At 71.6% G+C, this 57129-nt stretch carries 51 protein-coding genes and 1 tRNA gene (2 of these 52 cut by a window edge); 29 read left to right on the top strand and 23 right to left on the bottom strand.

All coding sequences use genetic code 11. The annotated features are described in order from the left end of the window. From dnaK to EV279_RS03250, 5 genes are all read right to left on the bottom strand, one after another. A protein-coding gene (dnaK, locus tag EV279_RS03270) for a molecular chaperone DnaK (RefSeq protein ID WP_133541489.1) crosses the window boundary here: on the bottom strand, nucleotides 1–443 show its 5' portion. It extends 1453 nt beyond the left edge of the window; only the first 443 of its 1896 coding nucleotides appear in the window; the start codon lies at nucleotides 441–443; the stop codon falls past the left edge of the window. A 293-nt stretch (nucleotides 444–736) separates the two neighbouring features. Beyond that, on the bottom strand, nucleotides 737–1927 hold the full coding sequence (locus EV279_RS03265; protein ID WP_133541488.1) for a cation:proton antiporter: 1191 nt from the start codon (nucleotides 1925–1927) through the stop codon (nucleotides 737–739). Between the two features lie 4 nt (nucleotides 1928–1931). Beyond that, a complete protein-coding gene (locus EV279_RS03260) occupies nucleotides 1932–2420 on the bottom strand; it encodes a TrkA C-terminal domain-containing protein (RefSeq protein WP_133541487.1) in 489 nt (162 codons plus the stop codon). Between the two features lie 63 nt (nucleotides 2421–2483). Continuing rightward, complete coding sequence (locus EV279_RS03255; RefSeq protein ID WP_133541486.1) at nucleotides 2484–5639, bottom strand: M14 family metallopeptidase; 3156 nt, start codon at nucleotides 5637–5639, stop codon at nucleotides 2484–2486. Between the two features lie 153 nt (nucleotides 5640–5792). Then, a complete protein-coding gene (locus tag EV279_RS03250; RefSeq protein WP_133541485.1) occupies nucleotides 5793–7376 on the bottom strand; it encodes an MFS transporter in 1584 nt (527 codons plus the stop codon). A gap of 173 nt (nucleotides 7377–7549) precedes the next feature. Between EV279_RS03250 and EV279_RS03245 the strand changes: the two genes are divergently transcribed. Then, nucleotides 7550–8989 carry an MFS transporter gene (locus EV279_RS03245; protein WP_133541484.1) on the top strand — a complete coding sequence of 480 codons (1440 nt, stop codon included), beginning with the start codon at nucleotides 7550–7552 and terminating at the stop codon, nucleotides 8987–8989. Nucleotides 8990–9079: 90 nt separating this feature from the next. Here the strand turns inward: EV279_RS03245 and EV279_RS03240 are convergent, their stop codons facing one another. Beyond that, entirely contained in the window at nucleotides 9080–9628 is a 549-nt protein-coding gene (locus EV279_RS03240; protein ID WP_243728415.1) for a MarR family winged helix-turn-helix transcriptional regulator, read from the bottom strand. 117 nt (nucleotides 9629–9745) lie between these two features. Between EV279_RS03240 and EV279_RS03235 the strand changes: the two genes are divergently transcribed. Both EV279_RS03235 and EV279_RS03230 read left to right on the top strand, forming a co-directional pair. Further along, nucleotides 9746–10738, top strand: a complete 993-nt coding sequence (locus EV279_RS03235) for a hypothetical protein (protein WP_133541483.1) — start codon at nucleotides 9746–9748, stop codon at nucleotides 10736–10738. A gap of 123 nt (nucleotides 10739–10861) precedes the next feature. Next, nucleotides 10862–11557: a CbiX/SirB N-terminal domain-containing protein gene (locus EV279_RS03230; protein WP_133541482.1), complete on the top strand. Its 696-nt coding sequence runs from the start codon at nucleotides 10862–10864 to the stop codon at nucleotides 11555–11557. A gap of 12 nt (nucleotides 11558–11569) precedes the next feature. Here EV279_RS03230 and EV279_RS03225 read toward each other — a convergent pair whose 3' ends face one another. After that, nucleotides 11570–13801, bottom strand: coding sequence for a cell wall-binding repeat-containing protein (locus EV279_RS03225; protein WP_133541481.1), 2232 nt, complete (start codon nucleotides 13799–13801; stop codon nucleotides 11570–11572). A gap of 273 nt (nucleotides 13802–14074) precedes the next feature. Between EV279_RS03225 and EV279_RS03220 the strand changes: the two genes are divergently transcribed. The 11 genes from EV279_RS03220 (at nucleotide 14075) to EV279_RS03170 (ending at nucleotide 25292) form a co-directional block, all read left to right on the top strand. Next, complete coding sequence (locus EV279_RS03220) at nucleotides 14075–15808, top strand: nitrite/sulfite reductase (protein WP_133541480.1); 1734 nt, start codon at nucleotides 14075–14077, stop codon at nucleotides 15806–15808. After that, nucleotides 15805–16548, top strand: a complete 744-nt coding sequence (locus EV279_RS03215) for a phosphoadenylyl-sulfate reductase (RefSeq protein ID WP_133541479.1) — start codon at nucleotides 15805–15807, stop codon at nucleotides 16546–16548. The genes EV279_RS03220 and EV279_RS03215 overlap by 4 nt, the downstream gene beginning before the upstream one ends. Then, nucleotides 16545–17498, top strand: coding sequence for a sulfate adenylyltransferase subunit CysD (cysD, locus tag EV279_RS03210; protein WP_133541478.1), 954 nt, complete (start codon nucleotides 16545–16547; stop codon nucleotides 17496–17498). Before EV279_RS03215 ends, cysD begins: the two co-directional genes overlap by 4 nt. Beyond that, nucleotides 17498–18814, top strand: coding sequence for a GTP-binding protein (locus EV279_RS03205; RefSeq protein ID WP_133541477.1), 1317 nt, complete (start codon nucleotides 17498–17500; stop codon nucleotides 18812–18814). Before cysD ends, EV279_RS03205 begins: the two co-directional genes overlap by 1 nt. A gap of 66 nt (nucleotides 18815–18880) precedes the next feature. Further along, nucleotides 18881–19963: an ABC transporter substrate-binding protein gene (locus EV279_RS03200; protein WP_133541476.1), complete on the top strand. Its 1083-nt coding sequence runs from the start codon at nucleotides 18881–18883 to the stop codon at nucleotides 19961–19963. Nucleotides 19964–20082: 119 nt separating this feature from the next. Further along, nucleotides 20083–20829 (top strand): ABC transporter ATP-binding protein, encoded by a 747-nt coding sequence (locus EV279_RS03195; protein WP_133544544.1) that lies wholly within the window; start codon nucleotides 20083–20085, stop codon nucleotides 20827–20829. Continuing rightward, nucleotides 20819–21745, top strand: coding sequence for an ABC transporter permease (locus tag EV279_RS03190; protein WP_133541475.1), 927 nt, complete (start codon nucleotides 20819–20821; stop codon nucleotides 21743–21745). Before EV279_RS03195 ends, EV279_RS03190 begins: the two co-directional genes overlap by 11 nt. Further along, complete coding sequence (gene cobA / locus EV279_RS03185; RefSeq protein ID WP_133541474.1) at nucleotides 21742–22548, top strand: uroporphyrinogen-III C-methyltransferase; 807 nt, start codon at nucleotides 21742–21744, stop codon at nucleotides 22546–22548. The genes EV279_RS03190 and cobA overlap by 4 nt, the downstream gene beginning before the upstream one ends. Before the next feature lie 83 nt (nucleotides 22549–22631). After that, a complete protein-coding gene (locus EV279_RS03180; protein ID WP_133541473.1) occupies nucleotides 22632–24008 on the top strand; it encodes an FAD-dependent oxidoreductase in 1377 nt (458 codons plus the stop codon). Continuing rightward, nucleotides 24005–24334 (top strand): ferredoxin, encoded by a 330-nt coding sequence (gene fdxA / locus EV279_RS03175; protein WP_133541472.1) that lies wholly within the window; start codon nucleotides 24005–24007, stop codon nucleotides 24332–24334. The genes EV279_RS03180 and fdxA overlap by 4 nt, the downstream gene beginning before the upstream one ends. Further along, complete coding sequence (locus EV279_RS03170) at nucleotides 24327–25292, top strand: NAD(P)/FAD-dependent oxidoreductase (protein WP_133541471.1); 966 nt, start codon at nucleotides 24327–24329, stop codon at nucleotides 25290–25292. Before fdxA ends, EV279_RS03170 begins: the two co-directional genes overlap by 8 nt. A gap of 100 nt (nucleotides 25293–25392) precedes the next feature. Here the strand turns inward: EV279_RS03170 and EV279_RS03165 are convergent, their stop codons facing one another. Next, the gene (locus EV279_RS03165; RefSeq protein ID WP_133541470.1) at nucleotides 25393–26526 is read right to left on the bottom strand and encodes a glutamate--cysteine ligase; all 1134 of its coding nucleotides are present in this window, start codon (nucleotides 26524–26526) and stop codon (nucleotides 25393–25395) included. 283 nt (nucleotides 26527–26809) lie between these two features. Here EV279_RS03165 and EV279_RS03160 point away from each other — a divergent pair, with 283 nt between their 5' ends. Then, entirely contained in the window at nucleotides 26810–27346 is a 537-nt protein-coding gene (locus EV279_RS03160; RefSeq protein ID WP_133541469.1) for a MarR family transcriptional regulator, read from the top strand. A 39-nt stretch (nucleotides 27347–27385) separates the two neighbouring features. Here the strand turns inward: EV279_RS03160 and EV279_RS03155 are convergent, their stop codons facing one another. Beyond that, entirely contained in the window at nucleotides 27386–28042 is a 657-nt protein-coding gene (locus EV279_RS03155) for a TetR/AcrR family transcriptional regulator (RefSeq protein WP_243728414.1), read from the bottom strand. A gap of 67 nt (nucleotides 28043–28109) precedes the next feature. Between EV279_RS03155 and EV279_RS03150 the strand changes: the two genes are divergently transcribed. The 7 genes from EV279_RS03150 to EV279_RS03120 all read left to right on the top strand — a co-directional run bounded on the left by EV279_RS03150 (nucleotide 28110) and on the right by EV279_RS03120 (nucleotide 34779). Then, nucleotides 28110–29003, top strand: a complete 894-nt coding sequence (locus EV279_RS03150) for an alpha/beta hydrolase (protein ID WP_133541467.1) — start codon at nucleotides 28110–28112, stop codon at nucleotides 29001–29003. Nucleotides 29004–29151: 148 nt separating this feature from the next. Further along, entirely contained in the window at nucleotides 29152–29721 is a 570-nt protein-coding gene (locus tag EV279_RS03145; protein ID WP_133541466.1) for a TasA family protein, read from the top strand. 26 nt (nucleotides 29722–29747) lie between these two features. Further along, nucleotides 29748–30368, top strand: a complete 621-nt coding sequence (locus tag EV279_RS03140) for a signal peptidase I (protein WP_133541465.1) — start codon at nucleotides 29748–29750, stop codon at nucleotides 30366–30368. Between the two features lie 56 nt (nucleotides 30369–30424). Next, nucleotides 30425–30808: a hypothetical protein gene (locus EV279_RS03135; RefSeq protein ID WP_133541464.1), complete on the top strand. Its 384-nt coding sequence runs from the start codon at nucleotides 30425–30427 to the stop codon at nucleotides 30806–30808. Between the two features lie 116 nt (nucleotides 30809–30924). Continuing rightward, on the top strand, nucleotides 30925–32757 hold the full coding sequence (locus EV279_RS03130; RefSeq protein WP_243728413.1) for an Ig-like domain-containing protein: 1833 nt from the start codon (nucleotides 30925–30927) through the stop codon (nucleotides 32755–32757). 86 nt (nucleotides 32758–32843) lie between these two features. Continuing rightward, nucleotides 32844–33557 carry a response regulator transcription factor gene (locus EV279_RS03125; RefSeq protein ID WP_133541463.1) on the top strand — a complete coding sequence of 238 codons (714 nt, stop codon included), beginning with the start codon at nucleotides 32844–32846 and terminating at the stop codon, nucleotides 33555–33557. Then, nucleotides 33550–34779: a HAMP domain-containing sensor histidine kinase gene (locus EV279_RS03120; RefSeq protein WP_133541462.1), complete on the top strand. Its 1230-nt coding sequence runs from the start codon at nucleotides 33550–33552 to the stop codon at nucleotides 34777–34779. The genes EV279_RS03125 and EV279_RS03120 overlap by 8 nt, the downstream gene beginning before the upstream one ends. 122 nt (nucleotides 34780–34901) lie before the next feature. On the opposite strand, the gene dcd is transcribed toward EV279_RS03120, so the two are convergent. The 4 genes from dcd to EV279_RS03100 form a co-directional block, all read right to left on the bottom strand. Beyond that, nucleotides 34902–35507, bottom strand: coding sequence for a dCTP deaminase (gene dcd / locus EV279_RS03115; protein ID WP_133541461.1), 606 nt, complete (start codon nucleotides 35505–35507; stop codon nucleotides 34902–34904). Between the two features lie 367 nt (nucleotides 35508–35874). Continuing rightward, nucleotides 35875–35948: transfer RNA gene (locus tag EV279_RS03110), tRNA-Gly, on the bottom strand. 75 nt (nucleotides 35949–36023) lie between these two features. Beyond that, nucleotides 36024–36899 (bottom strand): EamA family transporter, encoded by an 876-nt coding sequence (locus EV279_RS03105; RefSeq protein ID WP_133541460.1) that lies wholly within the window; start codon nucleotides 36897–36899, stop codon nucleotides 36024–36026. 4 nt (nucleotides 36900–36903) lie between these two features. Continuing rightward, nucleotides 36904–38136: a serine hydrolase domain-containing protein gene (locus EV279_RS03100; RefSeq protein ID WP_243728412.1), complete on the bottom strand. Its 1233-nt coding sequence runs from the start codon at nucleotides 38134–38136 to the stop codon at nucleotides 36904–36906. A 119-nt stretch (nucleotides 38137–38255) separates the two neighbouring features. On the opposite strand from EV279_RS03100, the gene EV279_RS03095 reads away from it, so the two are divergent. Further along, nucleotides 38256–38567 carry a DUF2470 domain-containing protein gene (locus EV279_RS03095; protein WP_133541458.1) on the top strand — a complete coding sequence of 104 codons (312 nt, stop codon included), beginning with the start codon at nucleotides 38256–38258 and terminating at the stop codon, nucleotides 38565–38567. Between the two features lie 46 nt (nucleotides 38568–38613). Further along, entirely contained in the window at nucleotides 38614–39267 is a 654-nt protein-coding gene (locus EV279_RS03090; RefSeq protein ID WP_133541457.1) for a biliverdin-producing heme oxygenase, read from the top strand. 82 nt (nucleotides 39268–39349) lie between these two features. Here EV279_RS03090 and EV279_RS03085 read toward each other — a convergent pair whose 3' ends face one another. Together EV279_RS03085 and EV279_RS16790 are read right to left on the bottom strand one after the other, a co-directional pair. Then, complete coding sequence (locus tag EV279_RS03085; RefSeq protein ID WP_133541456.1) at nucleotides 39350–40729, bottom strand: AAA family ATPase; 1380 nt, start codon at nucleotides 40727–40729, stop codon at nucleotides 39350–39352. A 58-nt stretch (nucleotides 40730–40787) separates the two neighbouring features. Continuing rightward, a complete protein-coding gene (locus tag EV279_RS16790; RefSeq protein ID WP_166644430.1) occupies nucleotides 40788–40934 on the bottom strand; it encodes a hypothetical protein in 147 nt (48 codons plus the stop codon). Between the two features lie 27 nt (nucleotides 40935–40961). On the opposite strand from EV279_RS16790, the gene EV279_RS03080 reads away from it, so the two are divergent. The 3 genes from EV279_RS03080 to EV279_RS03070 all read left to right on the top strand — a co-directional run bounded on the left by EV279_RS03080 (nucleotide 40962) and on the right by EV279_RS03070 (nucleotide 45002). Continuing rightward, nucleotides 40962–41837 carry an NAD(P)/FAD-dependent oxidoreductase gene (locus EV279_RS03080; RefSeq protein ID WP_133541455.1) on the top strand — a complete coding sequence of 292 codons (876 nt, stop codon included), beginning with the start codon at nucleotides 40962–40964 and terminating at the stop codon, nucleotides 41835–41837. 293 nt (nucleotides 41838–42130) lie between these two features. Beyond that, entirely contained in the window at nucleotides 42131–43147 is a 1017-nt protein-coding gene (locus EV279_RS03075; RefSeq protein ID WP_133544540.1) for a hypothetical protein, read from the top strand. Between the two features lie 112 nt (nucleotides 43148–43259). After that, nucleotides 43260–45002: a SulP family inorganic anion transporter gene (locus EV279_RS03070; protein WP_133541454.1), complete on the top strand. Its 1743-nt coding sequence runs from the start codon at nucleotides 43260–43262 to the stop codon at nucleotides 45000–45002. 16 nt (nucleotides 45003–45018) lie between these two features. Here the strand turns inward: EV279_RS03070 and EV279_RS03065 are convergent, their stop codons facing one another. From EV279_RS03065 to EV279_RS03050, 4 genes are all read right to left on the bottom strand, one after another. Further along, entirely contained in the window at nucleotides 45019–46995 is a 1977-nt protein-coding gene (locus EV279_RS03065; protein ID WP_133541453.1) for a cytochrome c oxidase assembly protein, read from the bottom strand. Nucleotides 46996–47122: 127 nt separating this feature from the next. Then, entirely contained in the window at nucleotides 47123–47410 is a 288-nt protein-coding gene (locus EV279_RS03060; RefSeq protein ID WP_124291903.1) for an HU family DNA-binding protein, read from the bottom strand. Nucleotides 47411–47640: 230 nt separating this feature from the next. After that, complete coding sequence (locus tag EV279_RS03055) at nucleotides 47641–48519, bottom strand: LLM class flavin-dependent oxidoreductase (protein ID WP_133541452.1); 879 nt, start codon at nucleotides 48517–48519, stop codon at nucleotides 47641–47643. A 109-nt stretch (nucleotides 48520–48628) separates the two neighbouring features. Further along, nucleotides 48629–49804, bottom strand: coding sequence for an alpha/beta hydrolase (locus tag EV279_RS03050; RefSeq protein ID WP_133541451.1), 1176 nt, complete (start codon nucleotides 49802–49804; stop codon nucleotides 48629–48631). 65 nt (nucleotides 49805–49869) lie between these two features. Between EV279_RS03050 and EV279_RS03045 the strand changes: the two genes are divergently transcribed. Further along, a complete protein-coding gene (locus EV279_RS03045; RefSeq protein WP_133541450.1) occupies nucleotides 49870–50736 on the top strand; it encodes a potassium channel family protein in 867 nt (288 codons plus the stop codon). A 73-nt stretch (nucleotides 50737–50809) separates the two neighbouring features. On the opposite strand, the gene rpsN is transcribed toward EV279_RS03045, so the two are convergent. The 3 genes from rpsN to rpmB are packed head-to-tail and all read right to left on the bottom strand — an operon-like array spanning nucleotide 50810 to nucleotide 51525. Further along, a complete protein-coding gene (gene rpsN, locus EV279_RS03040) occupies nucleotides 50810–51115 on the bottom strand; it encodes a 30S ribosomal protein S14 (protein ID WP_133541449.1) in 306 nt (101 codons plus the stop codon). Between the two features lie 3 nt (nucleotides 51116–51118). Beyond that, nucleotides 51119–51289: a 50S ribosomal protein L33 gene (gene rpmG, locus EV279_RS03035; RefSeq protein WP_005051772.1), complete on the bottom strand. Its 171-nt coding sequence runs from the start codon at nucleotides 51287–51289 to the stop codon at nucleotides 51119–51121. Beyond that, nucleotides 51289–51525: a 50S ribosomal protein L28 gene (gene rpmB, locus EV279_RS03030; RefSeq protein ID WP_047543954.1), complete on the bottom strand. Its 237-nt coding sequence runs from the start codon at nucleotides 51523–51525 to the stop codon at nucleotides 51289–51291. Before rpmB ends, rpmG begins: the two co-directional genes overlap by 1 nt. A 395-nt stretch (nucleotides 51526–51920) precedes the next feature. Here rpmB and EV279_RS03025 point away from each other — a divergent pair, with 395 nt between their 5' ends. After that, the gene (locus tag EV279_RS03025) at nucleotides 51921–56774 is read left to right on the top strand and encodes a hypothetical protein (RefSeq protein ID WP_133541448.1); all 4854 of its coding nucleotides are present in this window, start codon (nucleotides 51921–51923) and stop codon (nucleotides 56772–56774) included. 114 nt (nucleotides 56775–56888) lie between these two features. On the opposite strand, the gene EV279_RS03020 is transcribed toward EV279_RS03025, so the two are convergent. After that, nucleotides 56889–57129: the end of a DNA-3-methyladenine glycosylase gene (locus tag EV279_RS03020; RefSeq protein WP_133544538.1), read on the bottom strand. 419 nt of this gene lie beyond the right edge of the window; 241 of the gene's 660 nt are visible here — the last part of the coding sequence; its start codon lies off the right edge, out of view — the gene reads right to left on this strand; the stop codon is at nucleotides 56889–56891.

Here is a 57129-nt window from a genome sequence, read left to right as displayed (position 1 = left end):
GGCTCGTTGATGATGCGCAGGACGTTGAGGCCCGAGATCTCGCCGGCCTCCTTCGTGGCCTGACGCTCGGCGTCGTTGAAGTACGCGGGGACGGTGATGACGGCATCCGTCACCGTGTCACCCAGGTACTGCTCGGCGTCGCGCTTGAGCTTCTGGAGGATGCGCGCGGAGATCTCCTGCGGCGTCCACTTCTTGCCGTCCACGCCGAAGCTCCAGTCGGTGCCCATGTGGCGCTTGACCGACGAGACGGTGCGGTCGACGTTCGTGACGGCCTGGCGCTTCGCGGTCTCGCCGACGAGCACCTCGCCGTCCTTGGTGAACGCGACGACCGACGGGGTGGTGCGGAAGCCCTCGGCGTTCGCGATGACCTTGGGCTCGCCGCCCTCGAGGACGCTTACGACCGAGTTGGTCGTACCGAGGTCGATTCCAACAGCACGTGGCATGTGTTTCTCTCTCCTTCTTGCGGGGCGGACGGATGCCGCGCCCCGGGTTTCTGCCAAGTCTCCTCGCGGATACAGCCAGAGGTTGAGCCGCGATGACTCAAGCCTAGCGAGCCACCCTACGCACGTCAAATGAACTTGAGCCTGCTCATATCAAGTTTCCAGGCTCGGGGATGCCTCAGCCCAGCGCCACCCTCTCCGTCTCGTAGAGTGCGCGCACAGCATCCGCCGAGGTGTAGTCGAACACCGTTCCGCCGTCGCGGCTGACGAGTTTGTCAGTCTGCCCCGGCCCGGCTCTACGCCGCCCGCGCCCGCCGCTCCTGCTGGCGACCGTACGCCCATTGCGTGAAGGGGCGGGAGTCCGGGATACGGGCGAGGAGGGGGCCCGCGATGATCGTGATGAGCACATAGGCGGTCGCCAGCGCAGCGAGGGCGCTGTCTATGCCGGCGGCCACGGCCAGCCCGGCGATCACGATCGAGAACTCGCCACGCGGCGTCAGCGCGAGCCCGGCGCGCCAGCGGCCGGCCTCGCCGATCCCCGCCGACCGGGCCGCGAGATACCCGGTGAGCACCTTGGTGGCGATGGTGCCCACGGCCAGGAGAAGCGCAGGCGCCAGCATGGGGACGAGGTCGCGGGGGTCGGTGGAGAGGCCGAAGAAGAGGAAGAACACGGACGCGAAGAGGTCGCGCAGCGGAGTGAGCACCCGCCCGGCCCGATGCGCGACCGGACCGGAGATCGCGATGCCGACGAGGAACGCGCCGACGGCGGCCGACACGTTCATGCGCGCGGCGAGGCCTGCTACGAGCAGCGCGAGCCCGAGCACGGACAGCAGCAGCACCTCCGCGTTGCGGGAGGAGACGAGCCGCGAGACGACCGCGCCGTGACGCAGCGCCACGAAGAGGATGAGGAAGACCGCGGCGAGTGCGACGACGACGGTGATGACGACTCCCCCCGCGTCCAGTCCGAGCAGGAGCGCGGTGAGCAGAGGCAGGTACAGGGCCATCGCCAGATCCTCGATCACGAGGATCGAGAGCACGGTGGGTGTCTCGCGGTTGGTGAGCCGCCCGAGGTCGCTCAGGAGCTTCGCCGTGACCCCCGACGACGACACCCAGGTGATGCCGGCGAGCGCGATCGCCGCGGCGGGACCCCAGCCGAGCACGAGGGCGGCGAGCGCACCGGGAAGGGCGTTGAGGAGCATGTCGAGGAGGCCGGCCGCACGGGAGCGCCGGAGGCTCGCGACCAGTTCGTCGGCGCTGTACTCCAGGCCCAGCATCAGCAGGAGCAGGATCACTCCGATCTCGGCACCGACCTCGATGAACTCCTCGCCCTGCTCGAACGGGAGCAGTCCGCCCTCGCCGAACGCGAGGCCGCCGAGAAGGATGAGCGGGATCGGTGAGATGCCCAGGCGCCCCGCCAGCCGTGCCAGGAGCGCGATGCCGAACAGGAGCGCGCCGATCTCGACGAGGACGAGCGCTCCCCCGTCCATCGGCTCAGCTTCCGTTGACGATGCGCACGAGCTTGTCGATCCCCTCGCGGGTTCCGACCACGATGAGCGAGTCGCCTGCGCCGAAGACATCCGCGGGGCCCGGCGACGGGACGACTCGGTCTTCCCGGACGATCGCGACGATCGAGCACCGGGTGAGCGTGCGCGCCCTCGTCTCGCCGAGCGGGCGGCCGACGTACGGCGAGTCCGCGCGCACGGGGATCTGCTCGGTGTAGAGGCCCGCCACCTGCTCGCGGAGTCCCGCGAGCTGGGTCAGGATGAGCGAGCCGCCCAGCACCTCCGAGAGCGCGATCGACTCGTCATCCGTCAGGGGCAGCGTCTCCTCGGCGCGATCCGGATCTTCCTCGTCGGAGATGGCGAGCTCGCGTCGCCCGTCCCGGAAGGTGACGACCGACAGGCGGCGGCCGGCTTCGGTGTTGATGTCGTGCCGCACGCCGATGCCCGGCAGCTCGGCCCGCTCGACGTGCGCTGGCATGAGGCCATCATGACACCGCGCGACGTCGGCCGCACGGAGTCCTGACGGCCCCGTCCCGACGGCTCAGAGGCCGAAGTGATCGAGGATGCGTCCGACCGCCGCCGCGCGCTCGCCGTCCGTCGAGAGCTGCTCGAGACCGAAGCCGAAGAGCAGTGTGTCGGGCGTCGCGGTGACTCCGAAGTACGGGCCGCCGACCGACACCCGCTCCCAGTCGCCGGAGTTGCCGGGGCTCGAATCGGGTGCGCCCAGCACCGTCCAGGCGCCCAGGCCCGCCTCGAATCCCTCGGCCTCCGTCTCGGCACCCGCCACGGTGAACCGGACGTCATCGACGATGAGGCCCGTGTCGCCGGTGAAGGGATCCGTCACGTAGCTGATCACCAGCTCGATCTCCTGACCCTCGTACGCACTGAGGTCGAACGAGACGTCGGTCCAGCCTCCTGACGACCCGGTGAAGGCGTTCCACTCGCCCGTGGCCCCCGTCGAGAGGCACGGATCGGCGACCGTGAGATAGTTCTCGAGCTGCGGATGCTCCTCGACGTAGAAGCCCGCCTCGCACTCGGTCGGTGGCTCGGAGCTCGTTCCCCCGTTGAGGTCGGGCAGAGTCGTCCACTCCTCCGTTCCCGCCGGGCGCACCTCGACGATGACGTTGTCGTACCCGAACTCCGTCGCGTACGAGATCTGCGCGTCGAAGGTGGCCGTCTCGCCGTCGGCCAGTTCCGGAACGGTGAAGGTGCGTCCGAGGCGCTGATAGCCGTCGTCGATGTGACCGGCGAAGGCCGCCCACTCCCCCTCGATCGGGATGAACGGGCCGAACGGATCGGTGTACTCCGCGGCCCCCCAGCTCTCGAACTGCGGGAACTGATCGACCGGGAGCACCTCGCTCGTCGGAGTGAACTCGCCCACCTCGTCGATGGGGTTGTCCTCCGTGGCCGGCCCCCCGAACGCCGCCTGCAGACCCGCCAGCGGGTCGGCGACGCCGTTGATGCCGCTGGCACCGAGCGGCGCACGGTCGTACGCCCCCATCCAGTACTGCGTGAAGTCGTCGGCCAGAAGCAGGCAGTCGCTGGTCGGGTCGACCGTCACCATGCACTGCTGGTCGGGCGCGCCGTCCAGGCCGTAGTAGATACCGCCGAGGGAGGCGCCGAGCAGTCCGTAGTACCCGACGGTCTCACCCGCGAGCGCGAGCTTGCCGCCCTCGTTGAGATAGTCCCGCATCGCGATCGTCAGGTACTGCTGCCGCTCGGCGACGGAGAGGTCCGGATACTGTCCGGATCCGTACTCCGTCAGCACATCCTCTTCGTCCTGCGTCAGCCGGTTGTCGCCGAGATACCAGAGAACGGCGTCGTAGTGCCCGAGGACTCCGAGGTCGTGGGGCACGCCCTGCGCATCGACGTCCCAGACGTCGGGCGTGACTCCATTGGCCTGGAGGGCGGCGACATGCTCGTCGAGATACTTGAGGCCGTCGTCGCGCGGCTCGTCCTCGGGGTTGTAGCCCGTGTAGTCCTCGTTCGCGACGATGAGCACCGAGTGCGCCGTGTCCTGCGCCACCTCGTACGTGAAGTGAGCGCTCTCGACCTTCCCGGGCTTCTGACCCTTCGGGAGATCGGCCCCGGTCGACTGCCCTTCGAACCAGACCTCGACGCGGTCCCCCGGCGCGGTGCCCGTCACGACGCCGCGGTATTCGGCGTAGTAGTCGGTGTTCTCGAAGCCGTAGCGCTCGCCGCCCGACCACTCCTCGAGCTTCGCCTTCTTCGCCTTCCCGCCGTCGACCGAGTAGTACATCGTCTTCGCCTTGAGTGCGCGCTTGGCCCACACCGCGACGGTCTGCGGGTCGCCGTACGACACCGAGAAGGAGTCGACGCGGAAGTCCTCGGCATCCCGGCCCACGACCGAGACGGGGTCGTCCGGATCGAGCGCCGACTCCGCGACGGCCAGAGCGAACGGGATGTTCTTCTCGAACTCCGCCTGGATGAGGGCCTCGTCGTCGGGGAAGTCGAAGCCGAAGGCGACGCAGTCGTCCTCCGCGACCCATTCGTCGTCCGGCACCGAGTCGGCGGCGGCCTCGCAGGTCGACATCTCCGGGGTGAAGCCGAGTGCGCCGTAGCGCTCCTGCATGTGCGTGTCGAGGTCGCCGTTGGTGGTGTACAGCTCGGCCGAGATGTCGGGATCGTATCCCGGCACTGCCGGCGTCGCGTCGTCGCCCGCCATGGCCTCGTAGATGACGTCATCGGGCGACGGCGTCGCGACCTGCCAGCCGATGCCGTACAGCAGCAGCTCGGCGGCCGAGTGGTAGTTGATGAGGAACTGGGGTGTGACCTTCGCGAACAGCTGGTCGAGCGCCTGCGTCTCCGGTTCGGAGCCGGGGCTCGGGCCTCGATAGGTGTCGCTGACCGGGTTGGGCGACGAGCCCTCGTTGTCGTACCCCCAGCGCGTCGCGGAGTTCCTGTTCAGATCGACGCCGTCGAAGCCGGTGATCTCGCCGTCGCCGTCGTTGTCCCGCAGGTTCTTGCGCCAGAGGCGGTTGCCGTCCTGGAAGGTGAAGTCGTAGCCGTCGGGATTCGCCACCGGTACGAACCACAGTTCCGTCGAGTCGATGATCCCCGTGACGCGCGGATCCGTGCCGTACGACGACAGGTAGTAGTCCAGCAGTCGGCGCACCATCTCGGGCGTGATCCACTCACGGGCGTGCTGGGCGCCGACGTAGACGGTGGCGGGCCGCTTGCCGTCGGTCTTCTGCTTGGCGATGTTCCCCGTGACGCGCACGGCGCCGATCTCCTGCCCCTGCCACGTCTCGCCGATCACGCGGAACTGCGCGATCCCCGGATGCGTCGCAGCCTGGTCCATCAGCTCCTCGCGGATGCCGCCCTCTCCGCCGTAGGTGCGGAACACGCCCTCCGGCGTGGCCTCCATGAGGCGTCGCTGCGCCGCCGGCGCCTTGGGCTCGAGCGACGTGCCCTGTTCGCGCAGGGCGGCGGCCTGGACCTCGTTGAGGACGACCTGCACGTCGACCTCGCCCGGCGCGTCGCCCGGAGCCGAGACGATCTCGTGGCGGTCGACGAGATCGGCGATGTCGCTCAGGCCCTCCTGGGTGACGGTGCCGGTGTAGACGGACGTGCCGACGCCGGCATCGTCGGGGGGCGGACTCGCGCTCGCCGAGGTGGCGGCAGCTCCGGAGATGACGAGCGCGGCGACGGTGACGACGGCGAAGCGACGGAACATGGAAACTCCTTTGGTTCGGCATGCCCGGCGCTCATACTGGCCCTGCCCCCAGGGCGGGTCAAGAGCATGTCCGGGACGGCATGTCGCGACCGTCCGGGCCGGAGCGGCCGAGCGCCCGTCGCCGGCCTCGCCGACAGGCGTCGACCGTGGCTGTCAGCCGAGCAGAGTGCCCTCGGCGGCCGCGTCAGGCTGCGGGTCCGGCAGGCGCCGCATGCGGACGCCGTTCAGGATGCCGAGCCCGGCGGCGAGGATCGGGATGAGGAGGGCCACCTGCAGGGCGATGTGCCGCGCCTCGGTGTTGATGCGGATCACCTCGGCAGAGGCCGCGGGCGGCTCGTCGGCGAGCAGCTCCTCGAGGCCGGTGTTGGACATGAGCTGCGCGTCCTCCTCGAGCACCGTGGCAACCTGCGTCTGCTGCTCCGGCGTCAGCACCGTGCTGGAGTAGGCCAACGACGTGAAGGTCGCGGCGAGGGTGGCGAGCATGATCGCGCCCGCGAATGCGAGGCCGAACGACAGGCCGAACGACCCGGCCGCCGAGTTGACGCCCGCCGCCTCGCTCACCCGCTCCGTGGATACGGGCGAGAGCGTGTAGTTGTTGAGCTGCGACACGAGCAGGCCGAGGCCGCACCCGGCCACGATGAGCGGGATCGTGAGATACCACCCGGAGTCGGCGATCGGGACGAGGGGGACGATCGCGAGCAGTCCGAGGAAGGCGAGCGCGAATCCGCTCAGGATGAGGTTGGCCGGGCGTCCCTTGGCACGACGGCCGGCGAGCAGGGCGACGACGAACATGCTGAGCGACAGCGGCGCGATCGACAGCCCGGCCTGGAGGGCGTTGTACTCGAGCACCATCTGCAGATACAGCGGCAGGACGATCATCGTGCCGCCGAGGGCGATCTGCTGCAGGAGCTGACCGCTCACGCCCGTGCGGAAGGGCTTCGAGGAGAAGAGGCCCGGGTCGAGCAGCACCGGCTTGCCGGCCCGCTTGCGGCTGCGCAGCCACCACGCGAGCCCGCCGAGTGCTACGAGGCCGAGCCCGATGAGAAGTCCGACGTACCCGCCGCCTTCCTGCCATACGAGGATGCCGAGCACGACCCCGCCCATGCCGATCACGGAGAGTGCCGCGCCCACGAGGTCGATCGAGCGATCGCCCGTGTAGGGCACGTCCTTGACGAGGCCGATGCCCAGCAGCACGACCGCGATGATGACGGCCTCGAGGGCGAAGCCGACCCGCCACGACAGGAAGGTCGTGATGAACCCTCCAAGCAGAGGGCCGACGGCGGCGGCGATCGCGGCCGACGCCCCCACGAGGGCATAGACGCGCTTCTGGTGGCTGCCGGAGAAGTTGCCGTGGATCAGCGACTGCATGGACGGGAGGAGAAGGGATGCCCCGATCCCGCCGATGATCGCCCAGAAGATGATGACCGCCGTGATGTTCTGCGCGAACGTCATCGCGACCGCTCCGACGGCGTATCCGAGCAGCCCGAGGATGTAGGCGAGCTTTCGTCCGATCAGGTCGCCCGTCTTGCCACCGATCAGGATGAACGCGGCCGACACGAGCGCTTCCAGGGCGATCGCACCCTGCACGCTGCTCGCGGTCGTGTCGAGGTCGTGCACGACCGCCGAGATCGACACGTTCATGAGCGACGTGTCGACGACGAGGACGAACATCGCCATCGCGAGGAGGATCGCGAGTCGTCCGTTGAACGGAGCCGCCTCGCCCGGCTGGTCGGTCATGCGTGCAGTGAAGCACGGCCCTTCGACGGTCGCTACGGTCGGCGCGGGCGATCACCCGGCGCGGGCGATCTTCGAGGCATCCAGGTCCGCAGTAGCCTGGCGTCGCGCCGCGAAGGTGCGGCGCATCGCGCGGCGGCACCCGCCGTTCACCGAAGGGCCCTACCGTGACCGACATGAGCTCCTCCGCACCCGACGGAAAGCCCGACCCGAGCAGGGCGACCCCGCCCGTGGCCGCCAACAGCGGCGCCATCGCCGCTGTCGGCGTCGTGTTCCAGGACACGACGGACGAGACCCCGGTTCCGCGCAGACAGGTCTTCTCGTGGGCCATGTGGGACTGGGCGACGCAGCCCTTCAACTCGGTGCTTCTGACCTTCGTCTTCGCGTCGCTGTATCTCGTGTCAGCGAACTTCCTTCCCGACGACATCGCAAAGCTCGGCGCCGACGACCCCGCACGCGAGCAGGCGCTCGCCGGGCTCTCGAGCGGCTACGGACTCGCGACGACGATCGCCGGCATCCTGATCCTGCTCCTGGCGCCCGTGCTGGGGCAGACGGCCGACCGCTCGGGCAGTCGCAAGCGGTGGCTGCTCGTGTTCACCGTGCTCCTCGCGCTCGTGCAGTTCGCGCTCTTCTTCGCTCAGGCCGATCCGGCCTTCTTCTGGTACGGCGCGCTCGTGCTCGCCCTCGGCGCCGTCGTGTCGGAGATCGCGGGCGTCAACTACAACTCGATGCTCGTGCAGGTCTCGACGCCGAAGACGATCGGAAAGGTGAGCGGCCTCGGCTGGGGCCTCGGGTACATCGGCGGCATCGTCGCCCTCACGATCGTCATCGCGCTGACCTTCGCCGACTGGTTCGGCATGGACACGTCCGACGGTCTGGCCTACCGGCTCATCGCCGTGGGATGCGGTGTGTGGACGCTTCTGTTCGCCCTCCCGCTCTTCCTCAACGTGCCCGAGGCGCCGAAGCCCGCGGGCGTGCAGCGCGTCGGGTTCTTCGCGGCCTACCGTGTGCTCGTGGAGGACATCGTCGCGCTCTTCCGCACGCACCGGCCGACGTTCTGGTTCCTCCTCGCGAGCGCGGTCTACCGCGACGGGCTTGCCGGCGTCTTCGCCTTCGGAGGCGTGCTCGCCGCCGTCGCGTTCCGGTTCAGCGACAACGAGGTGCTGATCTTCGCGATCGCGGCGAATGTCGTGGCGGGCGTGTCGACCATCATCGCGGGGCGGTTCGACGACCGCTTCGGGGCTCGTGCGGTCATCATCACGGCGCTCACGGGACTCGTCGTGATCGCGCTCGTCGTCTTCTTCGGGCACGCCGCCGGCAAGTCCGTCTTCTGGATCGGCGGGCTCATCCTCTCGGCGTTCGTGGGGCCGGCGCAGGCGGCGAGCCGCTCGCTCCTGGCCCGCGTGACGCCCGAGGGGATGCAGGGCGAGATCTTCGGGCTCTACGCCACAACGGGCCGCGTCGCGAGCTTCCTCTCCCCGGCCCTGTGGACGCTGTTCATCGCGGTCTTCGGCGCGACGTACTGGGGGATCCTCGGCATCGCGATCGTGCTCGCCGTCGGCCTCGTGCTGCTGCTGCTCGTGAAGTTCCCGCCGCGCCACCCCGTCGAGGGCTGACTCGGAACGTCGCGAGAAGAGGAGATCCCGCCGGGGGAGGAACCTCGATCGTTCCGAAGTCCTCCGCTCGCGGGATGTCCTCCTTCGGCGTCACCGCGGCCAGGCGTCGGCGAGCTTCGTGAGCAGCCGGGCCAGCTCGGCGCGCTCGGCATCCGTGAATGCGGCGAGCGCCGCGTCGATCGCCTCGCGCCGCTCGCCGCGGAATCCGCGCACGAGCGAGCGCCCCTCGTCGGTCAGCGCGATGCGCGTGCGGCGGGCGTCGTCGGGATCGGCCTCGCGCCGCACGAGCCCGAGCTCCGCCGCCTGCTGCACGAGCCGCGACGCGCGCGGCTGATCCACCCCGATCGCCTCGCCCACCTCGCTGACCGAGAGAGGGGTGGATGCCGCCGCCAGCGCCTCGAGCAGCCGGAGGCGCGCGGGTCCGCCGAACCGCGGGCCCGCCATCCACGGCGGACCGCCATGCATCCCGCCCGGGCCCGCGTGCCCGAATCGCGGACCGCCGTGATGCCCTCCCCACGGACCGTCGGGTCCGGGGTGATGAGCGCTGTCCCACGGGGGACGCGGCATCCTCCGCCCGCGCAGGCGCGCGAGGGCGGCGGCGATCGCCTCGGCCGGGTCGGTGGCGCTGTTCGAGGTCATGCTCCGAATTTACATGCCGCTTGACATGCTTCCCGAGTGCATGTCACACTGCATGTACATGCCGAATGACATGCATCACATCGGGCGGTCGACCGGCCGCCGCTGAGAGGACTTCCCATGAACGACCAAGACTTCGAGAACCCGGGGGACGATGCCCCCGACACCACTTCGGCCGACGGCACCACCCCCGACGCCGGCCGCATCCCGACCGATGGCCGCCCGCTCGGCTACTGGCTCCGCATCGTCGACGGGCTCATCTCCCGCGAGTTCGACTCGGCGTTCGCCGACGAGGGCGTGACGCGCCGGGACTGGATGCTGCTCAACGCCCTCTCGGGCGACGTCGACCCCGCGCTCGCGGAGCGCCTCGCACGCCGGCCCAAGCGCCTGCGCGGACTCGAAAGGCGCGGCTGGGCCGAGGAGACGGGCGACGGCACGTGGGTGCTCACCGACGAGGGCCGCGCCGCCAAGGAGCGACTCGCGGCCATCGTCGACGGCATCCGCAACCGCGTGGCCGGTGCCGTCGCGCCGGAGGAGTTCGCGACGATGAGCGCGTCGCTCGAGGCGATCGCCCGCGAACTGGGGTGGGACGAGAACACCTCCCCGCGCGGCTTCGGGCGCGGCCGATCCTCCGGCCGCGGCTCCCGCCCGGGCGACGAGTACGGCTTCGGCCCGGGCTTCCGGCCCGGGTTCGGCGGCGGGTTCCGCTCCCGGTTCGGCGGCTTCGGCCCGGGGTTCCCTCCGGGCTTCGGGCCCGAGTACCGGCCGCAGTTCGGGTTCGACCCGCGTCGCGCGTGGGCCGAGGGCTGGGACGACGAAGATGGATGCCGCGGCTCCCACATCGGCCACACTCATCACGCCGGGCTCCACCACGGACCCCGCGGCGGTCACACCCACCACCACGGCGGTCACAGCCACCACGGCGAGCACGACCGGGGCGGGTCCGGCCACCACGGCGGCCACAGCCACCACGGCGAGCACGGTCGCCACGGCGAGCACGGCCGCCACGGCGAGCACGCTGGGCACCGCGGGCAGGGCCGCCGCTCGGCCGAGCAGGCCTACGAGCGCGGGTTCGACGCCGGCTACGCCCGCGGGGCGGCCGAGCGCGACTGACCGTCCGCACGACCATCCGGCGACATGCCGGGGCGAGGCATCCCTCCCCCGGCGTGTCGCCGTTTCCTCGTGCAGACGGGCGGGGCGGGAGGAGGGACGGAGGGAGCCGGGCACAATGGACGGATGCCGAACCCCGCCCTCCTCGCGATCTCGCACGGAACCGCCTCGGCCGAAGGACAGGCCGCCGTCGCCGCTCTCGTCGAGGCCGTGGCGCGGAGCCTGCCCGACACCACGGTCAGGCTCGGGCACGTCGACGTGCAGCAGCCGGACGTCGCGGCATCCCTCGCCGCTCTGCCGGACGGCCAGCCCGTCGTGATCGTGCCGCTCCTGCTGTCGGCGGGATACCACGTGCGGATCGACCTCACGCAGCAGTCGGCGCACCGCTCGGACGTCGTGATCGCCGACGCCCTCGGTCCCGACGCCCGGCTCGTCGACGTCCTGACGGCGCGCCTTGCTCCTCTCGAGGCGCGGGAGGGCGACCGTGTCGTGCTCGCCGTCGCGGGATCCAGCGACGAGCGGGCGAACGACGACTGCCGGACGACGGCCGACATGCTCGCCGCCCGGCTCGGCCGGCGGGTCGACGTCGGCTTCCTCGCGGCGACCGAGCCGCGCCTCGGCGCGGCCGTCGACACGGTGAGGGACGAGGCATCCGGTCGCGTCGTCGTCGCGAGTTACCTCCTCGCGCCCGGATACTTCCACGATCTCGCCATCCGGCTGGCGGCCGGCGCGCCGGTGGCCCGGCCCCTTCTCGACGACGACGAGCCCGCGGCATCCCTCGTCGACCTCGTCATCGACCGCTACCGAGGGTCGATCCGCTGATCGCGGCCGATGTCAACACACCCAGAGGTCCTCGACGTCCGTACTGAGTGATGCGCTGCTGCCGAAGAGGTCGATCGCGACCACGTTCTTGTACCACAGTGAGTCGGCGACGCCGCCGGGGAGGCAATCGGGTGCCGACAGATACAGGGGCGCCCCGAACAAGCCGGCCAGCGGCCCGCCGGTCAGCGCATCGGCGAAGTTCTGCCCCGTGGTCAGGTATGCGTAGTCGGTGTCGGCGAAAAAGTGATCGTTGATGAGCACAGCCGTCTCATACCGGTTCGCGCCGGCGAGCCGGGTGACGTGCGCGGCGCCGAGTTCCGCGACGAGCCCCGCTTCGACCTGCGAGCCCACAGATGGCAGACCGCCGGCGATGACGACATCGGTGACGCCGAGATCGCGCATCAGCGTAAGCGAGGTCTGATTCAGGCCGTTCTTGCCGTCGACCAGGATCACAGGAGAGTCATCGAAGCCGGCGGCGGGGCCGGCCGCGAGGGCGTCCGGGTAATTCGCGCCCGTCGCGATGACCGCTTGCTGAGCGCCGGTGCCCTCGAACGCGTCACGAACGACGAGCTCGCCCGTCGCGTAGCGGCTCGCCCCACCCAGGCGGTCGATCTCCGCTGCGGGCAAGCGAGTCCGCACGGCCTGCTCGACGGCCTGCGAGACGGACTTCTCATCTCCCAGGATCACGACGCGCACAGGATCCAGCTCCGCGAGCCGGTTGCCGATGACCGTCGGCAGATTGAGCGGGTCAGTCGAGAGGATGACGCCACCTGCGCGGATCGCAGCGGGCCCCGCGGAGAGGGCGTCGGGGAAGTTGAAGGCGTTCGTCAGGTAGACGATCGGCGCGCGCTCGCCCGGCGGGATGACCTGCCTGCTGATCTCGACCGCCGTCTCGAACCTGTTCGCGCCGGCGATCCGACTCACATCGAAGTACCGGTCGTCCAATACGATGTCCTGCACCGAGGTGGTCGTGCCTGCCACGACCTCGACATCGATCCGGTCCTGGAAGTAGCGCGCGTCGGGATACCACTCGGCACCGAGCAGCGAGTCTGGCTCAGTCGGACGCGCCCGGAGCGCGTATGAGCCGGCCTCGATCACGCCGGGCCAGAAGCCGCCCGTCCAATCCGTCACTTCATCGCCATAGAACGTGTACGAGCCGTCGGTTTCGTCGACTTTCCACAGCTCTACGGTCGCCGTCGCCGGTGTGGGCGCGACGCCCGGGTTCGAGGCGAGTACGCGCCCGAGGAGTCGCCCTCCCTGCTGGATGCTGGTCGGTCCCAAGTCTTGGACGGTGCCACGCGAGATCGTGATCGTCTGAGCTGCGGCAGGGTCGGTGGTTCCCGGCCAATAAGTCGATTGCGTGTAAGTGCTCGATTCCAAGAGCACCTTGTATGAGCCGTCATCCGCGCCGATGATGTCGAATGACCCGTCCTGACTCGTGAACCCATAGGCGTGTTGGGTAAGCCCGGTCGGATCGACGATTGACACCGTGCCGTTCACCCACGGAATGATCCCGCCCGGCGTCTCAACAGTGACGCTTCCGCGAACTCTGCCCTTGACCTCGAGAGCGACGTCGACCGTTCGCGTGGCCCCAGGCGACAGAACCACCGTGGACGAGGAGTCGGTCCCGGTTCCAACGATGAGCTCCAGTTTCCGCGTGACCCATCGCTGACCTCCGAGCGTGATCTCGTACACCCCCGGGGTGAGTATGGACGTGGTGAAGGTCCCGGTCCCACTCCAGGCCACGCCTGCCGGATCGGCCCATACGAAGGGATCGGGGTCGTCAACGCGACGTAGCGTCACAGCGACGTCTGACGCCAAGGCACCGCTGGGGTCCGATGCGGCGAGGGTAAGGACGGCGCCTCGTTCGAGAGTGGCGTCCACGTGAACGATCCCTCCGCCCGCGACGACGATCTGCTGTGCGGTGTCCCATCGATAGGAACCGCCCGCGAACTCGGAGAGAAGCCGATCAGCTGTCACCGCGGCCCGGAAAAGAACGATGTACGTTCCATCCGCCAGGGCGGGAAAGCTGTATTGCCCGGTCGACGAGGCGAAAACCTGGGCGAACTGATTCCGTTGTGTCCCGTAGAGCTCGACCAACGTGTGAGACGGAGACAACCCCGCCGGAACGGTCACGACGCCCTGAATCGCCCCTGCCTGCGCCGCAGAGGCGGGGGGCGTACCGGTTGCCGAAAGGCCGATCAGGAGAGCAAAGGCGGCCAGGGCCGCGGTGAGGCGAGGCATCGGGTACTCCACTCCATCGGCGTGATGGCCGCACCGTACACCTTTGCCCGATCGCGCATAAGGTGCGGCTGCAAGGGCCGGATCCGCACACCACCGGCAGTCTTCCACCCCGCGTCGCTGAACCCGCCCGGCGCAACTCTGTGACGCCGGGTTACGCACGGTGACGCACGTTGACGCCCGCCTAGGCCCTCCGGTCGCGGCGCTCCTACTCTCACGGAAGCGGACCGGTCGAGGTCCGCGCCCGGGGACGCCCGGGATTCCTCGGAGGCTCCCGTGACCATCAGCAAGACCGACACGCCGCGTACCGAGGCGCCGCGCCCCGAAGGCGCCCGCGCCCGGCCGCCGCGCCCGTCATCCAAGCCCAACGGGCAGTGGAAGATCGACGGCAAGACTCCGCTGAACGGCAACGAGGAGTGGAAGCAGGTCGACGACGGCCTGAGCGTCCGCGAGCGCATCGAGACGGTCTACGCCGCGGGCGGCTTCGCGAGCATCGACCCGACGGATCTGCACGGCCGCTTCCGCGTGTGGGGCCTCTACACGCAGCGCAAGCCCGGCATCGACGGCGGCCGCACCGCGACCCTCACGCCGGAGGAGCTCGAGGACGAGTACTTCATGCTCCGCGTGCGCATCGACGGGGGGCAGCTCACGACCGAGCAGCTCCGGGTCATCGGGGGCATCTCCACCGAGTTCGGTCGCGACACCGCCGACCTGACCGACCGGCAGAACATCCAGCTGCACTGGATCCGCGTCGAGGACATCCCCGAGATCTGGCGACGGCTGGAGGCCGTCGGGCTGCAGACCACCGAGGCGTGCGGAGACGTGCCCCGGGTCGTCCTCGGCTCCCCCGTCGCGGGCATCGCAGCCGACGAGCTGATCGACCCGACGCCGCAGATCGACGAGATCACGTCGACCTTCATCGGCGACCCGTCGCTGGCGAACCTCCCCCGCAAGTTCAAGTCGGCGATCACGGGCCACCCGAGCCAGGACGTCGTGCACGAGATCAACGACGTCGCGTTCGTCGCGGTCGCGCACCCCGAGCTCGGCATCGGATACGACCTCTGGGTGGGCGGCGGCCTCTCGACGGCGCCCGCCCTCGCCGAGCGCCTCGGTGTCTTCGTCGCCCCGGATCGGGTCGCGGATGCCTGGCACGGCGTCGCTCAGATCTTCCGCGACTACGGATACCGGCGCCTGCGCAACAAGGCGCGCCTCAAGTTCCTCGTAGCGGAGTGGGGCGCCGAGAGGTTCCGCCAGGTGCTGCAGGAGGAGTACCTGGGCTACGCGCTGCCCGACGGGCCGGCCGCGCCCACACCGCTCGCGCACGGCGACCACGTCGGCGTCCACCGGCAGAAGGACGGCCGGTTCTACATCGGCGCGACGCCCATCGTCGGGCGCGTGTCGGGCCCGACGCTGAGCCGGCTCGCCGACCTCATCGAGGCGCACGGCTCGACGCGGCTGCGCACGACCCCGCATCAGAAGATCGTCGTGCTCGACATCCCCGAGGAGCGCGTCGAGTCCTTCGTCGCGGGTCTGGACGAGCTCGGCCTGCAGGCGCGGCCGAGCCTCATCCGCCGCGGCACGATCGCGTGCACCGGCATCGAGTTCTGCAAGCTCGCGATCGTCGAGACGAAGGCGTACGCGACCGCGGCCGTGCTCGATCTCGAGGAGCGCCTCAAGCAGTTCGAGCTGCCGCATCCCATCGCCCTTCACGTCAATGGATGCCCCAACTCGTGCGCGCGCATCCAGACCGCCGACATCGGGCTCAAGGGCCAGCTCGTCACGATCGACGGCGAGCAGGTGCCCGGGTACCAGGTGCATCTCGGCGGCGGCCTGGTCTCGAAGGACCGCGACGAGGCGGGCCTCGGTCGTACGGTGCGCGGGCTCAAGGTGGCCGCCGACGGCATCGCCGACTACGTGGAGCGCGTGGTCACGCGATTCCTGGCCGATCGCGAGGCCGGCGAGACCTTCGCCCAGTGGGCGCACCGCGCCGACGAGGAGGCACTTCAGTGAGCGTGTCCCTCGCACCCCGCATCGCCGCGAAGCGCTCGGCCGACGAGCTTCGCGTCCTCGCCGAGGAGGCGAACGTGGCCCTCGGCAGCCTCACCGAGCACGAGGCATCCCCGGAAGAGGTCGTCGCGTGGGTCGCGCGCAATTTCGGGACGGATGCCGCGGCCGTCGCCTGCTCGATGGCCGACGCCGCCCTCCCCCACCTCGTGGCGGAGCAGCTGCCGGGCGTCGACGTGCTCTTCCTCGACACGGGGTACCACTTCGCCGAGACGCGGTTCACGCGCGACGAGGTCGGCCGCGTGCTCGACGTCCGGATCGTCGACGTCCTCCCCGAGCAGACCGTCGCCGAGCAGGACGCCGAGTTAGGCGCGCAGCTCTTCGCACGCGACCCGGCGCTGTGCTGCGCGCGCCGCAAGGTGGGCCCCCTCCAGGACGCGCTCGGCGGCTACGAGGTGTGGTTCACGGGCGTCCGCCGTGACGAGGCGCCCACCCGCACGAACACGCCGCTCGTGGCATGGGACGAGCGCAACGGGCTCGTGAAGGTCAACCCCGTCGCGGCCTGGACCTTCGACGACCTCCTCGACTACGCGGGCGCGCACGGCGTGCCGGTCAACCTCCTCGTCTCGAACGGCTACCCCTCGATCGGCTGCGAGCCGTGCACGAAGCCCGTCGCTCCGGGTGAAGACCCGAGGTCCGGCCGCTGGGCCGGCCTCTCGAAGACCGAATGCGGACTCCACGTATGACTCTCTCCGACGCTCAGAGCGTTTCGTCCCGCTTCGCTCGCTCCACAACGGAGGGGTCCGGCCCGGGGACGCTCGACCTGCTCGAGGCCGAGGCGATCCACGTCATCCGCGAGGTCGTGGCGGAGTTCGAGCGCCCGGTGCTGCTCTTCTCGGGCGGCAAGGACTCCGTCGTCGTCCTCCACCTCGCGGCCAAGGCATTCTGGCCCGGGAAGGTTCCCTTCCCCGTGCTGCACGTGGACACCGGCCACAACTTCCCCGAGGTGCTTACGTTCCGCGACGAGACCGTCGCGCGTCTGGGCGTGCGGCTCGAGGTAGCCCGCGTGCAGGACTACATCGACGACGGCCGGCTGCAGGAGCGCCCCGACGGGACGCGCAACCCCCTGCAGACGCTGCCGCTCCTCGACGCGATCGCCGTGGGCCGGCACGACGCCGTCTTCGGGGGGGCTCGCCGCGACGAGGATAAGGCGCGGGCCAAGGAGCGCATCATCTCGCTCCGCGACGAGTTCGGGCAGTGGGACCCGCGCAATCAGCGCCCCGAACTGTGGAGCCTGTACAACGGGCGCCACACGCCCGGGCAGCACGTGCGCGCCTTCCCGATCTCCAACTGGACCGAGCTCGACGTCTGGCGCTACATCGAACGCGAGGAGATACCGCTGCCCCCGCTCTACTTCGCGCACGAGCGCGAGGTGTATGCGCGCGACGGCATGTGGCGCGCCGTCGGCGAGTTCTCGCCGCCGCGGAGCGATGAGCGGACCGAGCTCCGCACGGTTCGCTACCGAACGGTCGGCGACATGAGCTGCACGGGAGCGGTCGAGTCGGATGCCGCGGATGTGGCATCCATCGTCTCCGAGGTCGCCCGCACGACGCTCACCGAACGCGGCGCGACGCGCGCCGACGACCGGCTCAGCGAGGCCGCCATGGAGGACCGCAAGAAGGACGGGTACTTCTGATGAGCACGACGGCACTGCAGACCGGAACGCTCTTCCGCTTCGCGACGGCCGGGTCGGTCGACGACGGCAAATCCACGCTCGTCGGCCGCCTGCTGCACGACTCCAAGGCGATCCTGGCCGATCAGCTCGAGCAGGTGGCCCGCACGTCGGCCGAGCGCGGTTTCGCGCACGGCGCGTTCGATTTCGCCCTGCTCACCGACGGCCTGCGCGCCGAGCGCGAGCAGGGCATCACGATCGATGTCGCGTACCGCTACTTCTCGACGGGGTCGCGCAGCTTCATCCTCGCCGACTGCCCCGGCCACGTGCAGTACACGCGCAACATGGTCACGGGGGCGACGACGGCGGATGCTGTCGTGGTCCTCATCGACGGCCGCAAAGGCGTGCTCGAGCAGACGCGGCGTCACCTCGCCGTCGTCGCGCTTCTGCGCGTGCCGCACGTCATCGTCGCCGTCAACAAGATCGACCTGCAGGGCTATGCCGAGGCCGCGTACACGCCGGTCGCGGCCGACGTCCGCGCCGTCGCGGCCGAGCTCGGGATCGACGACGTGCACGTCATCCCCGTCTCGGCGCTCGAGGGCGACAACGTCGTGGACCGCTCCCCGCGCACGCCGTGGTACGACGGGCCGGCCCTCCTCGAGCTGCTCGAGAGGCTGCCGTCGTCCGACGAGCTCGAGAGCGAGCTCGAGCCCTTCCGCCTCCCCGTGCAGATCGTGCTTCGCCCCCAGGGCGGGCTGTCCCCGGAGCTCGCAGCCGACCCGGCGCTCGCCGAGCGCTACCGCGACTATCGCGCTTTCGCGGGCCGCGTCTCGTCGGGCGGCGTCCGCGTCGGCGACGCCGTCACCGTCTTCCCGAGCGGCATCGAGACGGTCGTCACGGCCATCCAGGTCGCGGGAGCCGACGTCGACGAGGCGCACGCGCCACAGTCCGTCGCGCTCGAGCTCGCGCACGAGGTCGACGCGGCGCGCGGCGCCGTGATCGCGGCATCCGGGAGCCTTCCTACAGCCCGGCGCGAGATCTCCGCGGAGCTCTTCCAGCTCGACGCCCGTCCGCTGCGGCCCGGCAGCCGCGTACTGGTCAAGCACGGCACGTCGACGGTGCAGGCGCTCGTCTCCTCGGTCGACGCGCGCCGCGACCTCGACTCGCTCGCGCACGAGCCCGCCGGCGTCCTCGAGACGAACGACATCGGGCACGTGACTCTCCGCCTCGCAGCCGCCCTGCCCGTCGAGCCGTACAGCGCCAACCGGGCGAGCGGCTCATTCCTCGTCATCCATCCGTCCGACGGCGCGACGCTGGCCGCCGGAATCGTGCGGGACTGAGCGCGCCTCCGTCTCGCACACCTGCAGTACCCACCAACCGAACCGCCGAAGAAGGAGGCGAAAACCGTGAACAGAATCCGCACCGCGACGACGATCACCACCCTGGGACTTGTCGCCATGATGATGGCCGGCTGCGCCTCCGGCGCAAGCTCCGCCGCCGAGGACACCCCGGCCGCCGACGGACCCTCGGTCGACGAGCTTCGGCTCGGCTACTTCGCGAACGTCACCCACGCTCCCGCGCTCGTCGGACTGCAGGAAGGCATCTTCGCCGAGGACCTCGGCGACGTCGAGGTCACGACGCAGGTCTTCAACGCCGGTCCCGCCGCCATCGAGGCCCTCACCGCCGGCGCGATCGACGCGACCTACATCGGGCCCAACCCCTCGATCAACACCTTCATCCAGTCCGGCGGCGAGTCGGCGCGCATCATCGCCGGCGCCGCGACCGGCGGCGCCGCGCTCGTCGTCGCCGAGGGCATCGACAGCCCGGAGGACCTCGAGGGAAAGACCCTCGCGTCGCCGCAGCTCGGCAACACGCAGGACGTCGCCCTGCGCACGTGGCTCGCCGACGAGGGGTTCGAGACCGACACGTCCGGCGGCGGTGACGTCTCGATCACACCGACCGAGAACGCCCAGACGCTGACGCTGTTCCAGCAGGGGACCATCCAGGGCGCGTGGCTGCCCGAGCCGTGGGTCTCCCGCCTGGTGGTGGATGCCGGAGCCCGCGTCCTGCAGGACGAGGCCGAGCTGTGGCCCGACGGGGAGTTCCCGACGACCGTCCTGCTCGTGCGCGCCGACTTCCTCGAGCAGCACCCCGACGTCGTCGAGGACCTTCTGCAGGGCCACGTCGACGCTGTCCAGTGGATCGCCGACAACCCCGGCGAGGTCGCCGACGTCGTCAACGAGAAGCTCACGGCCGACACCGGCAAAGCCCTCTCCGATGCCGTGATCGACCGCGCGCTCGAGCACGTCACCTTCTCGGTGGACCCGCACGCCGACACGTTCGAGACGCTCGTCGAGGATGGGCGAGCCGCGGGCACGCAGAAGGACGGATCGATCGAGGGCCTGTTCGACCTGCGCCTGCTCAACGGCATCCTCGAGGCGGGCGGCGAGACCGTCTCGGCCGCCGGTCTCGGCGAGGACAGCCCGTGACGACTCCCGTCGGCAAGGCTCCCGGTGTCGCGTCGCCGCTCGGCGACGCGGCACCGGGGCCGCGCGTCGCCGGCGAGCTCGCCCCGAGCTTCGACGGCGTCGCCCCCGTACCCGCCGCGGTGCCGGCGGCAGCGCCCGCCGTGCGCATCGAGCACGTCTCGAAGCGGTTCGGGACAGGACCGGTCGTCCTCGAGGACGTGAGCCTCGACATCGCGCCGGGCGAGTTCGTGTGCCTCCTCGGCGCCTCCGGCTGCGGCAAGTCGACGCTGCTCAACCTCATCGCCGGGCTCGACCAGCCCACGTTCGGCCAGATCCGGACGCCCTCCGAAGGATCGGCGGTCATGTTCCAGGAGTCCGCGCTCATGCCGTGGCTCACGGCGCGTCGGAACGTCGAGCTGGCGCTGCGCCTGCGCGGCGTTCCCCGCGGAGAGCGACGGAAGAAGGCCCTCGCGCTCCTCGACACGGTGAACCTCGCCGACGCGGCCGAGAAGCGCCCACACGAGCTCTCCGGCGGGATGCGACAGCGCGTCGCGCTCGCGCGCGCCCTCGCCCAGGACCGGCCCGTCCTCCTCATGGACGAGCCGTTCGCCGCGCTCGACGCCATCACCCGCGACCTGCTGCACGAGGAGCTGGAGAGGGTGTGGCGGGCCACCGGCCGCACCATCGTCTTCGTCACGCACAACGTGCGGGAGGCCGCCCGGCTCGGGCAGCGCGTCGTGCTGCTCGGCAGCCGCCCCGGCCGCGTGGTCGAGCAGTGGCGGATCGCCAAGACGACGGGCCGCCGCATCGAGTCCCCCGAGGTCGCCGCCCTGTCCGTCGAGATCACGGAGCAGCTGCGCAAGGAGATCCGCCGCAATGCCGCTTGAGACCCCCACCATCGCCTCGCGCGCCGAGAACGCGGCATCCGTCCCCGCAGGAGACGACCTGCGCAGCCTCGCCGCGGGTCTGGACCGCCTGCAGACCGCCGACGGCACGAGACAGAGCAGGTGGCGCCGCTTCGTCGCGAGCGTCGTGCCGCCCATCGTCTTCATCGTGCTGCTCATCGTCGCGTGGCAGCTCTACGTGGTCATCGCCCAGCCGAGGCCCGACGTCGTCCCGAGTCCCATCGACGTGTGGAACGCGATGGGCGACGCGTGGGAGTCGGGCCGTCTGCAGCTCGCCGTGACGACCAGCCTCGAGCGCGGCATCGTCGGCTTCCTCATCGCCATCGTCGTCGGCACGCCTCTCGGCCTGCTCCTGGCCGAGGTGCGCCCGATCCGCCGGGCGGTCGGCCCCATCATATCGGGCCTGCAGGTCCTCCCCTCGGTCGCCTGGGTGCCCGCCGCCATCATCTGGTTCGGCCTCTCCGACGCCACCGTCTATTTCGTGATCCTCATGGGCGCCATCCCGTCGATCGTCAACGGCCTCATCGCGGGCGTCGAGCAGGTTCCGCCGCAGCTGCGGCGCGTCGGCACGGTGCTCGGCGCTTCGCGCTGGCAGCTGGCGACGGCGGTCATCCTGCCCGCGGCGCTCCCCGGCTACGTCGCGGGGCTCAAGCAGGGGTGGGCGTTCTCGTGGCGCTCGCTCATGGCCGCCGAGATCATCGCCGTCGGGGGGACGATCGGATTCGGCCTCGGCTCGATGCTTCAGCAGTCGCGCGAGCTCGCCGACCTCGCGGGTGTCCTCGCGACGATCATTCTCATCCTCGCGATCGGCATCCTCATCGAGCTCGTGTTCTTCGGCCCCGTCGAGCGCCGGATGCTCAAGCGCCGCGGGCTGCTCGTGACGGGAGGATCGCGATGACCGATCTCGAGGCTCCGGACGGCGCCGGCAAGGTCTGGCTCGTCGGCGCGGGGCCGGGGGATGCCGGACTCCTGACCGTCCGCGGGCTCCGCGCGCTCGAGCGCGCCGACGTCATCGTGGCCGACCGGCTCGGCGCACGGGCCGTCCTCGACGGTCTCGCCGCCGACGGCGTCGAGCTGCGCGCCGACATCATCGACGTGGGGAAGCTGCCCGGCCACCACGCCGTGCCGCAGGACGCGATCAACGCGCTCCTCGTACAGCTCGCCCGCGACGGCAAGCAGGTCGTGCGGCTCAAGGGCGGCGACCCGTACATCTTCGGACGCGGCGGCGAGGAGCTGGCCTTCTGCCGGGAGGCCGGCGTCGAGGCCGAAGTGGTGTCGGGGGTGACGAGCGCCATCTCGGTGCCCGCGATCGCCGGCATCCCGCTGACCCACCGCGGGCTCGCGACGGCGTTCACCGTCGTGACCGGTCACGACCAGATCCGCGAGCTCGGCGGCGGCCGCGACCACACCGTCGTGCTCCTGATGGGCGTCGGCACGCTCGCGCACGCCGCCCTGACGCTCGCGCGCGGCGAGCGCGGCGTCGACTGTGCCGTCGCGATCGTCGAGGACGGCTTCGGCCCCCGCCAGCGGGTCACCGTCGGAACCCTCGGCACGATCGCGGCGCAGGCCGCGCTGCGCGGCGTGCGCTCTCCCGCCGTCGTCGTGGTGGGCGATGTGGTGGCGCTCAGCCCGTACGCGCCCGCCGAGCTCGCGGCATCCGTCACCGCCTCCGAGCCCCTCCTCGAACGACCTCCTCGCTGACCTGGCGCATTCCGTCGTCTCGCACGCCGTGAGGCGACGGTTTGCGCCGACTGAACTCCCTCCCGTGCTGAAAGGCCATCGTCATGACCTCTCCCCTCTCCCTGCGCGTCGCGATCGTCGGCGCTGGCCCCGCCGGCATCTATGCCGGGAACATCCTCACGACCGCGGTCGTCGGGGCGGGCGGAACCGTCGCCATCGACCTGTTCGACTCGCTCCCCTCGCCGTACGGCCTGATCCGCTACGGCGTCGCCCCCGACCACCCCCGCATCAAGGGGATCGTCAACTCCCTGCACGAGATGCTGGATGCCGGGACCACGCGCTTCATCGGGAACGTCGACGTCGGGCGCGACATCGACCTGGCGGAGCTGCACGAGCGCTACGACGCCGTGATCCTCGCGACAGGCGCGATCCGCGACGCGGTGCTCGACATCCCGGGGATCGACCTCCCCGGCTCGTACGGCGCCGCCGACTTCGTCGCCTGGTACGACGGACACCCCGATGTGCCGCGCGAGTGGCCCCTCGACAAGGCCGAGGTCGCCGTCATCGGCAACGGCAACGTCGCGCTCGACGTCGCCCGCGTGCTCGCCAAGCACGCCGTGGACCTGAGGCCCACCGAGATCGCCGACAACGTGCTCGCCGGTCTCGAGGCATCCGCCGTCACCGACGTGCACGTCTTCGGACGCCGCGGTCCCGGCGACATCAAGTTCACGCCCATCGAGCTGCGCGAGCTGGGGGAGGTGCCGGACGTCGACATCATCGTGCACGACGAGGACTTCGCCGACGCCGACCCCGCGAAGGCGCCCAACAACCAGCTCAAGGTCATGCTGCGCATCCTGAACGGGTGGCGCACCCGGAAGTCGACCGGCGCGGCCCGCCGCCTGCACCTGCACTTCTACCACGCCCCCGCCGAAGTGCTCGGCGACGGCCGGGTCGAGGCGGTACGGTTCGAGCGCACGACACCCGTCGGCGACGGCACCGTGCGCGGCACGGGCGAGTTCCGCGAGATCGCCGTCCAGCAGGTCTATCGCGCGGTCGGCTACTACGGCTCGTCTGTCGTCGGCGCTCCCTTCGACGACAGGGCCGGCGTCGTCACGAATGTCGAGGGACGAGTGGTCGACGAGGCCGCTCGGCCGATCCCCGGACTCTATGCAACGGGCTGGATCAAACGTGGACCGGTGGGCCTCATCGGGCACACCAAGTCCGACGCGATGGAGACGATCGCGCATCTCGTCGCTGATGCCGAGGCCGGCGCTCTCCCCGCGCCCGTCGCCCCGGGCGACGTCCTCGACCTCCTCGACGAGCGCGAGGTCGAGTACACGACGTGGAGCGGCTGGCTCGCGCTCGACGCGCACGAGCGCGCGCTCGGCGCCGCGCACGTCCACACGCGCGAGCGCGTCAAGGTCGTCCCCCGCGAGGAGCAGGTCGAGATCTCGCGGGCCGGCAGCCTCACGCTGTCATGACGTACGTCATCGCCCTGCCGTGCGTGGATGTGAAAGACCGCGCGTGCATCGACGAGTGCCCGGTCGACTGCATCTACGAAGGGGAACGCAGCCTCTACATCCACCCCGACGAGTGCGTGGACTGCGGCGCGTGCGAGCCGGTGTGCCCGGTCGAGGCGATCTACTACGAAGACGACCTGCCCGACGAGTGGCAGGACTACTACAAGGCCAACGTCGAGTTCTTCGACGACATCGGCTCGCCCGGCGGCGCCGCCAAGGTCGGCGTGATCTCCAAGGACCACCCGATCATCGCCGAACTGCCGCCCCAGGGGGACCGCCATGCCTGAGGCGTCCGTCCCGCCGTCGGCCGAAGTGGACGTCGTCGTGGTGGGCGGCGGACCGGCGGGCCTGTCGGCCGCGCTCAACCTGGGCCGCGCGCGCGCCTCGGTGGCCGTGATCGACGCGGGCCGGCCGCGGAACGCCGCCACGCTGCGCTCGCACGGCTTCCTCACCCGCGACGGCGTGCCGCCGCTCGAGCTGCGCAAGCTCGCACGCGCCGAACTCGCGGCCTACCCCGGCGTCCAGGTCCTCGAGCGCACTGTCGCGACGGCGCTGAAGTGCGAGCCGGACGCCGCCACGGGGGTGCGCTTCACGGTCGCTCTCGAAGGCCGGCGGCCGGGGACGCCGGCCGTCCTCGCCGCACGCTCCGTCCTCGTCGCGACAGGCCTCCGCGAGACGCTCCCCGACCTCCCCAGCCTCCGCGCGTTCTACGGCATGACGCTCTTCAGCTGCGCCGCGTGCGACGCGTGGGAGCTGCAGGACCGCCGTCTCGCCCTCATCGGCGAGACGCCCGACCTCGCCTCCCGCGCCCGCCTCATCGCCCGCTGGACCGACCGGCTCACCGTGTTCACGAACGGCGCCGACGTCGTCGACACGGTGGAGGAGGCGGAGCTCGCGGCATCCGGGATCGTCGTCGAGCGGCGCGCGATCGACGACCTCGAAGGGGAGCGCGGCACCGTCACCGCTGTCCGGCTGGCCGATGGGACCCGCGTGCCCGTCGAGGGCGGCTTCGTGCGGCCGCAGTGGCACCCCGCGCTGGACTTCCTCGCGTCGGTCGCGGCCGACCGCGACCCCGAGGGCCACCTCGTCGTCGACGGGTCCGGGCGCACCTCCATCGATGGCCTGTACGCCGCAGGGGATGCCGCGGCCCCCGGTCCGCAGCAGCTCATCGTCGCGGCGGGCCAGGGCGCGCGGGCCGCGGCCGTGCTCGTCCACGATCTCGTCGGGGTCCGCACCGCTCACTGACCCCACCCGCCCTCCGCGGAACTCCAGGACCGGCGGCGGACCACGGCGCCGGGGACCCCGATCCGGGCGGTCTCGCGCATCGGAGCGCCGGAGCCCCAGGTCAGGCGCTGTCGGCGACGGGCGGGCCCAGAGTCTCTCGGGCTTCCTCCGCGGCGGCGTCCGCCGCGGAGAGCACCGTCGCCGGAAGCGACCCGAGCCGCTCCGCGGTGCGGCGCTGCCACGCCGCTCCCCCGCCTTCCGCCACCAGCTGCTCCACTCCGCGGCGCACGCGGGCGGTGTCCCCGTGCACGGCGAGCGCCGGCTCGGCGTAGTCCAGCAGGGCAGCGACGACCTCGCCCGCCGGCGCCGGGCGACCCGTGCGCGGATCGACCAGAGGGCCGGCGAGTCCGTGAAGGGCCGCCTCCGCCTCGGCCAGCCGGATCGCGTTCACGGACACGTCCGGAGGCGGCTCGCCGAGCCGGCCGTCCTCGGCGGCCCTGCCGACCAGCCCGCGGACCAGGCCGGCGATCGCGGTCGCGGCGGCGGTCGTGAGCTGGACGTCGGCCACCCTGACTTCCACCGTCGGGAAGCGGGTGGACAGGCGGACGTCGGTGTAGACCATGGCCTCGTCGAGAAGGGCGCCGGTCGCAAGCAGCTCGGCGGTGGCGCGGTGGTACCCGTCCACGTCGCCGTAGACCTCCGCAGGCCCGCTCGACGGCCACTGGCTCCACGAGACGAACCGCCACCCGGCGTGGCCGGTGTCCTCACCGCCGTCGAAGGGGGAGTTGGCGGCGAGGGCCCGCACGACCGGAAGCCATCCGCGGATGCGGTCGAGCACCGTGACGCCTTCTTCCGCAGACGCGACGGACACGTGCACGTGCATGCCACAGGTCAGGCACCGCGCCGAGGTCACGCCGTACCGCTCGACGAGCCGCTGGTAACGCGGACCCGCCGACGGGTGCGGGGCAACGGGAAGAGGCGATGTCGCCAGTGGCGCGAGCCGCGCACCGAGGGAGGCCGCCGCCGCGTCGGCCCACGAGCGCGCCGTCGCGAGATCGTGCCGCAACGCCTCCAGGTCGCTGTGCGGGGTGGAGATGAGCTCGATCATCTCCTGATGCATCTCGGCGGCGGCGCCGAAGGACACCGCAGACTCGTCGACCTTCGCGAGCAGCGCCGGCGCCACAGGCGTGGGCGCACCCGTCTCCTGCTCGACGAGGAGGAACTCCTCCTCGACCCCGATGGTCCGCCTGCGCATGCCCGCTCCCTTGCGTCACCGGCACTGCCGCACAGCATAGGGGCCCGACCTGAGGGTTGGCCTGACTTCGCGAGTGCAGACGGGAGGCGACCACGCGGGGAGATTCACGGTCGGAAGCCCCGGGAGTCGTCAATCCCCAGCGTTGTGAATCTCGACCAGTGTGCAATCCACTGTGAGTCACACTCGGTGAGGGCTACCCTCATGAGGGGCGGGTTCGCGACGCTCGCCCACCCTCCGTCGGCGGTCGGCGACGCCGCGGACAGGAGCATCCGGGGAGGACCTCATGCCTGAGACCGTCGTACGACACGAGGGCGCGCATCTCCACGCCGAAGGGCCGAGCACGCCCGAGGGTCGTCGCCTCAGCGAAGCGATCCTCCACCTGAGGAGGGCTGAGCGCACCCAGGCCGACCGCGCGCAGCGGGCGTCCGGCTTGTCCGCCGTCGACCTGACCGCGCTGCGCCACCTCGTGCAGGGCCACCGCGACGAGCAGAATCTCAGCCCGAAGAACCTCATCGTCATGCTCGATGCGTCGAGCGCGACCGTCACGAACGTCGTCGAGCGGCTCGTCCAGCGCGGCTTGGTCACCCGCGTGCAGCATCCGCGAGACCGGCGGGCGCACTATCTCGTGCCGACGGAGGAGGCCATCCGCCTCGTCGACGAGTCGCTCATGCCGCACGACGCGGCCGTGGTGTCGGCGATCGAGTCGCTCTCGCCCGCCGACGCCGGGGTCGCCGCAGAGGCCGTGCTGCGCATCGCGACGAGGCTCGATGAGCTGTCCGCTTCCATGGGTGACAGCCGTCGCACCCCGGCTGGCGTCTGATCCGGCGACGACGCCGTGCCCGGAGCCGGCGGACCTCTCTCAGCGCGCCGCGAAGAGCGGCCCCAGGTCGTCGGCCTTCGCGCCCAGTGCGATCAGCCGCTCGCGCATCGCGGCGGCCGCGAGGTCGTAGGGCGCATCCTCTCCCGTGAGCAGCGAACGCGCGTTCGCCTCATTGTCGAGGGCGATCAGCTCGAAGGCGAGCCGCGGGACGGTCGCGGCATCGGCGTCGATCTCGCCCCGTTCCGCGGCGTAGCGGACCTGCGCCTCCAGGTAGCCGTACCACTCCCGCAGCCACGCGCGCACCGAATCCCGCACCGGCCCGGGCTTGGAGTCCATGTCGGCGGCCGTCGCAAGGAAGAAGCAGCCTCCGGAGAAGACGCGGTTGCGCGAGTAGTCGAGGGCACCGCGCAGGAGCTTCGCGAGGCGCGCGACGCCGCGAGGCAGCTCCCGGGCCGGCTCCACGACGGCTTCGCGGAAGATCTCCGCGGCGGCGTGGACCGCTGCGAGCTGAAGCCCCTCCTTGCCGCCGAACAGCGTCGCGATGCTGCTCTTGCTCATACCGGAGGCGTCCGCGAGCCGGCCGATCGTGAGCCCGTCGAGACCCTCGACCGACGCAAGGTCCGTCGCGCTCTCGAGGATGACCCGCCGTGAGGCGTCGCCTCGCGCCCGACGCCGATCGATCGCCGTTTCCGTCACCCCTCTAGTGTACGAACGATCGTTCATATAGTCTACGAACGATCGTTCGTATTCAGTGGAGGTCACCATGTCGCCGAGTCGCACCCGCACCTTCTTCCGGAGCCTCAGCCGCCTCTCGCCCGCACTTGCGGGGTCCCTGGCGCTGCGGGCCTTCTCGCAGACGCATCCTCGGCTTCCGCTGCAGCGAGAGGATGCCGCGACCGACGCGGCAGCCGAGCGGGCCACCGTCCGCGTCCGCGGCCGGGAGCTCGTGACATACCGCTGGGGTCGCGGGGACGACACGGTCCTGCTCGTCCACGGCTGGCGCGGTCGCGCCTCCCAGTTCGGCCCGCTCGTGCGCGAGCTCGTCGCCTCGGGCTTCCACGTCGTCTCGTTCGACGCGCCTGCGCACGGCGCGTCGGCCTTCGCGCGCACCGACATCCGTGACTGGATCGCCGCAATCGAGGCGATCCAGCTTCGCCACGGGCGCTTCGCGCTCGTCGTCGGTCATTCGTTCGGAGCCCTCGCCGCCCTGACGGCGGTCCGGTCGGGCACCACCGCGGCGCGCGTCGCGACCATCGCCGGCGTGGGAACGCCGCAGGTCTTCGTCGACCGGTTCGCCGCGATGCTCGACCTCTCACCGCGGGCCAAGGCCGATTTCGAGCGGGCGTTCTCGGCGCGGCTCGGAGAGGACGCGGCATCCATGCGCCTCCGCTTCGACGCCGTCGCCGATCCCCTCCCGCCCGCGGTCGAGCTGCTCGCACTCCACGACGCGGGCGACCGGCAGGTGCCGGCCACGGCGAGTGCCGATCTTGTCGACGCCCACGGGCGTCGCGCCCGGCTGCTCCTCACGCGCGGCCTCGGGCACAACCGCATCCTGGCGGCAGACGAGTCGCTCGACGCCGTCACCGCCTTCGCGGTGGGCGGCCTCGCGCGCGTCGCCGATCTCGCCGCGCACGCAAAGGCCGAGACGCCGGACTGACCGGCGGCGGACGCCGGGCCGTTGCACTCGAGCCCACTTGTGTCCGAGCCCTGGAACGCGTGTGGCATCCCTGTAGGAATCCCGTTGCCGACGCCTCCGTAGCGTCATTCCTGTCGATGCACGCTCCGTCAGAACAGGAATCCGCTCCATGAGCACCACCGCCACCCAGACTCCGGCCGGCAAGGCCGTCCGCTCTCGCAAGCGCGTCCTCGTCCCGCTCGCCGGTCTCTTGATCGCCTCCGCGATCGCGGTCGGCTCGGGAGCCGACTTCGTCGCGAACTCGGTCAACAGCGCCAACGCCTTCACCACCGGCACGCTGCAGCAGACCAACTCGCGTGCCGGCAGCGCGATCTTCAACCTCTCCGACCTCAAGCCGGGCGACACCCTCACCGGCAAGGTCACGATCACCAACTCCGGCTCGCTTCCGGCGAACATCAAGCTCAGCGAGAACGCCGTCAACGGCTTCACGACGAAGTCGAACCTCGCGCTCACGATCACCGCGGCCGGGTCGACGACCCCCGTGTGGTCGGGCACGTTCGGTGCTCTCACCGGCGCGGCCCCCGTCGACCTCGGCCTCTTCGCGAAGGGCGAGGCCCGCGAGTACACGTTCAGCGTGACCCTCGCGCAGGCCGCCGGCAACGAGGAGCAGGGCAAGATGGCGACGGCCACGTACACGTGGAACTCCACGCAGACGGCCGCCACGACCTACAACCAGTGACCTGAGACCCAGGGAGGGGGAACGACATGAGCGCCGCGACGACGATCAAGGCATTGGGGAACACGGCCATCGTGATCGCGGCCGTCGTGGCCTGCGCCGTCGCGGCGCTCATGTTCGTGCCGGGCCTGCTCGGCTTCGACCGCTACGTCATCACGGGGGCGTCGATGTCGGGCACCTTCGAGCGCGGCACGCTGGTGCTCGAACGCCAGGTGCCCGTGAGCGACCTCGAGCCCGGTGACATCATCACCTACCTCCCGCCCGCCGAGTCGGGCCTGTCCGAACTCGTCACCCACCGGATCGTCTCCGTCGAGCCGAACCCTGACGGCAGCGGCTCGCTCGTCTTCCGGACGAAGGGCGATGCCAACGCGACGGTCGACCCGTGGACGTTCACGCTCGCCGACGTCGTCCAGCCCCGTGTCGAAGGCTGGATCCCGGCGGTCGGCTGGGCCTTCATCGCCCTGTCTGCGCCGGGGATCAGGATGCTGGCGATCGGCGTTCCCGCCGCAGTCGTCGCCCTGCTCTTCCTGCGCGACCTCGTGCGAACCTCCCGCCGGCGCGACGAGGAGGCTCCCGCTCCCGCGGACGCCGCCTCGACAGCGCTTCCGGTGGAGCACCCCTCGCCGGCTCTCCCGGCTGCCGCGCCCTGAGCGCCGGCACGGCACGAGCCGCCGTGCGCATCATCCACGACCCGATGGAGATCCCCATGGCTTCCGCTCGTGCACTCGGCCGCCGTCGCCCGCTCGCCTGGGCGGCGGCGGCCATCCTCGTCGCCCTGTCGACGATCGATCTCGTCGCCGCTGCCGCCGGCGATCCTCTCCGCAGCCCCATCTCACTGGTCTGGGCGGTGATCGGAGCGGCCGGGCTCCTCGCGGCCGCCCGGTTCCTGACGGCGCAGTGCTTCGAGTCCCGCCTCGGCATGATCGTGGTCTCCGCCGCGACCCTCGTCCTGGTGCTCCTTCTTCACACGGTCGGCGCGCCGGGCCTGCCCCGCGATCCCTGGACGATCCGTGACGGCGTGCTCGTCGCGCTCTCGTGCCTGCTGCTCGCATCGTGGCGCACGACCGCCCGCACCTCGCGGCGGCTGTGATTCCCGCTCGGTGAGCGGCCCTCGATTGTTGCTCCGGCGAGGAGCGGCTGTGGCCTGCCTGTAACCAGCGCCTGCGTAACGTCGAAGACACCCGCTGTCCCGACTGAAGGAACCCGATGAGCTCCGCCGCCCTGCGCAACGCGGTCCTCGTCGTGCTCGCCGTCGTCTTCCTCCTCGCGACGACCGCGATGGCACCGGGGTTCTCCTCCGCCTCCTTCACGGCGCAGAGCGTGAACCCCTCGAACCGCGTCGGCGCCGCAGCGGATTGGACCCCGCCCGCGGTCAGCGTCCAGCCGCCGGCCGGCACGCTCCGCGACGTCGTGACGATCACGGCGAGCGCCGCCGACGCGCAGACCGGGATCGCGCAGGTCGTCCTCTCCTTCCAGGCCGCGGGCTCGACGACGTGGACGACGCTGTGCACCGCATCCGCCGCGCCGTACGCGTGCTCGTGGGATACGCGCACCGTCGCGGACGGGTCGTACAGCCTGCGGGCCGTCGCGACCGACAAGGCCGGCTACTCCGCCACCTCGACCCCCGTCGCCGCGACCGTCGGCAACACCATCGGCGTCGTGCTGGCCGACCCGGGCGATTTCGCCGTCCGCTCCCTGACGCTCTCGACGACCCTCGTCAACACGGGGGTGGGGCCCTACGTGGTCCGCGTCGAGTACGCCGTGGCCGGAACGGCCGCGTGGAGCCCGCTCTGCACCAACCTCGCCGCCCCTTACACGTGCGTCTGGGACACCACCGCGAAGGGCTTCACCAACGGCGAGTCGTACGACCTGCGCTCCGCCGCCACCTACAACGGCGTGACGACGTACTCCAACGTCGTGAGCGACGTCCTCGTCGACAACACGGCGCCGACCGTGTCGATGGTCGACCCCGGGTCACCCCTGAGCGGCACCGTCACCCTCACCGCCAACGCCTCCGACGGCCAATCCGGCGTGGCGAAGGTTGTCCTCCAGTACGCACCGGCCGGAACGAACGGCTGGACCGACGCCTGCACGCTCACGCTGCCGCCCTACACCTGCCGCTTCGGCACGACCACCCTCGCGAACGGCAGCTACGTCTTCCGCGCGGTGGCGACGGATGCCTCGGGCCAGACGACGATGTCGAACGCGACGCACGGGCGCCTCGTCGACAACTCGGTGGCTTCGGTCGCCATGGAGGATCCGGGCGCGCACCTGACCGGCGTCGAGACGCTGGCCGCCACCGCCAACTCCACCGCGGGCATCGCGAGCGTGACGATCCAGTACGCACCGACCGGTTCCAGCGCGTGGACGGCGATCTGCGCCCCGACTACGGCTCCGTTCACCTGCCCCTGGAACACCAAGGCCGTCGCCGACGGCCTGTACGACCTGCGCGCCGTCATGATCGACAAGGCCGGCAAGCAGACGATCTCGGGCGTGGTGTCGTCCCGCAGCGTCGACAACCGCCCCGTGCGAGGCGTCGACGTGCAGACGGCGAACGGCACCGGCACGGCCGGGCGACTCGACACGGGCGACGCCGTCACGTTCACCTACAGCACGCGCATGAACCCCGGCAGCATCGCGTCGGGCTGGGACGGCTCCTCGACGGCGGTCACGCTCCGGGTGCGCGACGGCAACCTGATCGGCTCGACCAGCAGTGACGACGCCCTCGACGTCCTCAAGGGCACGACCGCCGTGAACCTCGGCACGGTGAACCTCCGCGGCGACTACATCAAGAACCGCAAGTCCTCGCAGTGGACCGCGACCATGACCGCGACGACGGCGACCGTCAACGGCTTCACCGTCACGGTGGTGCAGATCGCCGTCGGCACCCTGAGCACGGGCGGGGCCCTCCGCACGGTTCCCACCTCGGCGGCGGCTCACATGATCTGGACCCCCTCCAGCCTCGCCACCGACCTCGGCGGCACGACCTCGACGAACGCGCCCGTCACCGAGACAGGCGCCGTGGACAGGGAGTTCTAGTGGACGCGCCCGGCACCCCCGACGATCGCGACACCCCCCGCCCCGGTGCCGCCGATGCCCCCGGAGACCTCGATAGCATCGACGTCGTGGGGCAGCACATCCTTGTCGTCGAGGACGACGACGGCATCGCGCTTCCCCTTGTCCGGACGCTGACCCGTGAGGGCTACGAGGTCGAGCGCGTGGCGGCAGGAGCCGAGGCGATCCAACGCGTGCTCGCGGATGGGCCGTCTTTGGTCGTGCTGGATCTCGGGCTTCCCGACATGGACGGGCTCGATGTCTGCCGTCGCGTTCGCGACGAGGGGTTCGAGGGCGGGATCGTCATCCTGACGGCGCGCGACGGCGAACTCGATCGCGTCGTGGGGCTGGATGTCGGGGCCGACGACTACATCGCGAAGCCGTTCGCGCTCGCCGAACTGCTGGCGCGGCTGCGCGCCCTGCTGCGACGCGCGTCGTCGGCCTCATCGGCGTCGACGCCCGCGGCCGCCGCGGCCACGGCATCCGGAACCGCCCTCACCGTCGATCCCGATGCGCGCCGCGCCTTCGCTGGCGACCGCGAGATCTCGCTCAGCACGAAGGAGTTCGACCTGCTCGCGAACCTCGACCGGCAGCGCGGAAGCGTCGTGACGCGCGAGAAGGTGATGGACGAGGTGTGGGACGAGAACTGGTTCGGCTCGACGAAGACCCTCGACGTGACGATCGCACGACTCCGGCAGAAGCTCGAGGACTCGGGCGCCGATGTGCGGATCACGACGATCCGCGGCATCGGCTTCCGCCTCGACGACGGGGCGGCGGATGCGTGAACGCCTCATCATCGCTTTCGTCGCGATGGCGGTCGGCATCATCGCGCTCTACGGTATCCCGCGGGCGTACATCGTCGCCGACCTGATCCAGACCAGCGAGGAGCGCCGGGTCGTGCGGGCCACCGATTTCATGTCGGTCCTCGTCGCCGAGCGTGATGCGCACGCGGACGTTTCGGCGGAGTTCCTCGATTCGGTTCTCCAGCCCGGCGAGCACGTCGTGTACGTCGCGCCCGACGGAGCCACCGTCGAGGCCGGCGACGCGCCGGAGTCCGACGACCTCTCCTCGACGGCCCCGGTCGAAGGCGGCGGCAGTGTCACCTTCAGCCGCTCGGGCGCCCTCATCTCGGAGCGCGTGCAAGAGGCGGTCATGCCGGTCGTGGTGCTCGGCATCGGCCTCATGGTGGTCTCGGCGGTCGTCGCGGTGCTCCTCGCGCGCCGGCTCTCGGCACCCTTCGTGCGCCTGGCCGCGCTGGCGCGCAAGGTGGGCGAAGGCCCTCTCGACGACGAGGCTCCCGCCGCCCGCATCCCCGAGGCGAGGGCGATCGAGGAGGCGCTGCGGTCGAGCGCGAGCACCCTCGAGCAGCGCATCCGCCGCGAGCACGAGTTCGCCGCGAACGCCTCCCACCAGCTGCGCACCCCCATCACGGCCCTGCGCCTCGAGCTCGAGGACGTCTCGCTGTGGCCCGAGACCGCACCGGTCGTGCGCGAGCAGCTGGAGCACGCGCTCCGCGAGATCGACCGGCTGTCGGATGCCATCGCGCAGCTCCTCGCGCTGGCCCGCGGCGCGACCCCCGGGGCCGACGAATCGGTGGACCTCGGCCCCATGCTGACGCAGGCAGGCGACCGCTGGCGCACGCAGGCGGTGGCCCAGAAGCGCGGGATCCGGGTCGAGTCGGTCGCCCCCGGCGCGACGAGCGTCCCCGCGCCGACGAACCAGATCCTCGACGTGCTGATCCACAACGCGCTGCAGCACGGGCGGGGCCTCATCACGGTGTCGGGCACTCGGGCGAACGGCTACGTCACGGTCCGCGTGGGCGACGAAGGTCCGCGCCCGAGCGGCAACGCGATCTTCCAGCGCACGCCGGGCAAGAGCACCAACGGGGGCGAGGGGATCGGACTCGCCCTCTCGGCGGAGCTCGCCGAGGCGCTCGGAGGGCACCTCCTCCTCGAGTCGACGCCGACGACGAGGTTCTCGCTCATCCTTCCGCAGAAGGACGCGTGAGCCGCGGCGGCGTCGCCGCACGATTGAGGAGATCGGCGCTTCGAAGGATCAGGAGGCGCGTCCGGCCCCTCTGATGCGCAGATCCCCTCTGTTGCGCAGATCCCCTCTGTTGTGCCGGAGGGTCAGGCGCCGCGCGACCCGGCGTCGGTGGTCCCGACATCCGTGCGGTGGAAGTTCTGGAAGGAGCGGGATGCCGTCGGCCCCCGCTGCCCCTGATACCTGTTGCCGTACGGCCCGGCGCCATACGGCGTCTCGGCGGCCGACGAGAGGCGGAAGAAGCAGAGCTGCCCGATCTTCATCCCCGGCCACAGCTTGATCGGGAGGGTCGCGACGTTGGAGAGCTCGAGCGTCACGTGACCGCTGAAGCCCGGATCGATGAATCCCGCCGTCGAGTGCGTGAGAAGCCCCAGCCGGCCGAGCGACGATTTGCCCTCGAGCCGGGCCGCGACGTCGTCCGGGAGCCCGACGAGCTCGAACGTCGAGCCGAGCGCGAACTCGCCCGGGTGCAGGATGAACGGCTCGTCGGGGGCGACCTCGATGAGGTGCGTCAGGTCGGGCTGGTCCTCGGCCGGATCGATGAACGGGTACTTGTGGTTGTCGAAGAGCCGGAAGTAGCGGTCGAGGCGCACATCGACGCTCGAGGGCTGCACCATGCCGGGCTCCCAGGGCTCGATCGCGATCCTCGAAGCGTCGATCTCACGGCGGATGTCGCGGTCCGAGAGCAGCACGATCCCACCCTATCCGCGCCCGGCGAGCGCGATGCCCCGCGCCGGCCCCGGCACCCGACCACGCCGCCTCCTGCCGCGCCCGCCCCGCGTCCCGCCTCCCCGCGCCGCGCCCGCCCCGCGTCCTCGCGCGACGTCTCCCTGGAGTCGAGATCGCACGGATGACAGGTGCACGCGCCGCGCGACGGTGATTCGCGCCATCTCGGCGGAGGTCGGAGGGGCTGACGGGAATCGGCCACTCCGCCACTCCCCACGCCGCTTCGCGGCGCGCGGAGCCTCCGGCGGAGCGGGACCGCCCGCGGGCGGCTCGATCCCGACGGCAGCCGCACGAATGCCCTGCCGCACCGCCTTCGGCGGCACGTCAGGGCATTGGAGGGGCTGACGGGAATCGAACCCGCGCTGTCTGCTTGGGAAGCAGAAGTTCTGCCATTGAACTACAGCCCCGAGGCACGCCTTGCGGCGTCCGGCCAGCATAACAGGGAGCGACACCGCGACCGGAAGCGCGGGCCGCGGCATCCGTCACCCGAGCGGTTCCGCCGTCTCGCGAGCCGCCCGCTGCGACGAGCGCACGGCGCCCATGCTCGCGGCGATCACCAGCGCGATGCCGACGACCTCGAGCCACGACAGCGCCTGCCCGAGCAGGAGCCACCCGGCGAGGGCGGCGGTGGCGGGCGCGAGACTCATGAGGATGGCGAAGGCGGATGCCGCGAGCCGGCGCAGCGCGATGAGCTCGAAGGCGTAGGGGATCGTCGAGGACAGGACGGCGACCGCCGCGCCGAGGCCCAGTATCTCGGGACGCAGGAGCGCCGACCCCGCCGAGACGATGCCGAAGGGCAGCGCGACGACAGCGCCGACCGTCATCGCGAGCGCGAGTCCGTCCAGCCGGGGGAACTCGCGCCCGACACGGGCCGAAGCCAGGATGTACAGCGCCCAGCTCGCCGCGGCGCCCAGGGCGAACGCGACTCCCAGGGGATCGAGGCGCTCCCAGCCCCCGCCGCCGAGCGCGACGACGCCCGCGAAGGCGACGGCCGCCCACACCCACGCCGACGCGCGGTGTGCCGCGATGATGGACAGCGTCAGCGGGCCGAGCACCTCGATCGTCACCGTCACGCCCAGCGGGAGGCGCTCCAGGGCCAGATAGAAGAGCCCGTTCATGACGGCGAGCACGAGGCCGAATCCGACGACGGCTCTCCAGCCCGTGCGCGTGTGGCCCCGCAGCCGCGGGCGCGCCAGAAGCAGCAGCACGGCCGCGGAGAAGACGAGCCGGAGCATCACCATGCCGAGCGCACCGACCTGGGGGAACAGCAGCACGGCGAGGGAGGCGCCGACCTCCTGACACGCCAGGCCCGCGACCACGAGCAGGATCGCCGGCGTCTGGCCGGTGCGAGCCGTCACGGCGCTAAGGCAGAGGACAGACGGCCGCGCCGCTGATGGAATCGCGGAACTGCTGCGCCGTCCACGGCAGGCCCGCTTCGGGCGCGGTCTGCCCAGAGGCGGCCGGAGCCTTCGAGGCGAGCGCGGCCAGCTCCCACGCGAGCCACACCGCGGGGCCCGGGCCTGCCGCCGAGTTGTTCAGCACGACGGCGACCGTGAGACCCGAGCCGGGGTCGGCGAACGCCGCCGTCGCATAGCCGGGCACCGCGCCGTACTGCCCGACGAGCGACCCGGCGCGGTAGACGCCGCCGCCCGCGGTCAGCCACGAGGGAGCCCCGTCGTGGGCCGGCACCTCGTCCGCGAGGCGGTCGAAGCCCTGCGGCACGAGGGCGTTCCCGGCGAGCGACTGGGCGTAGCGGCCCAGGTCGTCGATATCGGTCACGACGCCCGAGTCGGTGTACCCCGTGCTCGGCGAGAGCTGCGTCATGTCGACGGGCGCGGCGCAGTTCGAGCCGCCTTCGGGCGCCCCCAGCGACACGTAGCCGGGGAGGACGTCCGCCGAGCCGGGAGCGGATGCCGGAAGCTGGGTCGCATCGAGACTCAGGCGGTCGAAGACGTACTCCTCCAGAAGCGCCGAGGCCGTCTCCCCCGTCGCCTTCTCCAGGGCGAGCCCGAGGAGCACGTACCCGGCATCGGAGTCGCGGTACGACGTGCCGGGCGGTACGGTCCGCTCCAGCCCGAGGCCGTAGCTCGCGAGCTCGTGCGGATTCCAGACGCGGTCGGGCTTGGTGAACCACAGCGGCGTGAGCTGGCCGGCGTAGGAGCCGATGCCCGACGTGCCGTCGCAGAGGTCGCCGAGAGTCACGTCGGTGAGGTCGGCGACGCCCGCGACGTAGTCGGTGACGGGGTCGTCGAGGGCGACCGTGCCCCGTTCCACCTGCGCGTACAGCACGTCGCAGGTCATGGCACGGGTGATCTGGGCGGCACGGAACCTCTGATCGGTCGAGACGGCTGTGCCGGCTCCCCCGGGCTGCGTCGTCCCGAGCCCCGCCACCCACGAGCCCGCCCACGGAGCCCAGACGCCGACGATGGCCCCGGGCGATCCCGTCGCCGCCATGGCGTGGGTGACAGCATCCTGAAGCTGCGCCACCGTGTCGTCGCCGAGCGGCGCATCGGTCTGCGCGGGGAGGTCGACCTTCGCTGCGGACGGAGCTGAGCACGCGACGAGCCCGAGGGACAGAGCGAGCGCGAACGCCATGACGCCGTGACTCCGGCGGAGGCGGCTAGGGTGCCTCAAGCTCTCACCCCCCGGTGATCGTCCCATCATCTAAACACAGATGCGCCGACCCTCCGCTCCCCCACTCCTAGGCTGAGCGCATGACGTTCAGATTCGACGACGCGGTGGTGGCTGGTGTGCTCCGGCATATGAACGGCGACCACTCCGGCGACAGCCTTCTGATCGCACGCGCCTTCGGACCCCGACGCGACTATACGGCGGCGACGATGGCGGGATTCGACGGCGACGGCGGCGAGTGGCTGGCGCAACGCGGCGACGGCGGCACGGAAGCCGTCCGCGTTCCGTGGCCCCACGGCCCGATCGCCGAGCGCCCGCAGGTGCGCCGCGAGATCGTGGCGCTGTACGACGCCGCGTGCGCCCGCCTGGGCGTCGAGCCGAGGCCGCATTCTTAGCGAACTCGTAACTTAGGGCGCCCTTACCTTGAGCTACAGTGAAGGTATGAGCGACCCGATCCGGTTCTCCACCGCCCTGCGCGAGCGCGCCGGCTCGGCGCATTCGCGCAGCGAGCACGCCGGCTTCATGGCCGACCTTCTCACGGGCGCCGGCACGCGCGACGACTACATCGCCCTCGTCGCGCAGCACTGGTTCATCTACGACGCGCTCGAGGCGGCCGCGCAGCGCATGCGCCTCGACCCGGTGGCATCCGTCTTCATCAGCGACAAGCTCACGCGTCTCCCTGCCATCGAGGCCGACCTGGAGTTCCTCATCGGGCCGGACTGGCGCGACCGCATCGAGCCGCTTCCCACGACGCGTCGGTACGTCGACCGCATCCAGCAGGTCGGCGCGACGTGGGCGGGCGGCTTCGTCGCTCACCACTACACGCGCTACCTCGGTGACCTCTCCGGCGGGCAGTTCATCGGCCGTCTCATGGCCCGCCGGTTCGGGTTCGAGACCAACGGCATCGGGTTCTACCTCTTCGGCGACATCGCCGACCCCAAGGCCTTCAAAGACGTCTATCGCGACCAGCTCGACGCCGCGCCGTGGGACGACGCCGAGAAGGAGCGCGTGATCGACGAGGTCCTCCTCGCCTATCGCTTCAACACCGAGCTGTTCGAGGACCTCGCCGCCGCGAAGGCCATCCAGGTGGCCTGACGTCGGTCACCGCGCGCCCTTTCGTTCCGCAACCTCGGTCGTCGAGCGGGCGAAGCGAGACGAAGCGCGCCGGAGAACGGGCTCAGGATGCCGCGGCCCGCCGCACGTCCGCCATGAAGCGGCGCACATCGGGGTCGACCTGGATGTCGCGCGGCCGCAGCGGCCGCGTGAGATACAGCCCCTCGAGCGAGGTGAGCCGCGACAGTGCGACATACGTCTGGCCCGGCGCGAACGCGCCCGACCCGAGGTCGATGACGGCGCGGTCGTAGGTCTTGCCCTGCGACTTGTGGATCGTCACGGCCCACGCCAGTCGGAGCGGGAACTGGGTGAACTCCGCGACGACGTCGCGCGACAGCGAGCGCGAGCCCGGGTCGTACGAGTAGCGGAACTTCTCCCATACGGCCGGCTCGACGTCGAACTCCTTGCCCTCGACCTCGACCCGAACGGTGCCGCCCGCGATGCGCGTGACGGTGCCGATCGTGCCGTTGACCCAGCGGGGCGGCTCGCCGAACGAGGCGATGTCGTTGCGCAGGAACATCACCTGGGCGCCCACCTTGAGCTGCAGCTCGACGTCCGCGGGGTAGGCGTCGCCTCGCCCGAAGTCACCGTTCACCTCGGCCTGCGCGGTCTGGAGGCGTCCGCCGAGCGCATCGAGATGACGACGGTTGATGCTGTTGACGATGTCGTTGCGCGTGGCGAGCGTGATGATCGGAACTTCGCCCTCGCGGGGCTCGGGCGGGCGGCGGGCCCCGGTGTCGTTGAGGACCTGGGCCATCTCGGCGGTCACAATCCCGTGACGCACGGCGTTTAGCAGCGCCTTGAAGCCGGGGTCGGCTTGCCGGTGGATGTCGACGAGCTCACGGATGTGAAGCTGCGCCCCGAACGGCCCGAGCTCGGCGAACCCGTCGAGCGACGGCCCGTCGCGCAGAGCTGCACGGCCCCCGGTCCAGACGTGCGCGTCGAAGAACCAGAACGAGCGGTAGTGGTCGCGGACGTACCGCAGCTCATCGCCCCTCGGCGGTACGGGGGCGAGCTGATACGGGTCGCCGAACATGACGATCTGCACGCCGCCGAAGGGCTCGCCGCGCCGCCCGCGCGCCATGCGCAGCGCGCGGTCGATCGCGTCCATGAGGTCGGCGTTGACCATCGAGATCTCGTCGATCACGAGCGTGTCGATGGCGTTGAGCAGCTTGCGCGTCGCATCGGACTGCGGCTCGTCGGTCGAGCCGATGATGCCCAGCGGCAGCTTGAAGAGGGAGTGGATGGTCTGGCCCTCGACGTTGAGCGCGGCGACCCCGGTCGGCGCGCACACCGCGATCTGCTTCGTCGTGTTCCACGCGAGGTGCTGGAGGAGGGTCGACTTGCCCGTGCCCGCACGCCCGGTGACGAACACGTGCTCGCGGGTGTCTTCGATGAGCCGGAACAGCGCCTCCTGTTCGCGGGAGAGAGGCGGCGCGATCACCGATTCATGGTAACGAGCGGGATGGATGCCGCGACCCGCGCGCGCCCGGGATCCTCGTTCACGCCGGCGGCGCGACCTGTGGAGGAGGCTCGGCCGCAGCGAGCCGCTCCGCCGTCCACCGCGCGCCGCCGGCCATGACCTCGTCGACCAGGACCTCGAGCCCGAACTGCGTCGCGGCGTCGCCGATCGACCGGCTTGACTTCATGTCGACATGAAGGCACATCATCGGTTCATGCGCAACTCGATCCCTCTTCCCGACGTCGACGCCGTCGTGATCGGTGGCGGCCCCGCCGGCCTCCAGGCCGGTCTCACGCTCGCGCGGATGCACCGGCGGACCGTTCTGTTCGACTCGGGCCGGTACCGCAACGAGACGGTCGCCCACTCCCACAACCTGCTGACCAACGACGGCCGCTCACCTGCAGAGCTCCGCCGCATAGGGCGCGAGGAGCTGAGCGCGTACGACGACGTGGAGGTGCGCGACGACGAGGTGATGACGATCGAGAAGGATGGGGACGGCCGATTCGTCGTGACGACCTCGGGCGGATCGCTCCGCGCACGCAGCGTCGTGCTCGCGACGGGGATGCGGGACGTGCTCCCCGCGATCCCCGGTCTCGCCGAGGCGTGGGGCCGGGAGGTCGCCCAATGCCCGTTCTGCCACGGACACGAGTACGCCGGCCGCGTGGTCGCCCTTCTCGCCGACGGCGAGCATGCGCGTCTTCTCGAAGCCATGCTGCGGCCGATCGTCGCCGATGTCGTCGCGCTGTCACCGGGGACCGTGCGGAAAGCGCGCCGGGCCGACGGCGGAATGGTCCTGACGCTGACGGACGGCGGACAGCGCACGGTCGACGGCGTCTTCGTCGCGGCGACCTCGCATCAGTCGGCGCCCTTCGCCGCTCAGCTCGGGTGCCGCCTCACCCCATCGGGGGGCATCGAGATCGACGCCATGGGACGCACGAGCGTCCCCGGTGTCTATGCGGGCGGAGATCTCGCGCATGTCGCTGCGGCCCCCGGACCGCTCGTCTCGCTCGCGGCGGCCATCGCAGCCGGTCAGCTCGCCGCCGCCACGTGCGTCCGTGAGCTCGCGGCGCGTGATCTGGGCGACGCCTGAACCTCCTCGGTGGAGGGTGAGCGTACAGTCGTCTCCCGGTCGCCCTTTCCTACACTGGAGGCGTGGACCGGGGGGCCGTCGAGACGAGTCCCGAAGGCGCACAGGCGTCCTCGGCTGCATCGCCGAGCCCGCCCGCGCCCCTCGGCTCGCCCGCGCCCCCGGCCCGCGTCGTCGCCGCCGCGCCGGGCTCCACCGGATCGCCGCACCCGACGGAAGCCGCGCCGAGCGACGCGGGCCCATTCCGCACAGCCCCCGCCGAGCCCGCCGGAGTCCGCCGCCGTGGGTCTCCGGCCCTGGATCTGACCCTCCTCGGCATCGTCGGGGTGCTGCTGGTCGGCGCCCTCGCAGCAGCCGGCGCGACCCTGTACCGCGAGTTCTACAGCCCGAGTGCGTTCGTCGAGCGCTATCTCGGGATGCTGTCGGACGGCCGCGCCGCCGATGCCCTCGCGGTGGCGGGGGTCGCCGTCGACTCGACCGAGCTCGAGGCGGCGGGGCTCCCCGCGCACGCCTCCGAGGCGCTCCTGCGCAGCGCCGCACTGGAGCAGCTGACCGAGGTGGAGGTGGTCTCCGAGACGACCGAGGGCGATACGACCGAGGTGACGGTGGAGTACCAGGCCGGTCCGTACCCCGGACGCACTACGTTCCAGGTAGAGCGCGACGGTGCCGTGGGTGTCGTGCCGACGTGGCGGTTCGCCCGCAGTCCGCTGGCCGTCGTCGACCTGAGCGTGCGCGGATCGATGAGCTTCGACGTCAACGGATTCGCGGTCGACAAGCGCCAGGTATCGGTCGACGGCGTCGAGGCGGACCCCCTCGCGCCGGTACCGCTCCTCGTCTTCTCCCCCGGCGTCTACTCGGTGTCGGTCGACACCCCCATCTCAGCGACGCGCGGCGTCGCGGTGCTGTCCGACAGTCCGCTGAAGTCGACCAAGGTCGAGGTGCAGGCCGAGCCGACCGAGCAGTTCATCGAAGTCGTACAGCAGAAGGTCGACGAGTTCCTCACGCAGTGCGCGACCCAGAAGGTGCTCCTGCCGACCGCGTGCCCCTTCGGCTACCCCGTGGAGGACCGGATCTCGTCGCCGCCGACGTGGTCGATCGTCCAGCAGCCTGTCGTATCCGTCGAGCCCGACGGGGCGAACTGGAGGATCCCGACCACCGAGGCGACGGCCCACATCGAGGTCGACATCCGGTCGCTCTTCGACGGCACCGTGCGGCGGGTGAGCGAGGACGTCCCCTTCCTCATGAACGGCACGATCACCGTCACCCCCGACGGCTCCGCTTCGATCGTCGTCTCGGGAACCGACACCCGCTGACCCGGGTGTACCGGGGCCGCACCGGCACCAGGGCGAGAAGCGCCATCCGGCGCGGATGATCCGCTCGCGCGCGGCGTCGCGGCATCCTCCAGGATGACGTCAGGAGGTCGCTATGGCCGAGAGCGGACTGCGGCGCTGGATTCCGGGCATCTTCGTCGCTCGGGAGTATCGACGCGCGTGGCTGTGGCCCGACGTGCGCGCCGGGATCGTCGTGACCGCGCTGCTGATCCCGGCGGGCATGGGCTATGCCGAGGTGGCCGGCCTGCCGCCGGAGACAGGACTCTATGCGACGATCGTTCCCCTCGTCGCGTATGCGATCTTCGGGCCGTCGCGGATCCTCGTCCTCGGGCCGGACTCGTCCCTGGCTCCGATCATCGCGGCAGCCATTCTGCCCCTCGCCCTCGGCGACGGGCAGCGGGCAGTGGCGCTGGCGGGTCTGCTCGCGATCATGGTCGGGGCTCTGCTGCTGCTCGGCGGCATCCTGCGACTGGGGTTCGTGACCGACCTGCTCTCCAAGCCCATCCGCGTCGGCTACCTCAACGCGATCGCGGTCATCGTCATCGTGTCGCAGATCCCGAAGCTCCTCGGCTTCTCGACGGATGCCGCCGGCCTCTGGGCCGAGGTGGTGGCCATCGTCCGCGCGATCGGTGCGGGAGAGGTCGAGCCGATCGCGGTGGCGTTCGGCGTCGGCTCGCTGATCGTGATCCTCGCGCTCAAGTGGGTCAGGTCGCCAGTGCCCGGCGTGCTCGTCGTGGTCGTCCTCTCCATGGTCGCGACGGGCGTCTTCGGCCTCGCCGACGCGCTGCCCGTCGTGGGGGCTCTGCCGCAGGGACTGCCCGCGCCGGCGCTCGCGGGGCTGACATGGACGGATCTCGCGGGTCTCGCCCTGCCCGCGGCGGGCATCGCGCTGGTGGCCTTCACCGACAGCGCGGTGCTGTCGCGCACGCTCGCCGCGCGGCGCGGGGAGAGCGTCAGCGGCAGTCAGGAGATGTCGGGCATCGGCATCGCCAACATCGCGGGCGGCGCGCTCGGCGGCTTCCCCGTGTCGGCGTCGTCGTCGCGCACCCCGGTCGCCGAGCAGGCGGGCTCCAAGACGCAGCTCACGGGCGTCGTGGGCGCCGCCCTCATCCTCGCCTTCATCCTCCTCGCACCGGGGCTGACCGAGTTCCTCCCGTCGGCGACGCTCGCCGCCGTCGTGATGAGCGCGGCGGTGAGCCTTCTCGACATCCGGGGCTTCCGTGCGCTGTGGCGCATGGATCGGGTGGATGCCGCGCTCTCGCTCGCCGCGTTCCTGGGTGTGCTGGTGTTCGGCGTACTGGAGGGCATCGTCGTGGCGATCGGCCTGTCGCTCCTGGCCTTCATCAATCGCTCGTGGCGTCCGTACAAGGCCGAGCTCGGCCGGGTGCCGGGACTGCGCGGCTACCACGACCTCAGTCGCTATCCCGACGCGGGCGAGAAGATCCCGGGCATCGTCATCGTGCGCTTCGATGCGCCGCTCTTCTTCGCCAACGGCGCGAGGTTCGACGACTGGGTGCGAGAGCGCGTCCGGGTCGCGGGGCCGGGCGTGCACACCGTGATCCTCGCCGCCGAGCCGATCACCGACATCGACACCACGGCGATCGACGAGCTCGTGGAGCTCGACGAGTACCTGTCCGCCCACGGCATCCGCCTCGTCATCGCCGAGATGAAGGACCCCGTCGTCGACGTGCTCAAGCAGTACGGGATGACCGGCCGATTTCCACCGGACCGCTTCGCTCCGACCGTCGGCGCGGCCGTCGACGAGCTGACGGGGAGCCTCCGCAGCGACCTCGAGGGGACGAAGTGGGACGAGGACGGGCCCGACGAGAAGCCCTGACCCTTCCGGTGGGAGATCAGCGGCGGGCGCGGGCGTCGCGCTCGGCGAGGTCGGCCAGGCGCGCGTTGTAGGCCTCGAGCTCGGCATCCCCGGAGCGGTCGGCGGCCCGGTCGCGGCGGCGCTGCTGACGATCGTCCGAGCGGCTCCACTGGATCGCGACCGTGATCGCGAGGATCAGGGTCGGGATCTCCCCGATCGACCAGGCGACGCCGCCCCCGACGTACTGGTCTTCCAGCGGTGTCGCACCCCAGGTGCGCCCCATCGCGCCGTACCACTCCGAGACCATGAGCCCGGACTGCATCATGATCGCTATGCCGAAGAAGGCATGCATCGCCATGACGCCGATGAGGAGAAGGAGGCGGCCGGGATACGGCAGCCGGTACGGGACGGGGTCGACGCCGATGAGCGACAGCGCGAAGAGGTAGCCGGTGAGCAGGAAGTGGGCGACCATCCACTCGTGGCCCAGGTGGTCGTACAGCGTCCAGCGGAAGAGGTCGGTGTAGTAGAAGGCCCAGAGCGATCCGATGAAGAGGCCGGCGGCGACGAAGGGGTTCGTCAGCACGCGCGCGACCGGCGAGTGCACCGCCCACAGGATCCACTCGCGACCGCCGCGCGTGCCGTCCTCCCGCTTGCGGATCGCCCGCGCCGCCAGAGTGACCGGCGCGCCCGCGACCAGCAGCACGGGGATCGCCATCGAGAGGAGCATGTGCCCGGTCATATGCACGCTGAACAGGTAGTCCTGGTAGGCGTTCACGGGACCCGAGGTCACCCAGAAGAGCAGCAGGAGCCCGGCGACCCACAGGATGGTGCGGTGCGCCGGCCACGCATCGCCCCGACGATGCAGCCGCCGGACGCCCGCGACGTAGAAGAAGATGCCGAATCCGGCCGCGAAGGCCCAGAGCAGATCGACATCCCAGACCGTGAACCAGCGCTCGACGGTGAGCTCCGCCGGCAGCGGCGCCCCCGTGAGGATCTCGGCGGGCGTTCGAACGGCCGGGAGCGCCGAGGTCGTGGGGGGAGGCGTGCGGGCGAGCGCCACGGCGGCGCCGCTGGCGATGCCCATGAACGCCAGCTCGAGGGCGATGAGCGACCAGAAGCGCCGGGTCGAGGCATCCTGTCCCATCCCGCCGATGAGCCGGCGGCGGTACCACGCGCCCAGCACGCCGATGGCGAGCAGGGCCGCGACCTTGACGAGCACGAGGGCGCCGTACGGGCTCGCGAGGGCCGACCACTCGCCGATGCCGATGGCGGCACGTACGGTGCCGGCGATGGCGACGACGACGAAGGCGACGAGGGCGATGCTGGAGTAGCGCGACATCGCCGTGGCGATGCGCGCCGGACCGACGACGGGCCGGACGACGACCAGCAGCAGGAGACCGCCCAGCCAGACGGCCGCTCCGATGATGTGGAGCACGAGGGCCATGACGGCGGCCGTGTGGTTCGCCTCCTCGCCGGAGTGCCCCTGCGTCCCCATGGGGACGAGCGCGGCGAGTGCGAGGAGCGCGACGAAGAACGTCGCGGTCCATCCGCGCACGGCGAAGGCGAGCACCGTGAGGGCGGCGCCGGCGACGGTCGTCAGCAGCCAGGTGCGCCCGACCTCGGTCTCGACCAGGAACCGGCCCAGCTGCGCCCCGAACTCAGGAGCGGCGCTCACCTCCGGGTTGAAGGCGTCGAGGAAGGTGAGGAAAGCGGTCGCGGCGGCGGCGAGGGTGAAGATCGCGGCCGAGATCGAGGCGAGGTCCAGCGCGGTGTCGAACTCGCGCTCCCCCGCCCGGAGGGCGAAGAGCGCCGTCACGAGGGCCCCCACCAGGCCGGCGGCCGACAGGTTGACCGCCAGCGTCACCGTCGGAAGACCCCAGCGGACGAGGGGTCCCGGGTCGCCGATCACGAGCGGTGCCGCGCCCCCGCCGAAGGCGAGCCCCCACGCGAGCGCGACGAGCGCGGACGCGAGGAGGATCACAGGCCCTGCGGCCCGCAGAGCACGGGGGTTCACCCCTCCAGCCTAGGCGCGCCCCGCTGGGCGCTCGCCGGAGACCACCCGGGCCGGGGATGCGAGCGGACGCAGAAGGAGGGGGATGCCGCAGCTCGCGGCATCCCCCTCCTCTACTGCGTGCGGGGCCTTACTTGACGGCGGCCTTCAGCTTCGAGCCCGCCGTGACCTTCACGCGCTTGCCCGCGGGGATCTTGATCTCCTCACCCGTCTGCGGGTTGCGTCCGGTGCGCGCCGACGTCTCGACCTGCTCGAACGAGATCCAGCCGGGGATCGAGACCTTGCTGCCCTTGGCGACCGCCTCCGAGACGGTGGAGAAGAGGGAGTCGAGCACGCCCGACACGGCGGACTGGCTCTGGCCCGTTGCGCTCGCGATGCTCGCGACGAGTTCGGTCTTGGTGATGGACTTGTCGGCCATGTGGTTGTCCTCCAGGCGGCGTGCGCGCCGCCTCTTCTCGCGGGGACCGGTGGAGCGGACGCCCCCCGGCTGGTCGGATCGACCGCCTCGAATGTAGCCGAGAACGCTCGAGTTCCGCGGATTTCCGCGGTTTTTCGGGCTTCTGACCGGCGTGTCGAGGGTCTGGTGGGGCTGCTGTGACGAATGTGACTCCGATCCGGCTCCCTCTTGACACCGCGGTCGCGATGCCGCTATCCCGCGGTGAGCGCCTGCGCCACCTCGCCCACACCTCGCATGAACCCCGGAAGGTCGTCCTCGTCCTCGCGCGGCTGAAGGATGACCGACGTCGCTCCCGCCGTGAAGAACGGCTCGATCGCCTCGGCCACCGCCGGGGCGTCTCCGGCCACCAGCAGCGCAGGATCGGCCTCGTCGCTCCACCGGGCGAGCTCCGCGGCGAGACGTGCGCGCGCCGCGTCTCCGCCGAAAGCCGCCGCGACGAAGACGACGAGCTGATGCGCGTCGTCTCGCCCGGCCGTCGTCCGCCCCTCGACGGCCCCCGCGAGCGTGCGGGCGACGCGGTCGGGAGTGCTGCCGGCCGGGAGCACCGTCCCGTCGCCCACCTCCCCGGTCAACCGCACGGTCTTCGGCCCCTCACCGGCGACGATGAGGTCGGGCACGCGGGCGGGCGGCCAATCGAGCCGCACCCGATCCATCCGGACGTAGCGGCCGGCCGTCGTGACCTCGTCGCCGGCCAGCAGCGCGCGCAGCGCCGGCACGTACTCCCGCATGAGTGTGAGCGGCGAGGCGGCGCGTGCCCCGACCTGCTGCATCCACGATTGGACGCCGTGCCCGACGCCGGGGATCAGCCGTCCCGGGAAGAGCCTCTCGATCGTGGCGATCTCCATCGCGGTGGCCGCCACGTTGCGCAGCGGCAGGGGCGTGATGCCGATCCCGACCCGCAGGCGGGTGCTCCACGCCAACGCCGCGGCGGCCGTCGCGAACGCCGACTCCCGGAAGCAGTCCTCCCACAACCACAGCTCCGGGACGCCCGCGCCGTCGGCGGCCTCGACCGCGTCGCGCAGGGCCTCCGGCGGAGAGGCGGGGGTGAAGATGGCGCCGATGCTTCCCATCCCCACACCCTGGCACGCCCCGCCGACACGGCACGGCCGCACCGTCCCGCGGTGTGCGGGTCGCCTCGCCGCGTGGCGGACCCCGAGCGCCGCGCGAGCGACAGCCCCCTCATGCGCTCGACGTCGTCCAGCCGCTCTCCTGCTCCTCGTGCAGACGTCGCAGCGCCGCGACGACGTCGTCGTGCCACCGCCGAGCCGCGGGCAGGACGGCCGTGAAGATCGGGGTGTCGTGCGTCACCCCGAGGTAGCGGACGACGGATGCCTCGACCCCGTCCTCCCGCAGCGCCGCCCCGTAGGCGGCGCCATCCCCGCGCAGCGGGTCGTACTCGGCGGTCAGCACGACGGCCGGGGGAAGCTCCGCGTGGCTGCGGGCGAGGAGGGGCGACGCGAGCGGCGTCCTCGCATCGCGGGCGTCCCGGAGGTACGTCCTGGCGACCGAGCGCAGCTCGCGCCTGGCGAGGAGACTCGGGATGCCAAGCGCCCTGGTCGCCGCATAGTCGATGTGCTTCCCGCTGAGATCGGTGACGGGCACCTCGAGGATCTGCAGCCGGATCGGCAGCCGCCCGCGCTCTCGGTTCATGAGCGTCACGACGGCGGCGAGGTTCGCACCCGCCGAGGTGCCCATGATCCCGATACGGTCGGGACGGATGCCGAGTCCCTCGGCGTGCGCGTAGAGCCACTCGAGGGCCGCGTGAGCCTGCTCGATCTGCGTCGGGAACCGGTGCTCGGGCGCCAGCGCGTAGTCCACGGCCACGATCGCGACGCCGGAGTCGGCCGCACGGCGGCGGTAGCCGGCATCCGTCGTCGGGTAGTCGATGCCGCCGATGCGGAACGCGCCGCCGAACAGGGCGAGGCATCCCGGGACGGGGTCCGCATCGCGCTCGGCGGGACGGTAGATCCGCACGCGGAAGGGCGGAAGACCGTCGGGCTCGACGCGTCGCTCCTCTGTCGGGATATCCGGTCCCGGCGTTCCGACGGTTGCCAGCTCCTTGCGGTCCCACGCGAGCGCCGCCTTGCGGTGACGCGCCCGTGCCCGCGCACGCGGACCCCGCGGCGGACGCCCGGCTGCGTCCCGCGGCCCTGGTGCGGCTGCCGGTGCGGCGACGGCCTGCGCGGTCGCGCCGGCCGTCGCGGTGCGGGCCGACGGCGGCGTGGCGGGCGGCGGGCCGAAGCGGCCGAACGGCCAGAGGGCCGCAAGCCGAGCACGCGCCGACGCGCGCGCCTTGTCGAAGAGGTAGCGCCGGTGCACGCGCAGACGCTCCGCGAAGATCGGGTCGAGCGGCATCCATCACCCTTCCATGGCCGTTGCGCCGAGTGTAGAGCCGGGGCTCCGGCGAATACTGTGACGGCATGACCGTGATAAGCACGATCGCGGGCGTGATCCTGATCGCCGTCGCGCTGAACGACGTCTTCCACACGCTCCTGCGGCCGGTGTCGACCGGTCGCCTGACGACCGTCGTCTTCCGCGCAGCGTGGCGCGTCGCACGGCGCGGGCGCCCCAGGACGGCGACCGGTCCCCTCACGATCCTCGTCACGATCGGCGTGTGGATCGTCCTGGTCACGTTCGGGTGGGCCCTGATCTACCTTCCCCACATTCCCGAGGGCTTCTCGTACAGCGGCGTCGATCCGGCGGACTACAACCCCTTCCTCGAGGCGCTGACGTATTCGCTGGTCGCACTGACGACGCTCGGCCTCGGCGATGTCGTGCCAGCCGAGCCGGCGATCCGCCTCCTGTCGCCGCTGGAGGCGCTGACGGGATTCGCACTGCTGTCGGCCTCGGTCTCGTGGTTCATGCAGCTGTATCCGGCGCTCGCGCGGCGTCGCGCGCTCGCGATCGAGCTGACCGGGCTGCACGCGGCAGGGGTCAGCAGGCTGCCGTCGGAGATCCCGCCCGGGTACGCGGCATCCGTCATCACCGGCGTCTCCCGTGCGCTCGCCGCCACCACGGCGGACCTCGTTCAGAACAACGAGATCTTCTACTTCACCGAGGGCGACGAGCGCCTGTCTGCGGCGCGGGCGATCGGCTACGCCATGGAGCTGCGGGACGCCGCGCTCGAATCGACGGCGGCCGAGGTGCGGCTCGCCGGCGGAGTGCTCGCACAGACCTTGGACGAGCTCGCGCGGCTGGTGGCCGAGGCGTACCCGCGTGTCGGCGCGGATTCGACCGACGAGGTGCTCCGTGCCGTGGCAGGAAGCCACGGGCACGAGCTCCCCTGATCCTGTCGGCGCACGCGAAAGGGCGGGAGTCCCGAGGACTCCCGCCCTTTCGCGGTTCAGCGGTTGGGCCGGCTCACCAGCTCGACTTGGTCACGCCGGGCAGCTCGCCACGGTGCGCCATGTCGCGGAAGCGGACACGCGAGATGCCGAACTTGGAGAGGTTGCCGCGCGGACGACCGTCGATGACGTCGCGGTTGCGCAGACGCACGGGCGACGCGTTGCGGGGCAGCTTCTGCAGGCCCACGCGAGCGGCCTCGCGCTGCTCGTCGGTCGAGTCCGGCGACACGAGCGCCTTCTTCAGCTCGGCGCGCTTGGCGGCGTAGCGGTCGACGACCTCCTGGCGCTGCTGGTTGCGCGCGATCTTGCTCTTCTTGGCCATGGATCAGCGCTCCTCTCGGAATTCGACGTGCTTGCGGATGACCGGGTCGTACTTCTTGAGCACGATGCGGTCGGGGTTGTTGCGGCGGTTCTTGCGCGTCACGTAGGTGTACCCCGTGCCGGCGGTCGAGCGCAGCTTGATGATGGGACGGACGTCCTGAGCCTTCTTGGCCATCAGAGCTTCACTCCCTTCGCGAGGAGGTCCTTGACGACGGACTCGATTCCGCGGGCGTCGATGACCTTGATGCCCTTGGCGGACACGTTGAGCTTGATGTTCCGTCCGAGCGACGGCACGTAGTACGTCTTCTTCTGCACGTTCGGGTCGAAGCGGCGCTTCGTCCGGCGGTGCGAGTGCGAGATGTTGTGACCGAAGCCGGGAACCGCTCCGGTCACCTGGCACACAGCAGCCATGGTGATGTCTCCTTCAATACCGTGGAGCCGGACGGCTCCACCCAAGATCCCTTGTCTGCGTTCCGCACACACGCCGTGACGACGCCCGGGGATTCCGGTCGTCGAGCGAGCGAAAGCGAGACGAAACGCGAACTGCGTGCTGGAGTGCGCGCAGACAAAGGATCAGTCTAGCACGGGAGCCGCCTCCCTCCCGACGCGCGCTGGCCCGCCGCCGGATCAGCCGCGACGCGGCGCCATATGCGAGGACGGGAATGCTTCCTTCGACGGGCTCCCCTTCACAGCCCGGCGAAGCGCGGTCCTTTGTCCACAGCTGACAAAGGATCTGTCGAAACACCCCATGTAGCTGACATTCTGGTCGCCTCCCCAGGGCGACCTCGACGAAGTGTGAGGAAACGATGGACGTATCGCCGATCGATGCGCCGCAGTGGCCGGCCTCTCCCGAGCTGCTGGCCGACCCGCACCTCTGCCCGGTGTGCTTCCAGGACGTACGTCCGCCGGCATGTCCCTCGTGCGGCTTCGTCTTCACGGATCGGAGGGCCGGACGCGTGCTCGACCTGGGACGGCAGGTGGCGCAGATCGAGGCCGAGCGGCGCCGCACGATCGAGTCGATCCTGGTCTCCGGTCGTGAGGCCGCGCGGCGAGCCGAGGCGCTCGCCGCCGCCGAGAGGGCGGCGGAGCGCCGGACGGCTCAGGATGCCGCGGCCCGAGCGCAGCTCGTGACATCGAGGCGGCCCGCTCCCTCCTCGCCGAGCCCGGGCGGACGATCCGTGACCCCGCCGGCTCTGTCGCCGCGCTCGAAGGCGGGGGCGGAGGACCTGCCCGACTGGCCGCCGCCCGCCGTGCCGGCGGATGACGCTCGTGCCCCGCGCGGGCCCCGGCGCCGCTTGAGCGTCCCGGTGCTGCTGCTCATCGTGGGGGTCTCGCTCGTCGGCGTCGCGGCCGTGTTCTTCCTCCTCGTCGCCTGGTTCGTCGCGGGCATCGCGGTGCGCGCGCTCATCATCGCGGGTATCACCTTCGCCGCGATGGGCGCCGCGTCGTGGCTGCGCAGGCGATCGCTGACGGCGACGGCGGAGGGCACCGCCGTCCTGGGCGTCGTGCTGCTGGCGCTGGACGCGTGGGCGGTGAGGGCGAACGACCTCTTCGGCGCCGGCGCGGCGGAGGCGGCTGTCTTCGTCGGGGCGTCCGCGCTCGTCGTGGGCGCCGTCTGCCGCGCCTGGGCGGTCGTCTCCACGCTGCGCGCCCCCGACCTGGCCGCGGCGGTGGCTCTGCCCGTCGGTGTCGGAGTGCTCGTGAGCGGACTTCTCGACGCGGCCCCCGCGGAGTCCGTCGTCGCTGGGCTTCTCGGGGCATCCGCGGCCGGGCTCGCCCACGCCCTGCCCGTACCGTGGTCCTCGGCCAGGCCAGGTGCCGACGCGGTTCCCGAGCGGGTCGCTCTCGCCGTCATCGGCGTCGTGGCGCTGCTCGCCGCGGCCGTCACGACCGGGCTCGCGATGGTCGGCGAGGCGGCGATCGTCTGGTCGGCGATCCTCTCCGTCGCACTCGGCGCCGCGCACGCCGTGCTCGCCCGCCCCACCGCCTCCACGGACCTGCCCGGGTCGCGGGCGTTCGCGGGCGTCGCGTCGAGCGTCGCGGTCGCGGCGGCGGGAACCTTCGCGTGGCAGCTCGCGCTGCGCACCGGCGATCCGGTCTTCGCAGTGCTCGTCGCACCTGTCCTCGCCGTCGCGGTCGCCGTGGTCGTCGACCGGCTTCGCGTGCGCGGCGGGCTCGCTGCAGCGGGGATCACCGCCGCGGTCGTCGGCGGCGTGTCCCTCGCGGCCGTCCTGGTGCGCTCGTGGGTCGAAGCGGGGCAGGTGATCACCGGCTCGTGGGTCCCGTGGCGGACCGGAGCCTTCACGCTGCCCGCCACCTCCGCCGAGCTGCCGTATCTCGGGCTCGTCACCGCGACGGCGATCGCGGCCCTGCTCTTCGCGGCCCCCACGCTCGGCCGCCCCGTCGTCGTGCAGATCCGCCCCGTCGTCGCGGTGCTGCTGATCGTCTCCGCCGCCGCGCGGTCGGGCGTGCCCGCCGTCGCCGTCGGTGTCGCGGTCGCTGCCACCGCCCTCTGCGTCGTCGTCCTGAGCCGTTCGCAGGCCCGGGCCGGGTGGCTGGCGGCCGGCGCGGTAGCCGCCGCATCGGGGTTCGTCCTCGCGACGGCCGCCCCGTGGCTCTGGTTCGCCGCGGCCGGCGTGGCGATGGCGGCGCCCATCGCCGACCGCCTCGTGCTGCGGGCACGGGACGAGGCGGGTGCCGCGCTCGCCGTTGCGTCCATGGTGGTCGCCACCCTCGCGTCCATCGTCGCCCCGGCTCCACTCGCGGTGCTGGTGGGCGTACCGACGGTGGCGGGGGAGATCCTGCTCGGATCGGCGCTCGCGCTGGTGCAGTGGGTCGCGCTCGCCGCTCTGGCAGCGGCCCTCCTTCTGCCGCTCGACCGTCTCAGTCGGGCGGCCGTGACCGTCGGCGCCGAGCTCGTGGTGGCCCTCACCCTCGTCGCGACGGTCCTGCTCGAAAGCGGCGCGCGCTTCGCCGGGCAGGAGTCCGACGCTCTCCTGCGAGCTGCGCTCGGCGAGCCGATCCTCGGACTCGTCCGCGGTTGTCTGCTCGTGGCGGGGCTCGTCGCGGTGGTCTTCTCCCGCCGGCGGTCGGCCCTGCCCGCCACGGCTGCTGCCGGGCTTGTCGCGCCCATGCTCGCCGCAACCACGCACGCCGGGCTGGACGTCGCGGGAGCCTCAGACGCCGCCTGGGCACCGCTCGTGCCGCTGACCGCGGCGGTCGTGGTGGTCGTGCTCTCTGCGTGGGGGTCTCTCGCCGGCCGGCTGGGCGAGGCATCCCGACCGCTCCGTCGGGCCGCCGACTTCGGCGCCGCCGCCACCGCAGCCGTCGTGACGCTGTCCATTCCGCCTGCATGGGCCTGGGCCGCGGCGGCGCTCGCCGCCCTCGGCTTCGCCGGCGTCGCCGCGACGCGCGGCTGGGCGGGCGTACGGGCGACACCCGAGGACGATGTCTTCTCCACGCGGGCGGCCGGCGCACCCCTTGCCGAGGCGCCCAGACGCCTGTTCGTGTGGCCGGCGGCTGTCACGGCCACCCTGGCCTGGTGGTCGTGGCTCGGTGCGGGCACACCGGATGCCGCCTTTCCGGTCGAGACGGGCGCCGTGCCGGTCGGCGTCGCCCTGGTCGCGCTCGGGGGAGCGCTCGTGTACGTGCGGCGGCGGACCGAGGCATCCGTCGCCGTCGGCGCCGGCCTCGCGATCGGCCTCGGCGGTCCTGCACTTCAAAGCCTCCAGGGCGATGGATGGCGCGGACCCGTGGTCGCCGCCGTGGCGGCGGCGGTCTGCCTCGCGCTCTCGTTCGCTCCGCTTCGTCGCGTGCGCCCCACCGCGCCGGTCGGCGCCGCTGTCGCCCTTCTCTGGCTCGCGCTCATCGCCGTCGACCGCGCCGCGGGGGGCGGGGGATGGGATGCCGCGTGGCTCCTGCTGCTCGTCGCCGTCGCGCTGGGCTCGGCCGTCGGGCATGCCGGCACGGTGCCGCGGCGCGCGGCGTCCCGCCTCTACGCCGAGCTCGCCCCGCCGCTCGCGATGATCGCCGGGGCGGCGACGGTGGGGCTGACGGCCGACAGCGCGGCGGTCGTCTGGATCGCCCTCACCGTCTTCGCCGTCGTGCACATCGGCGCGGCGCTCGTCGGTCGCACACCGCTCGGGGCGGGGAGCCGATGGGCGGCACTCGCCGGCGCGGCGCTCGCCGCGCTGGCGTCGCTCGGCCTCGGCGTGCTCCCCGAGGTGGAGGCGGCGACGCTTCCGGTCGGCGGCATGATCCTCGCCGGGGCGGTGACCGCCGCCGTGCGCGGGCGCCGGCGGGGCGGGGAGTGGCCGATCACCGAGAGCAGGGTCTGGATCGCCGGGCTCGTCGTCGCGACGGTGCCGAGCCTGCTCGCCCCGGTCGATCCGGTGCGCGTGTGGCTGTTCCTCGCCGCCGCGCTCGCCGGGGCGGCTGCGGCATCCATCGCTCCCGTCCCCGGCCGGTGGCGCCTGCGAGTGCCGAGCGCGCTCGTCCTCGCGGGGGCGGCGGTCGCGATGGGCGCCCGCGCCCTCGCCGACCCGCTCCTGGCGAGCGCAGACGCCGCCGCCGCGACGGCAGGGGCGGGCGCCGTCGCGATCGCCGTGGTGCTGGCCTCGACGGCCGCCGCCGATCGCACGGCCCGGCACCCGATCGCACTGGCCGGCGCCGGAGCGGCCCTGCTCGACACGGTCGTGCTGCTGCGCTTCGACGGCGCGCTTCCTGCCGCAGTCATCGCTGCGGTGGCCGGGGGAGCGGTGACGATCGTCGGAGCCTCGACCCTGGGACTGCCGCGATGGCGCGGTGTCGGCGGCATCCTCGCCGTCGGCGGGCTCGCGCTCGTGTGGGCGGTATGCGGCATCCGGTTCTGGGTCGTCGCGACGCAGCCCGGTGCGGAGCCCGACCTGTGGGCTCTGGCCGCAGGCGGGATCACGGTCGCGGCCGCACGTGCAGCGGTGCGCGCGGCGCCGAGCCGGAGGATGGACCTCGGCGCCGGCGCGGTGCTGGCGGCGACGACGGCGGGCTTCGCGCTCGCCGAGACGACGCTCCTCGTCACGCAGGACGCCTTCGTCGATGCTCGCGCGGTGCTGGCGATGTCGGTGCTCTCCGCGGCGGCCGTCGTCGGCCTGCTCCTACGCGCCCGCCTCGGCTGGAGCCCCGCGATCGCCGCGATGGTCTCGGCCGCGGGCTTCGGCCTCGTCGCGATCTTCGCCTTCGGCGTGACGCCTGTGGAGCTCGTCACAGCACCGCCCGCCGCGGCGGGGCTTGCCTATGGCGCGTGGAGCCTCCGGCGTCACTCCGGGGCCAGGTCGTGGCCCCTGCTCGGACCGTGGATCGTGCTCCTGACCGTGCCCTCCCTTCTTCACGACGCGGGCGGATCCGAGCTGTGGCGGGTGGTCGCACTCGGGGTGACCGCGCTGGGTCTCGTCGTGGCCGGCGCCGTGCTGCGGCTGCAGGCGCCCCTCGTGCTCGGGTCTGCCGTGCTGCTCATCCACGCCGCCGCGCAGCTGTGGCCGTGGATCTCGGCGGTGTACATCGCCGTGCCGTGGTGGCTGTGGCTCGGCATCGGAGGCGCTGTCCTGATCTTCCTCGCGGCGACCTACGAGCGCCGGGTGCGGCAGATGCGGGCGGCCTTCGTGTCGGTGGCGAGTCTGCGCTGATCGGCGATCGACGCCGGGTTCTGCAGAACGCCTTCGATCCGGCGGCGGCCGCCGCGCACCAGCTTCTTTCGGGCCCCTTGCGGACGCGATCGAAGGAGTTGTGCTGCGAGCCGGTCAGAGCTCGGCGGCTCCCCGGCCCCAGCGGAAGGCCGACACCGTCGGGTCGCCCGGCACCCAGAACCGCCACGGGAACGCCGCCGTTCCGGCGTGGCCCGCCACCCCGACCCGCGGCCCGGTCGCGATCGCGTCCAGCGGCTCGGTGCGCAGCTCGAGCAGGGCCACGGCACCCGCGCGGGGCTCGCCGGTGACGGCGTCGATGCCGTCGTGGATCGGATGCCGCAGCCCCACCGCGTCG

The organism is Microbacterium sp. BK668 (assembly GCF_004362195.1).
GTDB lineage: Bacteria > Actinomycetota > Actinomycetes > Actinomycetales > Microbacteriaceae > Microbacterium.
This window is presented reverse-complemented; position numbering and strand designations above follow the sequence as displayed.

Bases quoted from the DNA above. Each gene is read 5' to 3' on its own strand.
- EV279_RS03265 (WP_133541488.1), bottom strand. From the start codon at position 1,927: ATGGACGGGGGAGCGCTCGTCCTCGTCGAGATCGGCGCGCTCCTGTTC.
- EV279_RS03260 (WP_133541487.1), bottom strand. From the start codon at position 2,420: ATGCCAGCGCACGTCGAGCGGGCCGAGCTGCCGGGCATCGGCGTGCGG.
- EV279_RS03255 (WP_133541486.1), bottom strand. From the start codon at position 5,639: ATGTTCCGTCGCTTCGCCGTCGTCACCGTCGCCGCGCTCGTCATCTCC.
- EV279_RS03250 (WP_133541485.1), bottom strand. From the start codon at position 7,376: ATGACCGACCAGCCGGGCGAGGCGGCTCCGTTCAACGGACGACTCGCG.
- EV279_RS03245 (WP_133541484.1), top strand. From the start codon at position 7,550: ATGAGCTCCTCCGCACCCGACGGAAAGCCCGACCCGAGCAGGGCGACC.
- EV279_RS03240 (WP_243728415.1), bottom strand. From the start codon at position 9,628: ATGACCTCGAACAGCGCCACCGACCCGGCCGAGGCGATCGCCGCCGCC.
- EV279_RS03235 (WP_133541483.1), top strand. From the start codon at position 9,746: ATGAACGACCAAGACTTCGAGAACCCGGGGGACGATGCCCCCGACACC.
- EV279_RS03230 (WP_133541482.1), top strand. From the start codon at position 10,862: ATGCCGAACCCCGCCCTCCTCGCGATCTCGCACGGAACCGCCTCGGCC.
- EV279_RS03225 (WP_133541481.1), bottom strand. From the start codon at position 13,801: ATGCCTCGCCTCACCGCGGCCCTGGCCGCCTTTGCTCTCCTGATCGGC.
- cysD (WP_133541478.1), top strand. From the start codon at position 16,545: ATGACTCTCTCCGACGCTCAGAGCGTTTCGTCCCGCTTCGCTCGCTCC.
- EV279_RS03205 (WP_133541477.1), top strand. From the start codon at position 17,498: ATGAGCACGACGGCACTGCAGACCGGAACGCTCTTCCGCTTCGCGACG.
- EV279_RS03190 (WP_133541475.1), top strand. From the start codon at position 20,819: ATGCCGCTTGAGACCCCCACCATCGCCTCGCGCGCCGAGAACGCGGCA.
- cobA (WP_133541474.1), top strand. From the start codon at position 21,742: ATGACCGATCTCGAGGCTCCGGACGGCGCCGGCAAGGTCTGGCTCGTC.
- EV279_RS03180 (WP_133541473.1), top strand. From the start codon at position 22,632: ATGACCTCTCCCCTCTCCCTGCGCGTCGCGATCGTCGGCGCTGGCCCC.
- fdxA (WP_133541472.1), top strand. From the start codon at position 24,005: ATGACGTACGTCATCGCCCTGCCGTGCGTGGATGTGAAAGACCGCGCG.
- EV279_RS03170 (WP_133541471.1), top strand. From the start codon at position 24,327: ATGCCTGAGGCGTCCGTCCCGCCGTCGGCCGAAGTGGACGTCGTCGTG.
- EV279_RS03165 (WP_133541470.1), bottom strand. From the start codon at position 26,526: ATGCGCAGGCGGACCATCGGGGTCGAGGAGGAGTTCCTCCTCGTCGAG.
- EV279_RS03160 (WP_133541469.1), top strand. From the start codon at position 26,810: ATGCCTGAGACCGTCGTACGACACGAGGGCGCGCATCTCCACGCCGAA.
- EV279_RS03150 (WP_133541467.1), top strand. From the start codon at position 28,110: ATGTCGCCGAGTCGCACCCGCACCTTCTTCCGGAGCCTCAGCCGCCTC.
- EV279_RS03145 (WP_133541466.1), top strand. From the start codon at position 29,152: ATGAGCACCACCGCCACCCAGACTCCGGCCGGCAAGGCCGTCCGCTCT.
- EV279_RS03140 (WP_133541465.1), top strand. From the start codon at position 29,748: ATGAGCGCCGCGACGACGATCAAGGCATTGGGGAACACGGCCATCGTG.
- EV279_RS03135 (WP_133541464.1), top strand. From the start codon at position 30,425: ATGGCTTCCGCTCGTGCACTCGGCCGCCGTCGCCCGCTCGCCTGGGCG.
- EV279_RS03130 (WP_243728413.1), top strand. From the start codon at position 30,925: ATGAGCTCCGCCGCCCTGCGCAACGCGGTCCTCGTCGTGCTCGCCGTC.
- EV279_RS03120 (WP_133541462.1), top strand. From the start codon at position 33,550: ATGCGTGAACGCCTCATCATCGCTTTCGTCGCGATGGCGGTCGGCATC.
- EV279_RS03100 (WP_243728412.1), bottom strand. From the start codon at position 38,136: ATGGCGTTCGCGCTCGCTCTGTCCCTCGGGCTCGTCGCGTGCTCAGCT.
- EV279_RS03095 (WP_133541458.1), top strand. From the start codon at position 38,256: ATGACGTTCAGATTCGACGACGCGGTGGTGGCTGGTGTGCTCCGGCAT.
- EV279_RS03090 (WP_133541457.1), top strand. From the start codon at position 38,614: ATGAGCGACCCGATCCGGTTCTCCACCGCCCTGCGCGAGCGCGCCGGC.
- EV279_RS16790 (WP_166644430.1), bottom strand. From the start codon at position 40,934: ATGAAGTCAAGCCGGTCGATCGGCGACGCCGCGACGCAGTTCGGGCTC.
- EV279_RS03080 (WP_133541455.1), top strand. From the start codon at position 40,962: ATGCGCAACTCGATCCCTCTTCCCGACGTCGACGCCGTCGTGATCGGT.
- EV279_RS03070 (WP_133541454.1), top strand. From the start codon at position 43,260: ATGGCCGAGAGCGGACTGCGGCGCTGGATTCCGGGCATCTTCGTCGCT.
- EV279_RS03060 (WP_124291903.1), bottom strand. From the start codon at position 47,410: ATGGCCGACAAGTCCATCACCAAGACCGAACTCGTCGCGAGCATCGCG.
- EV279_RS03055 (WP_133541452.1), bottom strand. From the start codon at position 48,519: ATGGGAAGCATCGGCGCCATCTTCACCCCCGCCTCTCCGCCGGAGGCC.
- EV279_RS03050 (WP_133541451.1), bottom strand. From the start codon at position 49,804: ATGCCGCTCGACCCGATCTTCGCGGAGCGTCTGCGCGTGCACCGGCGC.
- EV279_RS03045 (WP_133541450.1), top strand. From the start codon at position 49,870: ATGACCGTGATAAGCACGATCGCGGGCGTGATCCTGATCGCCGTCGCG.
- rpsN (WP_133541449.1), bottom strand. From the start codon at position 51,115: ATGGCCAAGAAGAGCAAGATCGCGCGCAACCAGCAGCGCCAGGAGGTC.
- rpmG (WP_005051772.1), bottom strand. From the start codon at position 51,289: ATGGCCAAGAAGGCTCAGGACGTCCGTCCCATCATCAAGCTGCGCTCG.
- rpmB (WP_047543954.1), bottom strand. From the start codon at position 51,525: ATGGCTGCTGTGTGCCAGGTGACCGGAGCGGTTCCCGGCTTCGGTCAC.
- EV279_RS03025 (WP_133541448.1), top strand. From the start codon at position 51,921: ATGGACGTATCGCCGATCGATGCGCCGCAGTGGCCGGCCTCTCCCGAG.